We start from the raw sequence: 56,265 nt of genomic DNA on the forward strand, positions 1-56,265 counted from the left end.
CGAAGCACACCCCGGCCGGCACGGCCATCGAGCTCGGCAGCGGCGTCTACGCCGGAGCCTTCCACCTCTGGGTGCGCGACCACGGCCCCGGCATCCCGCCGGCGGCCCGCCACCGCATCTTCCGCCGATTCGACCGCGGCGGCCGTCGCCGATCGGCGGGCGGCTCGGGGCTCGGCCTCGCGATCGTCGACGCGATCGCCAAGGGCCACGGCGGATCCTGCGCCGTCACCGACACCGCCGGCGGCGGCGCGACCTTCACCATCACGATTCCGCTCCGTTCGAGCCTGCGTCTTCCGGCGCCGGTGAGGGCGGGAGAAGTCGTCCTGCAGCGCAAGGAGATCGGATGACCCGCATCCTGCTCGTCGACGACGAGCCCCACATCATCGCCCTCCTCGAGCGCGCGCTGCGCACCGACGGGCTCGAATCCCTCGTCGCCGAGGACGGCGAGACGGCGCTCGAGCTGTTCGAGACGGAGCAGGTCGACCTGATCATCCTCGACGTGGGGCTCCCCGGCATCGATGGCTTCGACGTGCTGCGCCGCATCCGGGCGTCGGGCTCGGCGGTACCCGTCATCATGCTGACCGCGCGCAGCGGCACGAACGACACGGTCGAGGGGCTGGATGCCGGTGCGAGCGACTACGTGCCGAAGCCGTTCGTGGTCGCCGAGCTCCTCGCTCGTGTGCGTTCGCGACTGCGCGAGAGCGCGGGCCCGGCCACCGTCATAACCCGCGACGGGGTCAGTCTCGACATGCTGACCCGCCGCGCGACGGTCGATGGTCGGGACATCGACCTGTCGGCGCGCGAGTTCGCCCTCGCGGAGCAGTTCCTCCGCCATGCCGGGGAGGTCCTCAGCCGCGAGACGCTGCTCAGCCGCGTCTGGGAGCTCGACTTCGACCCGGGCTCCAACGTCGTCGACGTGTACGTTCGCTATCTGCGCGGCAAGGTCGGCGCATCGCGCATCGTGACGGTGCGCGGCGAGGGCTACCGCTGGGAGTGAGGCCGGCCCCGGTCTTCCCGAGGCCGGCCCCATCCGGGATTAGCTGAGTTCGCCCGCCTCGAGAAGATCGGTCACGAGCGCAGCGATCGCCGAACGCTCCGACCGCATGAGCGTCACGTGCCCGAACAGGTCGTGTCCCTTGAGCGTCTCGATGACTGAGGCGATGCCGTCGTGGCGTCCCACCCGCAGGTTGTCGCGCTGCCCGACATCGTGGGTGAGCACGACACGCGAGTTCTGACCGATGCGGCTCAGCACCGTCAGCAGCACGTTGCGCTCGAGCGACTGGGCCTCGTCGACGATGACGAACGCGTCGTGGAGCGAGCGGCCCCGGATGTGGGTGAGCGGCAGCACCTCGAGCAGCCCGCGCGCGATGATCTCCTCGACGACGTTCGCGGAGACGACCGACCCGAGCGTGTCGAAGATGGCCTGGCCCCAGGGATTCATCTTCTCCTGGGCGTCGCCGGGAAGATACCCGAGCTCCTGCCCGCCGACGGCGAAGAGGGGGCGGAACACGATGATCTTGCGCTGCTGCTGCCGCTCGAGCACCGATTCCAGGGCCGCGCACAGCGCGAGGGCGGACTTGCCGGTCCCGGCTCGGCCGCCGAGCGAGACGATGCCGACCTCGGGGTCGAGCAGGAGGTCTATCGCGATCCGCTGCTCGGCCGAACGTCCGTGCAGCCCGAAGACGTCGCGGTCGCCCCGTACGAGGCGGAACGAGCCCGGGCCCGTCACCCGCCCGAGCGCGGAGCCGCGCTCGGAGTGGATCACGAGTCCGGTGTTCACGGGCACCCCGCGCACCTCGTCGCTCGTGGCGACCTCGCTCTCGTAGAGGTCGCTCATCTCGTCACCGGAGAGATCGATGCTGGCGATCCCGGTCCATCCGGAGTCCACGGCCTGCTCGGCGAGATACTCCTCGGCGCTGATGCCGAGCGAGGCCGCCTTGACGCGCATGGGCAGGTCCTTCGACACCACCGTGACGGGCTGACCCTCCTGAGCGAGGTGCATGGCGACGGCGAGGATGCGGGTGTCGCTGTCGCCCAGCCGCATTCCCGCCGGAAGCACCGAGGGGTCGGTGTTCGTCAGCTCGACGCGCAATGTGCCGCCTTCACCGACCGGCACCGGGAAGTCGAGACGGCCGTGCTCGACCCGCAGGTCGTCGAGGTGACGCAGCGCCTGGCGCGCGAAGTACCCGATCTCGGGATCGTGACGCTTTCCCTCGAGTTCGGTGACGACCACGACGGGGACGACCACCGAATGCTCGGCAAAACGGAACAACGCTCGCGGATCGCTCAGCAGGACCGACGTGTCCAGCACGTAGGTGCGCAGCTCCTGATCGAGCTCCTCACCTCCGCCGTGGATGACGCGACGCTGCTGCTCTGTTGCTCGTGCGGCCACAACCCACTCCCCGCCTCGGGTGTCTCACCCGATTCACACGAGTCGACCAGGGGTCACGAGTCGTGAGAAGGCCGACTCGAACGGGCGCCGTGCCCGTTGCGACGACAGTACGGCGGCCGACCTGCGCGCCGCCAGCGCGACACGCCCGCGAACATTTCGCGACGGTGAACTCTGCGTTGCGGACCAGGCGCGTCAGCCACCGAAGCGGCGGTCGCGCGTCGCGAAGTCGCGGATTGCGCGCAGGAAGTCCACTTCGCGAAGGTCCGGACCGAGCGCCTCGACGAAGTAGAACTCGCTGTGGGCCGACTGCCACAGCAGGAAGTCGCTCAGGCGTTGTTCACCCGATGTGCGGATGACGAGATCGGGGTCGGCCTGCCCACCGGTGTAGAGGTGCTCGCCGATCTGCTCGGGCGTCAGACTCTCCGCGAGCTCCTCCATCGATCCGCCCCGCTCGTGGTGGCTCGTGATGATGCTGCGCACGGCGTCGACGATCTCGCCCCGCCCGCCGTATCCCACCGCCAGGTTGACGTGCAGACCGGTGTTGTCCCGGGTGCGGTCCTCGGCCTTGGCGAGAACGCGGGCGAGGTCCTCGGGCAGCTGCGCCGCACGGCCCACGTGCTGCACGCGCCAGCCCGGCTCGCTCGAGAGCGTCTCGGCCAGCTCCGCGATGATCTCGAGCAGGTCGGCGAGTTCACGCGAGTCGCGCTTGGCGAGGTTGTCGTGGGAGAGCAGGTAGAGCGACACGACGCGGATGCCGAGCTCGTCGCACCACCGCAGGAACTCGTACATTTTCGCCGCCCCGGCGCGGTGCCCCTCCGCAGGAGTCGGGTAGCCCGCCTGGCGCGCCCACCGGCGATTGCCGTCGATCATCATGGCGACGTGATGCGGAACGGTCTCCGGCGTCAGGTGCCGGCGCAGCCGGGACGCATACAGGCGATAGAGGGGTCCTCGTCCGCGGTTCGCAGCCACTCCCCTACGTTACTCCCCGCCCTCATGTGAACGCTGGCATATGGCGACGCGTACTCTCGTAATGTGACCCGACCCGCACCCGATGAGGGCGTCGAGATGCCCCAGCTCCCCCTGTTGGACGCCGCTGCTGCGAGCGCTCAGATCGAGCTGCGCCCGTCGTGGCGGGGCTGGATCCACGCCGGAACCTTCCCCGTGGCGATCGCCGCCGGCATCGTTCTGATCGTCCTCGCACAGGGCGCGCCGGCCAAGTGGGCGAGCGCCGTGTTCATGACCACCTCGCTGCTTCTGTTCGGCAACTCGGCGCTCTATCACCGCTTCGACTGGAAGCCGCGCACCAAGGCGATCCTCAAGCGGATCGACCACGCGAACATCCTGCTTCTGATCGCCGGAACCTACACGCCGTTGGCGGTGCTGGCGCTTCCCACCGAGCAGACCGTGCTGCTGCTGTCACTGGTGTGGGGAGGCGCGATCGCGGGGATATTCTTCCGCGTGTTCTGGATACACGCGCCGCGCTGGCTCTACGTCGCGCTGTACCTCGCACTGGGCTGGGCCGCCGTGATGTACATCGTGCCTCTGTTCCAGGCCAACGCCGCCATGATGATCCTCGTGATCGTCGGCGGTCTGCTCTACAGCGGCGGCGCCGTGGTCTACGCGCTGAAGAAGCCGAACCCCTGGCCGGGACACTTCGGATTCCACGAGATCTTCCACGTGTGCACGGTCCTGGCGTTCCTCTGCCACTGGACGGCGTGCCTGCTCATCGCGCTCCAGCCCGCATACCACGCGGGTTGAGGCCGGCGCCCGGGGTCAGCGGGTGTCGGCGTCCTGCTCGCCGCGAGCGGCGGCATCCTCCTCGTCGAGCTGCTCGCGCACCTCGGCGCGGTACCGGCCGCGCCGGACCCGTCGCAGCATGTCGAGCAGCAGGAGCACCACCGCGATCGTCAGGATCACGATCGCTCCGAAGCCCCACGGACCGGGGGTGACCGACGTGGGGTCGACCGTGATCTCGGGGATCGGAGTCGCCGCCGATGTGAGCCACAGGAGGGAGTTCATGGTTCCTCGATCTGCGCGAGAAGCGCTTAGCCTGGAAACACCAGCCTAATCCCGTCAGAACCCCCTCGGAGACCGCCACCATGACGACGCAGCTCAAGCTCGACCAGCGCTACGGTCGGACGCGCGAGAAGCGTTCCCGCCGCATCCTGATCGCCGTCGCGGGCGTCCTCGGCGCGGGCATCCTCGGACTCGTGGCGTGGACGACGGTCAGCGGGGCCATCACCTCCGTCGACACCGACGCCACCGGGTTCGAGGTGATCGACGAGCATTCCGTCGTCGTCTCGTTCCAAGTCAGCGGCGCGCGCGACAAGCCGCTCGCCTGTGCGCTCGAGGCGCAGGACACCGAGCACGGCGTGGTCGGCTGGCGCGTCGTGGAATACCCCGCGGCGGACGGCGTCTCGCGAGCTTTCACCGAGACCGTCCCCACCGTCGCCCTCGCGACGAATGGTTTGGTGACCTCCTGCTGGATCCCGTAGTCTAGGCATTTCTTGTGCGCCCCGGTCGGATGCCGGGGCGTTCGCCATAGGCGGCTGTGCGCCGCGCCAGTCCAAGGAGATCACATGTCGAACGACGCTCCCGTCACCTTCCTCACGCAGGACGCCTACGACCGTCTCGTCGCGGAGCTCGAACACCTCTCGACGACGGGCCGCGAAGAGATCGCCAAGCGCATCGAGGCAGCTCGCGAGGAAGGCGACCTGAAGGAGAACGGCGGCTACCACGCCGCCAAGGACGAGCAGGGCAAGCAGGAGGCGCGCATCCGCACGCTCCAGCAGCTGCTCAAGGACGCCACCGTCGGCGAGGCCCCCGAGTCCGACGGCACGGTGCTGTCGGGGACCGTCGTCACCGCGCTCGTCGCGGGCGGCGAGGAGGTCTTCCTGCTCGGCAGCCGCGAGATCGCCGCCGGCTCCGAGCTCGACGTCTACAGCGAGGCCTCACCGCTCGGCGAGGCGATCCTCGGCCTCAAGGAGGGCGACAAGACCTCCTACACCGCGCCCAACGGACGCGAGATCTCCGTCGAGATCGTCAAGGTCGAGACCTACTCGGGTCAGTGACCTCTCGGCTTCGCGCCGGCGTTCGTCAATCGGCGACGACCTTCGGCGCGAAGCCGGCATCCTCGAGGATCGAGATGACCTGAGCGCGATGCTCCTCGCCCCGCGTCTCGACGCTGAGCTGGAGGATGACCTCGCTGATCTGCAGCCCCTGCCCGTGGCGGGTGTGCAGCACCTCGATCACGTTCGCCCCCGCGACCGACAACAGCTCCGAGACGCGTGCGAGCTGGCCGGGACGGTCGGGCAGCGGGATCTGCAGCGTCATGTAGCGTCCGGATGCCGCGAGTCCGTGTGACACCACCCGCTGCAGCAGCAGGGGGTCGATGTTCCCGCCGGAGAGGACCGCGACCGTCGGTCCCGACGCCGCGACCTTGCCCGCGAGGATCGCGGCGACGCCGACGGCGCCCGCCGGCTCGACGACCTGCTTCGCACGCTCGAGGAGCACCAGGAGCGCGCGGGCGATGTCGTCGTCCGAGACGGTCACGACCTCGTCGACGAGCTCGCGGATCACCGCGAACGTCTCGTCACCGGGACGCGCGACCGCGATGCCGTCGGCGATGGTCGGCGTCGTCTCGACCGCCAGCGGCATCCCCGCCGCCAGCGACGAGGGATAGGCGGCGGCGTTCTCGGCCTGAACGCCGATCACGCGCACCCGTCGCCCCTCGGCCGCCGCGCGGCCCTTCACGGCGGCCGCGACACCGGCGATGAGCCCGCCTCCCCCGATGGGAACCAGAAGCGTCTCGATATCGGGCACCTGGTCGACGAGCTCGAGCCCGAGCGTCCCCTGTCCCGTGATGACGTCGGGGTGGTCGAACGGATGGATGAGCACCGCACCCGTCCGCTCCGCGAACTCCGCCGCCAGGCGGAGCGGAGTCTCGACCGTCGCTCCCTCGAGCACGACGTCCGCGCCATAGCCGCGGGTAGCGAGAAGCTTGGGGACGGGAACCCCGAGCGGCATGAAGATCGTCGCCGGGATGCCGAGCTTCTGCGCTGCGAGTGCGACGCCCTGCGCGTGGTTGCCGGCCGAGGCCGCGACCACACCGCGAGCGCGCTCCTCCGCGGTCAGCCGGGAGAGGCGGTAGGTCGCGCCGCGGATCTTGAACGACCCGGTGCGCTGCAGGTTCTCGAGCTTCAGGTGCACGGGCACGCCCAGGAGATCCGAGAGGTGCTCGGAGTACTCCATCGGCGTGCGGGTGACGACGCCGTCGAGCACGGCTGCCGCGGCGTCGAGATCGGCCGGAGTGGGTCCGGTCATGCGTTCTTCCTCCGGTCTCGGGGCACAGTGCTCCAGATCATCTCATCGGGTCGCGGCGCGACCCCGGTCTCCCACGATCGTCGCGAAATGTAGAGCACGACGACGTTGACGAATGCGGCCAGCGGCACGGCGAACAGCGCGCCCGGGATGCCCGCGATCATCGCTCCGCCGGCGACGACGATGACGACGGCGAGCGGATGGACCTTCACAGCCGACCCCATCAGCAACGGCTGCAGGATGTGCCCCTCGAGCTGCTGCACACCGAGCACGATCACGAGCATCCACAGGGCGATCCAGGGGCCGTTGTAGACGAGCGCGAGGAAGACGGCGAGAGCTCCCGTGACAACGGCACCGACGAACGGGATGAACGCTCCGAGGAACACCAGCACCGCGATGGGAGCGGCCAGCGGCACGCCGAGGAACAGCGCGCCCAGGCCGATGCCCGTCGCGTCGATCGTCGCGACGAGCAGCTGCGTGCGGGCGTAGGTCACGACCGTGCGCCATCCGGTGCGACCCGCGCCGTCGACCGCGGGCCGCGCCTGACGCGGGAAGAGGCGGACGACCCAGCGCCAGATGCGACCGCCGTCAGCGAGGATGCACAGCAGGATGAACAGCACCAAGAGCGCGCCGGTGGCCACATGACCCACGGTGGATCCGATCGCGAGGGCGCCCGACCACAGCAGCGAGGCCTGCTGCTCGAGAAAGCCCCAGCCCTGCTTCAACAGGCCGTCGATCTCCGTCGAGGTGAGATGGAGCGGCCCGTCGATGAGGTACTGGCGGAGCTGACCGACCGCTTCGACCGTGCGCGCCTGCACGGACGCCCACTGCCGGCTGATCTGCCAGATCGCGAGCCAGAGCAGACCCGAGATCACGGCGATCGTCGCGAGCACGCTCAGCACGATCGCTGCCCAGCGCGGCACACGGTGCTCGAGCATCCAGAGCAGTCCGGGCCACAGGAGGGCGGCGATGAGGATGGCGATGAGCAGCGGGATGACGAGCAGCTTCAACTGGATGATGATCCAGATGGCCACGCCGGCGGCGGCCGCGACCACGAGCAGCCGCCACGAGTACGCCGTCGCCAGACGCAGGCCGCGAGGAATGCTCGTCGACGTCTCGGTCGCAACGGTCCGGTTGCGCAGGGCGTCGAGGAACGACCGCCCGACCTTGTCGTCGCTCATCCCGTCAGTCTAAGACTCCGGGGCGCGCCCGCCCGACCGCCCGGAGCCGCCTCAGGGCGGGTGCTCAGAACTGGACGCGCGGGGGCTCGGCGATCGCCGCCCCGTTCTCGACCTCGAAGAACTCGCGCTCGGTGAATCCGAGGCTGCGGGCGAACAGGTTGTTGGGGAACACCTTGATCTTCGTGTTCAGCTCGCGCACGCCGCCGTTGTAGAAGCGGCGAGAGGCCTGGATCTTGTCTTCGGTGTCGACGAGCGCCTGCTGCAGCTGGAGGAAGTTCTGACTGGCCTGCAGCTGGGGGTACGCCTCCGCGACCGCGAAGAGCGACTTCAGAGCCTGCTGCACGTGGCCTTCCGCCACGCCCGCCTCGGCGGGTCCGCTCGCCGACAGGATCTCCGCGCGCGCACGGGTGACGTTCTCGAACACCGCCTTCTCGTGAGCGGCATAGCCACGAACCGTGTCGATGAGGTTGGGGAGGAGGTCGGCGCGGCGCTTCAACTGCACCGTGATGTCGCTCCACGCCTCGTCGACACGGACGTTCAGCGCCACGAGCGAGTTGTACGTCGCCCACAGATAGATGCCGACGATGGCAAGCAGCGCGACGACGACGATGACCGGGATCAGCCACTCCATTGCATGTCCCCTCTCTCTGCGACCAGTCTAACCAGCGCGCCTCGGGCCGAATCCGCCGCGCGGCGGAACTCGCAGGTCTTACCCACCGGGGGCGAGTCGGGAGAGCAGCTCGGCGAGCTGCGCCTGCTCGCCGTCCGAGAGCGGCGCGAGCACCGCACGCTCGGTCTCCAGATGGTCCGGGAGCACGCGTTCGACGACGGCGCGACCGTGCGCGGTCAGCCGGACGATCTTGCCACGGCCGTCCGCGGGGTCGGGATGGCGGCTGACGTAGCCGAGGCCCTCGAGTCGGTTCAGCCGCTGTGCGACAGCACTGGAGGTGATCATGGCATCCGCGGCGAGTGCGGCCGGCGTCAGCTCATAGGGCGCCCCCTGCCGGGTCAAGGTCGCGAGGACGTCGAAGGTCGCGGCGTCGATGCCGTGGCTCGCGAAGGTCGCGGCGAGCCGCGCGTCGACGGATGCGGCGGCCCGCCCGAGTCGCCCGATGACAGCCATCGGGCTCACGTCGAGGCCGGGCTTCTCGCGCGCCCATTGTTCGAGGATCCGATCCACATGGTCCATCCCGCGATCCTAGTCGCTAAGCGCTTCGCTATAGTGGCTAAGTGCTTAGCAATCGTGTCGTTCTCGTCGCCCTGACCGCCATCGCCCCCGTCGTCTGGGGAACCACATACCTCACCACGACGACGTTCCTCCCGCCGGGGCATCCGCTGCTGATCGCGACGGTGCGCGCCCTGCCGGCGGGACTGATCCTGCTCCTCGCCGCTCGGCGGCTGCCCACCGGATCGTGGTGGTGGCGTTCCTGGGTTCTCGGCGCCCTGAACTTCACCGCGTTCTTCGGGTGCCTCTTCGTCGCCGCCGACCGGCTTCCCGGAGGTGTCGCCGCCGTCGTCGGCGGCATCCAGCCGCTCCTCGTGGCGGTGCTCGGGTGGCGGATGCTGTCGGAGCGCCTCACCGTCGTCACGGTCGTCGCAGGCGCCGCCGGGGTCGTCGGCGTCGGGCTCATCGTCGCGCCGGGCGGCGCCGACCTCGACCCGGTCGGCATCGCGGCGGCGCTGGGCGGGGCCGTCTCGATGGCTGTCGGGACGGTGCTGACCAAGCTCTGGGGCTCCGGTCAGCCGCCCCTCGCGATGACGGCGTGGCAGCTGGTGACCGGCGGGCTCATGCTCGCGATGCTCACGTTTCTCGTCGAGCCGCTCCCGGACGCGCTCCCCTCGGTGAGCGAGCTGGGCGCCTACGCATACCTCACGCTCATCGGCACCGCCCTCGCCTACGTGCTGTGGTTCCGGGGCGTGCGATCGCTGCCGACGCGCCTGCCCGCCTTCGTCGGACTGCTGAGCCCCGTCGTGGCCGTGCTGCTCGGGCTGATCGTCGCGGGAGAGACCCTGAGCGCGCTGCAAGCCATCGGCTTGGTGGCGGTGCTCGCATCGGTCACCGCTGCTGTGGCGCAGCCGCGCCCGAAAGCGACACCCGTACCCCCGGTGGGACTCGAACCCACACTGAAGCGATTTTAAGTCGCCTGCCTCTGCCATTGGGCTACGGGGGCCCGCCCCCACGTTACCGGCCCGCGCCACCCCCCTCGCCTGACAGCTCGCGCCCACTCACAACCCGCGAAGGGGCGCAACCTGCCTACCCAACCCGCAGCCGGCCCCACACCACCCCCTCACCTGGCAGCACACGCCCACTCACAACCCGCGAGGGGGCGCGAGCTGCCAACCCAACCCGCAGCCGGCCCCTGAGCAGAAGCGATGAGGCCCCCGTCACCGTGCGGTGCGGGGGCCTCATGGCAGCTGGGTGTCAGCTCGCGTTGACCTTGTTGTCCTTCTCGGCCGGGGCCACCGCTGCGGCGCCCTCGTCCTTCGCCACGCTCTTGGGGTCGATCGGCGGCTGCGGGTTCTCCGCGGCCGGCTGGGCGGGGCGCGGACGCGCGGCGAACTCCTCGAACGCGGCGCGCGGGGTGAGCGTGCCCTGGAGCGCGACGTTGTCGCGACCGAGCCAGAAGTTCATCCACCAGTCGCCGACGACGCGCCACTTGCGCTCCCACGAGGGCATCGCGAGGCCGTGGTAGCCGCGGTGCGCGACCCAGGCGAAGAAGCCCTTGATCGCGATCTTGCCCGACTGGAACACGCCGTTGCCGAGGCCGAGACCTGCGACGGCACCGAGGTTCTTGTGGAAGTACTCGCGCGGCGTCTCACCACGGAGCACCGCGACGAGGTTCTTCGCGAGCAGCTTCGCCTGACGGACCGCGTGCTGCGCGTTGGGAACGCAGTACCCGCCGACACCGCCGCCGCTCAGGTCGGGAACGGCCGAGATGTCGCCGGCGGCCCAGGCGCCCTCGACGATCTCCTCGGGCGTGCCCACGCGGAGGTCGGCGCGCGTGCGGATGCGACCGCGCTCCTCGACGGGCAGGTCGCTGCCGCGGACGACGGTCGGGTTAGCCATCACACCGGCGGTCCAGATGATCACGTCGGTCGGGATGACCTCGCCGGTCGACAGGGCGACATTGCCGCCCTCGGCGCCCTGAACCTGCGTGTCGAGGTGCACGTTGGCACCCTTCTTCGCGAGGTCCTTCAGCACCCACTGGCTCGTCTCGAGCGAGACCTCCGGCATGATGCGGCCCATGGCCTCGATGAGGTGAAAGTGCGTGTCCTCGAAGCGCAGCTGGGGGTAGCTCTTCAGCAGCGACGACGCCATCGCACGCAGCTCGGCGAAGACCTCGATGCCCGCGAAGCCGCCGCCGACGACGACGACGGTCAGCAGACGGTCACGCTCGGGACCGGCCGGCAGGTTCGCCGCGCGGTCGAAGTTGGTGAGGATGCGGTCGCGGATCGCCATGGCCTCTTCGACCGTCTTCAGGCCGATCGCGTTGTCGGCGATGCCCGGGATCGGGAAGGTGCGCGAGACGGCGCCGGCGGTCACGACGATCTGGTCGTAGCGGTGCTCCCACGGCTCGCCCTCAGCGGGCGTGATCGTGGCGACCTTGTTCGCGTGGTCGATCTTCGTGACCTTAGCGTTGACGACGTTCGTCCGCTTGAGGTGACGGCGGAGACCCACGACGACGTGGCGGCCCTCGATCTCACCGGCGGCCACCTCGGGGAGGAACGGCTGGTAGGTCATGTACGGCAGCGGGTCGACGATGGTGACCTCGGCCTCACCCTTGCGGAGGTGCTTCTCGAGCTTCCACGCAGTGTAGAAGCCGGCGTAGCCGCCACCGACGACGAGGATCTGGGGCACAGATGTGGACACGTTCGGAAGAACTCCTTGATCGGGGGCTCGGCTAGCGCGACGCGCGGGCCGATCGGATGCGCCGGACAGCAGCAGTGACGCCGAGCGCCACCAGTATAGCGGCCATGGTCGCACCCACGAGCGGGACGGTCCCGTACAGCAGCGTATTCATGCTCGGCAGCAGCGGCGAACCGGCTTCAGACGGAGGGTCCGCGGCAGGGAGCTCCGGAAGCGCGATCGGCGAGGTCGTGGGCTGCGGTGCGGGCGCCTGCTCCGCCCGGCGGTAGATGCGCACCCATTCCGCGAGATCGCCCATCGGGTTCTCCGACACGGCCGGAACGGCGGCGGTCACCGCGGCCGCGGCATCCAGCAGCCCGTATCCGTAGAGCGGGTCGGGCTTCGCCGAGACGCCGGGCACCGCGCGGGCCGTCTTGATGATGCGGTTGATGACGTTGTTCGAGTCGAGCCCGGGGTGCGCCGAGCGCACCAGCGCCGCGACGCCCGCGACGATCGGGGCTGCCCCGCTGGTTCCGTCCCACACCACGATCCGGCCGTCGGCGGACACCCCGAGCAGGCCCTCGCTCGGCGCCGAGATGCCGATCGTGATGCCCTGCGTCGACGCCTCCTGGCTCGCGACTCCGCCGCGGTCGACACCGCCGACGGTGAGAACACCCGGGATCGTCGCCGGCGCCCCGACGCGGTCGGTGCCGGTCCCCCGGTTGCCGGCGGCGACGACGACCACGACGTCGTGGTCGTACGCGTACTGGAATGCCGTGTCCCACGACGGGTCCCATTCGAGCAGGTTCGTCGTGAAGGAGAGGTTGATGACGTCGGCGCCCTGGTCGACGGCCCACGTCATGGCGTCGGCGACCTGCGTGGCGAACGGGATGTCGGAGGCGCCGCCGAATCCGATCGACAGCGAGAGCAGCTTCGCTTCGGGTGCCACCCCGATCATCCCGGCGTCGGGACCCGTGCCGCGGGATGCCGCCAGCGAGGCGACCCAGCTGCCGTGGTCGCGGTCGTCGCCTCCCACCGGAGTGCGGCCGTCGGCGCTGCCCGAGCCCGAGAAGTCCGCTCCCGCGCTGACCGCCCCCTCGAATTCGGCCGGCCCACGTCCGATGCCGGTATCGATGACCGCGATCGTCGTACCCGCACCGCGTGTGGTCTGCCACGCCGTGCGGATGCCGTAGTCGTCGAGCCAGTACTCCGCCTGGCGCGCCGGGTCGGTCGGAGGCGCCACCGCCCCCGCCGTCGCCGCGGTGACGACGAGCACGCCGACGACCGTCGCGCGCAGGAATCGCCCGACGCGCCGGGTCACGCGGCCACCCGGGGGTTCGCGCAGCTGCACCGCTCGGGCGACCACGTGGATCGCTCGAGCGCGAGGTCGCCGATGGGGTTGACCCCGGGCCCTGCCGCGAGGGCGTGGGCGGCGACGGCGTGCAGGCACTTGACGCGCGTCGGCATGCCCCCGGCCGAGATGCCAGCGATCTCTTCGACCTCCCCGTACGCGGCGCGGTCGGCGAGGTACTGCTCGTGGGCGCGTCGATAGGCCGCGGCGATGTCGGAATCGTCGGCCAGCAGGTCGGAGAGCTCCCGCATGACATGGGTCGCCTCGAGCGCCGACATCGCGGCGGTGGCACCGGGGTGGGTGAGGTAGTAGAACGTCGGGAACGGCGTGCCGTCGGGCAGCCGCGGCTCGGTCGACACGACCGTCGGATTGCCGCACACGCACCGCGCCGCGATCCCCACCACGCCGCGCATCGGGCGTCCCAGCTGCTCGCGCATGACCTCGAGGTCGGCGTCGGTCGCGGGCGTCAGAGCGGGAGCAGTCACCCTGACAGGCTACCGTCCGCCGCCGGCTGACTCCTGGGGCGGCACGGCACCGGTGCTCACGGGGCGGTGGCGGCCGTACGCGCGGATCCGCTGGTCACGACCGAGCGCACGAACTGCGACATCCAGTCGGTGCGGGTACGTTCGACGTCGCTCGAGACTGCCGCCGGATCATCGGGCACCGCGGATGCCGGGAGATCGTCGTCGATGAGGTAGACGACTTCGCCGGGACGAACGTAATAGAGCCGCTCGCGCGCCTGCGTCATGATGAACGCCGGATCGCGCCACTGCTCGCGCTCGGCGTAGAGAGCGTCGACCTCGTCCTGACCGACGCGCACCGATTCCTCCAGCGCGGCGATCTGCGCGCGCTGGTCGAGGTACGTGCTGACCGACGGGACCAGCACGCAGGCCGCGAGAACGACGAGCCCGAGCATGATGAAGGCGAAGCCCGACACCCGGATGCCGCCCATCCACTCGCGGACGTCGACACGCCGCCGGGAACGAGAAGAGGGAGCCGTCGTCTTGACCACGGCTCCCCCTCTCGTCACGTTTCAGCGCTGATCAGCCCTGGAATCGCGGGAACGCAGCGCGGCCGATGAACTCCGCGGCGTCACCCAGCTCCTCCTCGATGCGCAGAAGCTGATTGTACTTCGCCACACGCTCCGAGCGCGCGGGCGCGCCGCTCTTGATCTGACCGGCGTTGACCGCCACCGACAGGTCGGCGATGGTCGTGTCCTCGGTCTCACCCGAGCGGTGCGACAGCATCGTGGTGTAGCCGGCGCGGTGCGCGACCGCGATCGCGTCGAGCGTCTCGGACAGCGTGCCGATCTGGTTGACCTTCACCAGGAGCGAGTTGGCGGCCTTGCGGCGGATGCCGTCGGCCAGACGCGCCGGGTTGGTGACGAACAGGTCGTCGCCGACCAGCTGCACCTTGTCGCCGAGCTTCTCGGTGAGGGCGGTCCAGTTGTCCCAGTCGTCCTCGGCGAGGGCGTCCTCGATCGTGACGATCGGGAAGTCGTTGACGAGCTGCACGTAGTAGTCCGTCAGCTGCTCGGCGTTCCAGTCCTTGTTGTCGAGGCGGTAGACGCCGTCGTTGAAGAACTCCGTCGCCGCAACGTCGAGACCCAGGGCGATCTCGGAGCCGGGCTTGAAACCGGCCTTCTCGATCGCCTTGACGAGGAACTCGAGGCCCTCGCGGTTGCTGGGCAGGTCGGGCGCGAAACCGCCTTCGTCGCCGAGGCCGGTGGCGTAGCCGGCGGCCTTCAGCTCGCCCTTGAGGACGTGGTAGACCTCGGTGCCCCAGCGCAGCGACTCGCTGAAGGTCTCTGCGCCGATCGGCGCGAGGAAGAACTCCTGCATGTCGATGCCGTTGTCGGCGTGCTCGCCACCGTTGATGACGTTGAACAGCGGGACGGGCAGGACGTGCGCGTTCGGTCCGCCGAGGTAGCGGAACAGCGGCAGGTCTGCCGAGTCGGCCGCGGCCTTCGCAACGGCGAGCGAGACGCCGAGGATGGCGTTCGCGCCCGTGCGCGACTTGTTCTCGGTGCCGTCGGTCTCGATGAGGATCTCGTCGATGATGCGCTGCTCGCTCGCGTCGACGCCCTCGATGGCGGGGCCGAGCTCGTCGATGACGGCCGTGACGGCCTTGAGCACGCCCTTGCCGCCGTAGCGGCTCTTGTCGCCGTCGCGGAGCTCGTACGCCTCGAACGCGCCGGTGGATGCGCCGGAGGGGACGGCCGCACGCTGGACGATGCCGTCGTCGAGGAGCACCTCCACTTCAACGGTCGGGTTGCCACGCGAATCCAGAATCTCGCGTGCGCCTACAGCCTCGATCAGTGCCACAGGGGTACTCCTTGCTTGTGGAGGGTGAGTCGTGGAGCGTCGTCGGTCCACTCTGAGTCTAGTGATGACCGGGGCCGCCGCCACCGGGCCTGCCGGGACTATGACGCGGGGTCGACCCGCAGCGCGATCGCGACGCCGTCCCAGCCCTTGAGATCGAGGGTCTGCAGCGCGGTCGCGTCGAAACGCGGATCACGGGCGAGCATCTCGAGTCCTCGCCGGGTGCCCGCCACCTGCTCGTCCTCCGTCGCGGGATCGCTGACACGTCCCGCGCGCACGACGTTGTCGACGACGACGATCGCACCGGGGCGGGTCAATCGCGCCGCGTGATCGAGGTAGATCGTGTTGGACTCCTTGTCGGCGTCGATGAAGACCAGGTCGAACTCCTCGTCGACGTCCGGGAGCACGTCGGCGCCTCGACCGACCCGCACCTCGACGCGGTCGTCGACCCCGGCCCGCGCGATGCTGGTGCGGGCGACCTCGGCGTTGCGCGGCTCCGCCTCGATCGTCAGCAGCCGCCCGTCCCCCGGCAGGGCGCGGGCCATCGCGATGGTGGAGAACCCGCCGAGCGTGCCGATCTCGAGAACCCGCCGTACGCCACCGATCCGGATGAGCAGCTGCAGGAGCTTGGCGCTGAGCGGCGAGACCTCGATCGCGGGGAGTCCCGCCGCACGCTGGTCCGCAAGAGCGGCATCCAGATCCGGATCGGGTGTCACGAGGGTGGCCGTCAGGTACGCGTCGGTGCGTCTCCAGCTATCGGGAGTGGGGTCGGTCGTCATGCTCTCAGCCAACCGCACGACGTCCGCGCGCGCCAGCATCCGCGCCGCCGTCGCGTCGTCGAGGGCCGCGAACACGGCCGGGAGCAGCGCGTCGGCGGTGCGCCGGTAACCGAGGGCGCTGGGGTGGAACCGGTCCAGGGAGAACATCTCGTCCGGGCGGTCGACGAACACCGGCCCCACGGCGCGTCGGAGTGAGACGACCCGTGCACCGGCTGCCCGCGCCGCCGTCTCCTGCGCGTCGGCGAGCGCCCGCGACGCCCGCGATGCGAAGCTCCGCAGCGGCTGCGGAACCGGACGGAGGGCGCCGAGGTCGGGGCAGGTGCCGACGACGACGGCGCATCCTCGGGAGCGGAGCGCCTCGACCGCGTCGGCGAGGCTGCGGGCGGCGTCGCCGGGCGGGATCCGGTGCGTCACATCGTTGCCTCCGACGACGATGACGGCGACGTCTGCGGCGGCATCGTCGCCGAGCGCTGCGATCTGGTCCGGCAGCGTCGCCGACTCCGCGCCCACGACGGCGCCCGTGCGAAGCCGCACGGGGCGGCGCGCCCGCTTCGCCAGTCCCCGGGCGAGCCGTCCGCCGAGGGTGTCCTTCCGACGCTCCGCCCCGAGCCCCGCGGCGAGCGAATCGCCGAGCATCACCAGACGCACCGGCTCGCCGGCGTAGGAGCGGCGCCACAGCCGGTCCGCGTCGAGTGCGAGCTCGCCCAGGGGCTTGCCGATCCGCTCCCGCGCGAGCGCGGCCTGCCGGGTGAGGACGACGCGCGAGGTGAGCGCGACGGCCCCGGCCGAGAGAACGGCACCGCCGACGGCAGCGGCGATGCGCACCGCGGGTGTGGTCATGGTGCCAGCACAACACCGCCGGGTGAACGAACGCGGAAGACCGTCCGACGCTCACGCGAACGGGCCCGCGGAGGGTCAGTCGGCGACGGGTGGGATGCCGAGATCCCGCACCAGGTAGATCCAGGGGAACGCCCGGCAGCCGACCTCCCAGCCGTCCTGACGCTCCCGATCCAGCGAGACCCGCCACAGGATGCGGCGATGCTCCCATTGGGTGTCGGTGCGTCGCATCCGGTGCGCGAGCATCCCGGCTCCCACGGTCCGCCACCCCTGCCGCCCCGCTGCCTCGAGTTCGGGCAGCTCATCGAACGCGGTGACGGGTCCGAGCCATCGCTCCTCCGCCGACTCCTCCCCCGCCGACGGATCAGCTCCGAAGCGTTGCTGCGCAGCCTGACGCGACATCCCGAGCTCCGCACCGATGCGCGACCAGCTGGCTCCGCCGGCGCGCGCCGCCACGACCGACCGATGCAGAAGTGTGCGCGCCGCCCGCTCGGCCGCGGCGCTGGCGGCGATGAGCTGCACGTGCCCCTCGGCGTCTATTCCCTCCGCTTCCTGCACCCCTGCGGCATCGAGGACGATGCGACCGATGTCGTCGCCGATGCTGTCGATGCCAGCTGGAGCGGTGCTGGCACCGCCGACGGGAGCGCTGACGCGGTGAGGGCTCACACCGACCCGGTCTCGCGAGCGGGAAGCCACGTCGGAGCCGACAGAGCGCGGCTCATCCCCGTGACGAGGCCCGAGAGGTAGGCGGCGAGCACGATCGACCCGACCCCTGTGCCCAGCACGAAGCCACCCCAGAAGCCCGAGAAGTCGAACCCGATGGCCAGGATCGCGAGGACGGATCCCGCGATGGCGGCCACGGCCGCCGCCCATCGGAACCGGATGATCTGCCGACGTGAGGTGCGCTCTTCCATGCGTCAACACTAGGTTGACACACGGGAAACGTCAACCTCCCGTTGACGAGGAGTATCATCGTCAGTCGATGGAGCGCGGCTCGGCCGAGCGGACATCCTCTCCCGCGCGCAACGTGACGAACGAGGCGTAGCCGTCGGCGGCCGCGCGCTCCAGCAGCGCCTTGAGGTTCTTCGGGCGCTGCTCGAGCCGCACCCGGGAGCCGGTCTCGACCAGGTGCGACTTCGCGGCGAGGAGCTCGGGAAGCGGCACGTCACGATCGTGGACGAGCACGATGCCGGTGCGATCATCGCCGGCGGACGCGCCGAGCAGGTCGACGAGCCGTTCGAATCCCAGCGAGAAGCCCACGGCCGGCACGTCCGAGCCGAGGAACCGGCCGATCATGCCGTCGTAGCGACCGCCCCCGCCGAGTGAGTACGACACCGACGGGTGCGCGAGCTCGAAGATCGTGCCGGTGTAGTAGCCCATGCCGCGCACGAGGAACGGGTCGAAGACCAGCGGCACCTCGGCCGAGCCGCCGCGCGCCGCGCGCACGGCCTCACCGATGCCGACGAGGTGGGCGATGACGTCGTCGCCCACGCCCTCGGGCAGTCGCGAGCGGATGCCGTCGGAGTCGAACCCCGCGGCATCCGCCTGCGGACGTCGAAGGAACGCCTCGAATGCATCAGCGGCGGCCGGTGTCGCGCCGCGCTCGCGCAGCTCGGCGACGACGCCGTCGGTGCCGAGCTTGTCGAGCTTGTCGATCGTGATGAGCACGCCCGGGCGCTCGGGCTCGGCGAAACCGAACGTCGCGAGCATCTCGTCGAGCACGCGCCGGTCGTTGACGCGGACCGAGGCTCCGGCCAGTCCGAGCGCGTCGAGTGCGTCGAGGCTCGCCGCCATCAACTCAGCCTCCGCGCGCGGGGTCGCGTCGCCGATGATGTCGATGTCGCACTGCACGAACTGCCGGTAACGGCCCTTCTGCGGCCGCTCCGCGCGCCACACCGGCGCGATCTGGATCGCACGGAACACCGTCGGCAGCTCCGCACGGTGCGAGGCGTAGAAGCGGGCGAGCGGCACCGTCAGGTCGTAGCGGAGCCCCAGGTCCGTCAGCGCGGCCGGGTCGTCGGCCGCGGCGCGGATGCCGTCGGCGTCGAGTCCGCGCGCGAGGACGTTGTAGGCGAGCTTCTCGTTGTCGCCGCCGATGCCGGCGTGGAGACGTCCGTACTCCTCCATGACCGGCGTCTCGATCTCGTCGAAGCCGTGCGCGCGATAGCGCTCGCGGACGACGGCGAGAACGCGCTCGCGGCGGGCTTTGTCGGCGGGAAGGAAGTCGCGCATGCCGCGCGGCGGGTTCACGGTGGGCACCGTCCTATCCTTCCAGGTCGGCGGCGGAGTCACCGGCGCCCTCGGCCGCGCGGATGTCGGCGTCGAGGATGCGCAGCCGTTCGCGAAGCGCGCGTTCGGCATCCCATCCCTGGGCGCGGGCGTGCGCGACGAGGCCGAGCAACGCCTCGCCGAGCTCGGCCTCGTCGGCGGGCGGCTCCGCGGGGAGCGGCGGCGCCGCCGACAGGACAGGAGCCGATTTGGCGAGCATCTTCTGCGCGAGAGCGAGCGTCGGCATGTGGACGGACACGCCGTCGAGCACGCTCGTGCGGGTTCGCTTCTCGGCCGCCTTCGCCGCGTTCCACAGCACGAGCACCTGCTCCGGCGTCTCCGCCGTCTCGTCGCCGAAGACATGCGGATGCCGCCGCACCATCTTCTCGGTGAGGCCCCGGGCGACGTCGTCGATGTCGAAGGGGTCGGATGCAGAGCGCGACGCGATCTCGGCATGGAACAGCACCTGCCAGAGGAGGTCGCCCAGCTCCTCGCGAAGATCCGCAGCGGTACCGGCCTCGACGGCATCGACGACCTCCGCCGACTCCTCGATCAGGTACGGGACGAGGTCGCGATGGGAGATCTGCGCCGTCCACACGCATCGGTCGCGGACGGCGCGCATCGTGTCGGCGGCAGCGCGCAGCGGATCGGACATCGGGCTCCTTCGGACGGGGAGTCCCAGGGTAGTCCGGCGTAACACAGCGGGGCCGAGCGGCATGTGTGTGACGACCGTGTCAATCAGACCCCGCGGGTGCCAGTAATTTGGGACGCATGCGCGAGCTGACCCGAACCGAAGCGATCGATCTCGTCGGCCGATACGAGGCCGAGCAGGAGATTCCCGAGGCGATGCGCTCCGACGTGCGCATGCTCGGTTCGATGCTGGGACAGGTGCTGCGAGAGAGCGGCTCCCCCGGTCTCTTCGACGACGTCGAACGGCTGCGGGGCGCCACCATCCAGGCCTACACCGACGACTCCCCGGAGGCGTTCGAACGGGCTGCCGCGATCGCCGAATCGTTCAGCGTCGACCGCGCCGACGAGGTCGCGCGCGCGTTCACGGTCTACTTCCACCTCGTCAACCTCGCTGAGGAGCACCAGCGCGTCCGGCTCCTGCGCGAGCGCGCCGGCGTCTCCGACCAGGACAGCGCGAGCGACTCGATCCCCGCCGCCTACGCCCAGCTCTCGAGCGAGGTCGGCGAGGACGAGGCCGCTCGGCGTCTGCGCGAGCTGCGTTTCCACCCCGTCTTCACCGCTCACCCGACCGAGGCGCGGCGGCGCGCGGTGTCGCAGAGCATCAGACGACTGGTGACCCTGCTCGAGACGCTCGAGAACTCTGCTGCCGGAGGCGCCGAGCACCGCCGCGCACGTCGGCGCATGCTCGAGGAGATCGACACCCTGTGGCGCACTTCGCCGCTGCGCGCGGAGAAGCCGACGCCGACCGACGAGGTGCGGGCCGTCATGGCGGTGTTCGACGACACGCTGTACACGACGATCCCCCTGGTATACCGCCGCCTCGACGACGCGCTGCAGGGCGAGGTCGCCGGCAGCCGGCCCCCGGTCGTGGCGCCGTTCGTTCGCCTCGGCACGTGGGTCGGAGGCGACCGCGACGGCAACCCCTTCGTCACCGCTTCGGTCACGAAGAAGGCGGCGGGCATCGCCGCCGAGCACGTCCTGCTCGGACTCGAGCGCAGCACCGAGCGGGTCGGCCGCGGGCTGACGATGTCGGGAGAGACCACCCCGCCGAGCAGCGCACTGCGGGCTCTCTGGGATCGCCTGGCGGCATCCGACGACGAAGGCGCGGCCGACGCCGTGAAGCGTGCACCCGGCGAGCACCACAAGCGCGTCATGATGCTGCTCACACGGCGCATCCGCGCAACCCGGGCGCGCAACGCTGATCTCGCCTACAGCGACCCCGAGGAGTTCCTCGCCGACCTGCGCGTCGTGCAGAGCTCGCTCGACGAGGCCGGGGCCAAGCGTCAGGCGTTCGGTGCGCTGCAACAGCTGATCTGGGCCGTCGAGACCTTCGGCTTCCACCTCGCCGAGCTCGAGGTCCGCCAGCACTCCGCCGTCCACGCCAAGGTGCTCGCCGAGTGCGAGGCCGGCGGCGAGCTGAGCGATCTCGCGGTCGAGGTGCTGGAGGTCTTCCGCACCATCTCGCAGGTGCAGAAGCGCTTCGGTCCGCGAGCGGCCGGCCGATACATCGTGTCGTTCACGCAGTCGGCGGACGACCTCGCGAACGTGCACGCCCTCGCGCGCCACGCCGTCGGCCCCGACGGCACGCCCCCCGTGCTCGACGTCATCCCCCTGTTCGAGACCTTCGCCGATCTGCAGGCGGCGCCCGGGATCCTCGCGGAGATCGTCGACCACCCGGCGTTCGCCGCCCGCCTGGACGCGACCGGCCGGCGGCTGGAGGTCATGCTCGGCTACTCCGACTCGTCGAAGGACGTCGGACCCGTCGCGGCCAACCTCGCTCTCTATGAGGCCCAGGCACGCATCGCGGCCTGGGCGCAGGAGCAGCAGATCGAACTGACCCTGTTCCACGGGCGCGGCGGCGCGCTCGGCCGCGGCGGCGGCCCCGCGAACTCTGCGATCCTCGCGCAGCCCCCGCACTCCGTCGACGGCCGGTTCAAGCTCACCGAGCAGGGCGAGGTCATCTTCGCCCGCTACGGCGACCCCGACATCGCCCTGCGCCACATCGACCAGGTCGCCGCGGCGATCCTGCTGGCGTCGGCGCCATCGATCGAAGAGCGCAACAGCCGCGCCGCGGAGCGGTACGCCGACGTCGCGGCGACGATGGATGCCGCCTCGCGCGAGCGCTTCTTCTCGCTCGTGAAGGCACCGGGCTTCGCCCCGTGGTTCGCCGCCGTCACGCCGATGGAGGAGATCGGACTCCTCGCCCTGGGCTCGCGCCCGGCGCGCCGGGGGCTGTCCGTCGAGTCGCTCGAAGACCTCCGCGCGATCCCGTGGGTCTTCGCCTGGACGCAGGCGCGCATCAACCTCGCGGGCTGGTTCGGCCTCGGGACCGCGCTCGAGGCGGTCGGCGACGAAGCCCTGCTGCGCGAGGCGTACGAGCAGTGGCCGCTCCTGCGGACGGTCATCGACAACGTGGCGATGAGCCTCGCGAAGGCCGACCCGCGCATGGCGCGTCGTCACCTCGCGCTGGCCGACCGCGACGACCTCGCGCAGCTCGTCGTCGACGAGATGCTGCTCACCCGCGACTGGGTCGTGCGCATCGCCGGCGGTGACGGTCTGCTCGCCAACAAGCCCGTGCTCCAGCGCGCGGTGAAGATGCGCAGCCCCTACGTGGATGCCCTGTCGCTGCTGCAGCTGCGCGCGCTGCGGGTGCTCCGCTCCACCGAACATGACGCACCGACCCCGCCCGAGTGGCAGCGCCTGCTGCTGCTCACCGTCAACGGCGTAGCGGCGGGTCTGCAGAACACCGGATGACGCGTCGGTCGGTGATCGCGGTCACCGACCGACGCTCGTCATCGTCCCGATCGTCATATGGCCGGGCAGGCGCCGCTGCGCCCGCTAGCGTGAATCGGGTCCCGCCCGCTCGGCCAGAAAGCTCCACCATGACCGAACACGCTCCCCTGCCCTCATCCGTCCAGTCGGTGTTCGCCACCGTCCTGCAGCGCAATCCGCACGAGCCCGAGTTCCAACAGGCCGTCCACGAGGTGCTCGAGGCGATCGCACCGGTCGTCGAGGCGCAGCCCGAGCTCGCGCGCGACGGCATCCTCGAGCGGCTGGTCGAGCCCGAGCGGCAGATCATGTTCCGCGTGCCGTGGCTCGACGACGCCGGCACCGTCCGGGTCAACCGCGGCTACCGTGTGCAGTTCTCCTCGGTGCTCGGCCCGTACAAGGGCGGACTGCGGTTCCACCCGACGGTGAACCTGTCGATCGTGAAGTTCCTCGGCTTCGAGCAGATCTTCAAGAACGCGCTCACCGGTCAGGGGATCGGCGGCGCCAAGGGCGGCAGCGACTTCGACCCGCACGGCCGGTCGGATGCCGAGATCATGCGCTTCTGCCAGTCGTTCATGAACGAGCTGTACCGCCATCTCGGTGAGCACACCGACGTTCCCGCCGGCGACATCGGCGTCGGTGCGCGCGAGATCGGCTACCTCTTCGGGCAGTACCGCAAGATCACGAACCGTCACGAGTCGGGCATGTTCACCGGCAAGGGGGTACAGTGGGGCGGCGCCGAGGTCCGCACCGAGGCGACGGGCTACGGCGCGGTCTTCTTCGCGCAGGAGATGCTCGCCGTCGAGGGCGACTCGCTCGACGGCAAGCGCGTCGCCGTATCGGGTTCGGGCAACGTGGCGACATACGCCATCGAGAAGGCGTACCAGCTCGGTGCGACGCCGGTCACGGCATCCGACTCGTCCGGCACGATCGTCGACGAAGACGGGATCGACCTCGCCATACTCAAACAGGTCAAGGAGATCGACCGCCGCCGCATCTCGGCGTACCTGGATCACCGGCCTGGCGCGACGTTCGTCGAGGGTGGCCGTCCGTGGCGCACCGCGGTCGACGTCGCCATTCCGTCCGCGACGCAGAACGAGCTCGACGGCGACGACGCGCGCGCTCTCGTCGACGGCGGCGTACGCGTCGTGGTCGAAGGTGCCAACATGCCCTCGACTCCAGAGGCGGTCGACGCGTTCCGCGCCGCCGGGGTGCTGTTCGGCCCCGGCAAGGCGGCGAACGCGGGTGGCGTCGCGACCTCCGCGCTCGAGATGAGCCAGAACGCGTCGCGCCAGCGCTGGGGCTTCGCCGACAGCGAGAACAAGCTGCGCGAGATCATGAAGAACGTCCACGACGCGGCCTTCGCCGCCTCCGAGCGCTACGGACGTCCGGGCGACTACGTCGTCGGGGCGAACGCGGCCGGTTTCGAGCGCGTCGCGCGCGCGATGCTCGCGCAGGGAGTCATCTGACGCCGGCCGGGAGCCGGGTGGAGCGCGAGCCGGGTTAGGCTTTCACCCCGTGCCTTCCGATCCCTCCTCCCCCACGGGATCTGGTGTCACGCGTCCGGGAACCCGACCCGCGACCGTGTCGATGCTCACCCTCTCGACGTTCGTCATCGGCTCGATGGTGGGCGCGGGGGTCTTCTCCCTTCCCGCCGGCTTCGCCGCCGAGACCGGTGTCGCCGGGACGCTCGTCGCGTGGGCGGTCGCGGGAGGCGGGATGCTCGCCCTCGCCTTCGCGTTCCAGCTGCTCGCCAACCGCAGGCCGGACCTCGACGCGGGCGTCTACAGCTACGCACGCGCCGGTTTCGGGAGGTACCTCGGATACTTCTCCGCGTTCGGATATTGGGCCAGCGCGTGCGCGGGCAACGTCTTCTACTGGGTGTTCATCACTTCGACCCTGGGCGCGGTGTTCCCGGCGCTCGGAGCCGGCGACACCGTCGCTGCCGTCGCCGTGTCGTCGGCGGGGCTCTGGCTGTTCTTCATCCTCATCCGGCGGGGCGTCCGCTCCGCGGCCGCGGTGAACCGCGTCGTCAGCATCGCCAAGACGCTCCCGATCGTGGTGTTCGTCGTGCTCTGCGCGACGGTCTTCGATCCCGCGGTGTTCGCCGCCAACTGGGCGGGCCCGTCGGGAGCGCCGCTGTGGGACCAGATCCGCGCCACGATGCTCGTCACCGTCTTCGTCTTCATCGGCCTCGAGGGGGCGAGCGTCAACTCTCGTCACGCCCGCTCGCGCCGTGACGTGGGGCGCGCGACACTCCTCGGCTTCCTCAGCGTGCTCGCGGTCTTCGCCTCGGTGACCATCGTCTCGTTCGGCGTGCTGCCGCGCGAACAGATCGCCTCGCTCCCCGAGCCGTCGCTGGGCGGAGTCCTGGAGACGATCGTGGGCCCGGCCGGTGCAGTGTTCATCGGTGTCTCGCTCATCGTGGCGGTGCTCGGCGCGTACCTCTCGTGGACGCTCATGGCCGCCGAGGTGCTGCTCGAGGCCTCGCGGTCCGGAGACTTGCCGCGGTTCCTCTCGCGCACCAACGCCCAGGACACCCCGGTGGGTGCGCTCATGCTGTCGACGACGCTCGTGCAGGTGCTGCTGGTCGTCGTCCTGTTCGCCGAGAACGCCTTCTCGGTGGCGCTCGATCTGACGAGCGCGCTCGTGCTGATCCCCTTCGTCCTCTCGGCCGGTTACGCCCTCAAGCTCACTCTCACCGGCGAGACGTACGGCCCGGGCGACCGCGCACGGTCACGCGACCTGATCGTCGCCGTCATCGCGACCGGTTACACCCTCTTCCTCCTGATCGCGGCCGGCGCGCACTACCTTCTGCTGTCGCTGTTGATCATCGTGCCCGGGACCACGCTGTTCGCCGTGGCGCGCAGGAAGGCGGGTGCGCGTGTCTTCACGACAGTGGAGTGGCTGGTGTTCGCCGCCGCCGTCCTGGGCGCGGTGAGCGCCGTCGTGCTGCTGGCAACGGGCCAGATCAGCATCTGACCCGCCGCGCAAACCTCAGGATGCGGCGGGCGACGCCGCCGTCGTGGCGACCGGGAAGAGCTGGTCGAGCAGCTGACCCGTCCACGCGATGAGGTCGGCATCGCCGAGCGCGGCACCGCCGGCGGTCGGCAACGGGACCACGAGGGCTTCGCCGCCGGCGAGCAGTTTGGCCTTGGGGTACAGCCTCTGCAGCCGGATGCGCATCGACTCGGGCAGCCGGGCCGGCGCGACCCGAAGATTCGGTCCCATCGCAACGACGTCCGTCAGCCCGGCCTGGGCTGCGCGGCGGCGCAGCCGGGCGACCGCGAGTAGACCCTCCACCTCGGCCGGCGGGCGCCCGTACCGGTCGGTGAGCTCTTCGACCACGAGGTCGATCGCATCGTCCTTGGCGCTGACGGCTGCCGCCGCCGAGAGCTTCTGATACGCCTCGAGGCGCAGGCGCTCGCTGTCGATGTAGTCCTCGGGAATGCGCGCGGCCACGGGCAGCTCGAGCCGCAGCTCGGCCGGCCCGTCGACCTCCTCGCCCCGGAACGTCGAGACGGCCTCGCCGATCATCCGCAGATAGAGGTCGAACCCGACCCCGGCGATGTGGCCGGCCTGCTCGGCGCCCAGCAGATTACCCGCGCCGCGCAGCTCGAGGTCCTTCAGCGCGACCTGCATGCCCGAGCCGAGGTCGTTGTTGACGGCGATCGTCTCGAGGCGGTCGGCGGCCGTCTCGCTGAGGGGCTTGTTCTCGTCGTAGAGGAAGTACGCGTACGCGCGCTCGCGCCCGCGCCCGACCCGGCCGCGCAGCTGGTGCAGCTGGCTCAGCCCGTACTTGTCGGCACGGTCGATGATGATGGTGTTCGCGTTGGAGATGTCGAGCCCCGTCTCGACGATCGTCGTCGAGACGAGGACGTCGGCACGCCGCTCCCAGAAGTCGTCCACGACCTGCTCGAGCTGGTGCTCCCCCATCTGGCCGTGCGCGACGGCGATGCGCGCCTCGGGCACCAGCTCACCGAGCTGCGCCGCGACCCGCTGGATCGACTGCACCCGGTTGTGCACGAAGAACACCTGGCCCTCGCGCAGCAGCTCGCGCCGGATGGCGGCCGCGATCTGCTTGTCACTGCGCGGTCCGACGTAGGTGAGGATGGGATGCCGCTCCTCGGGCGGGGTCGCCAGGGTCGACATCTCCCGAATACCGGTCACCGCCATCTCGAGCGTGCGCGGGATCGGCGTCGCGCTCATCGCGAGGATGTCGACGCCGGTCTTCAGCTTCTTCAGCGAGTCCTTGTGTTCGACGCCGAACCGCTGCTCCTCGTCGATGATGAGGAGCCCGAGATCCTTGAAGGCGACCTTCTCGGTCAGGATGCGGTGGGTGCCGATGACCATGTCGACGGTGCCGTCGGCGAGCCCGTCGACCGTCTCGCGGGCCTGCTTCGCGGTCTGGAACCGCGACAGGGGGCGCACCTTCACCGGGAATCCGGCGAAGCGCTCGGTGAACGTCTCGAGATGCTGCTTCGCGAGAAGCGTGGTCGGGACCAGCATCGCGACCTGCTTCCCCTCCTGAATCGCCTTGAACGCGGCGCGGACGGCGACCTCGGTCTTGCCGAATCCGACGTCGCCCGAGAGCAGGCGATCCATCGGGATCGGCTTCTCCATGTCGGCCTTGATCTCGTCGATCGTCTGCAGCTGGTCGGGCGTCTCCGCGAAGGGGAACGCCTCTTCGAGCTCGCGCTGCCACGGGGTGTCGGGGCCGAACGCGTGCCCCTTCGACGCCATGCGCGCCGAGTACAGCTTGACGAGCTCGACGGCGATGTCACGGACGGCCTTGCGCGCCTTGCCCTTCGCGGCTGCCCAGTCGCTGCCGCCCATCTTCGACAGCACCGGGGCCTCGCCGCCGACGTACCGCGAGAGCTGGTCGAGCTGGTCGGTCGGCACGAAGAGCTTGTCACCGGGATAGCCGCGTTTGGCGGGCGCGTACTCGAGCACGAGGTACTCGCGCTGCGTCTTCACCGCGTTGCGGCCGCCACTCGACACCTCGCGCTGAACGAGCTCGACGAACTTGCCGATGCCGTGGGTCGAGTGGACGACGACATCGCCGGGCTTCAGCTGCAACGGGTCGACGACGTTGCGTCGCCGCGTCGCGAGCTTCTTCACCACTCGGCCGTCGCTGCCGATCGTGCGGCCGTAGAACTCGCTCTCGGTGAGGACGGCGAGCTTCGCCTCGGCCGACTCGAAACCGCGCTCGAGCGATGCCACGACGCAGACCGCGACGGCCTCGTCGGAGAGCTCGGCGACGCAATCGCTCGTGCGGGCGGCGATCCCGCGCTCGGCCATCACGTCGCGGGCCCGGTCGACGAGCCCGGGACCCGAGGCGCAGACGACGACGCGCCAGCCGCGCGCCAGCAGGTCGCCGATGTGGGCGGTGGCACCGTCGACGTTGCCCTGGAACGAGGGCACCGCGCTGCCGTCGACACGCAGGTCGTCGCCGGTCTCGGTCAGCCCCTCGCCGGCGGCATCCGCTGCTCCCGAGTCGAAGGCGCTGAGGGTCCACCACACCCCGGATCGCTCGCGCATCGCGTCGCGCAGAGCGGGGAGGGTCAGGAAGTCGCCCGCGCCGAGATCGACGGGGCTGTCAGCCCCGGCGGTCGCCGCGCTCCAGGCCGCTTCGAGGAATTCGCGGTTGGTCTCACCGAGGGTGCGCGCCCGCGTGCGCGAGCGCTCGGGGTCGACGAGAGCGATCGCCGAGCCGCGGGGCAGATAGTCGACGAGCGGCACGATGCCCTCTGCGAGCGCGGGCAGCAGCGACTCCATCCCCTCGACGGGGATGCCCTGCGACATCTTCTCGAGCATGCCCGTCAGACTCGGGAAGGTGGGGGCCATCGCCGCAGCCCGCTCGCGGACGGCCGGCGTCAGCAGCAGCTCACGCGCCGGCAGGAGCACGGCCTCGCCGACCTCGCCGGGCAGTGATCGCTGGTCGGCGATGGAGAACGCGCGGATCTGGTCGACCTCGTCGCCGAAGAAGTCGATGCGCAGCGGGTGGTCGGCCGCGGCCGGGAAGACATCGAGGATGCCGCCGCGAACTGCGAACTCGCCGCGACGGGAGACCATGTCGACCCGGTGATAGGCGAGTTCGACGAGGCGCCGGACCACCTGTTCGAGGTCGCTCCCCCGCGCTCCGACCGACAGCGACACCGGGTCGGCGTCGGTCAGACCGGCCGCGAGCGGCTGCAGGGCCGCGCGGACGGAGGCCGTGATGACCAGCGGTGTGCTGCCGTCGTGCGCGGCCGCACGGCGAAGCACGGCGAGACGGCGTCCGACGGTCTCGGGGCTCGGGCTCAGCCGTTCGTGCGGCAGGGTCTCCCAGGCGGGGAAGTGCACGATCTCGGCCTCGGGGACGAGGCACTGCAGCGCGGCACCGAGGGTCTCGGCGCGGCGACCGGTGGGAGCGACGGCGAGCACGACAGCGGGTCGACCGTCGCGGCGACGCTGCTCGAGCAGAGCCGCGAGGAGGGGGGCGTCGAGCCCGTCGACCAGCGAGTAGTCGAGACTGCCGACGGCTCCGGATGTCACCGCCTCCCGGAAGGAGTCAGCCTGCGAAAGGGCGCGCACGATCCCGGGAACTGTCACCACAGAAGCCTACCGCCGGCCGCCGACACGGGCGCCCGGGTCGGACTGCGCGGCGGGCTCAGCGCGGCGCGTGGAAGCGCTGCTGCGCGGCGAGGAGCCCCTCGCCCACGACCGTCTCGACCGCGTCAGCGGCATCCGACACGAGGATGCCGAGGGTCTTCCGTTCGGCCGACGAGAACGGGTCGAGGACCCAGTCCGCCGGATCCTGCGCGCCCGGGGGACGTCCGATCCCGACGCGGACGCGGGCGAAGTCGGGAGTGCCGAGGGCTTTGGCGATGTCACGGACGCCGTTGTGTCCACCGTGGCCGCCACCCGTCTTGAGCTTGATGGTGTCGAAGGGAATGTCGAGCTCGTCGTGGACCACGATGACGCGGCCGGGGTCGACGCCGTAGAAGGAGGCCAGCGCGGCGGCCGGGCCACCCGAGACGTTCATGAACGTCTTCGGCTTGGCGAGCACCATCTTGGCGGCACCGGGGCGCAGCCACGACTCGGCTGCCCAGGCGTTGGCCTTGTGCGATCGCAGGGTCTCACCGCGCCGGCTCGCGAGTTCGTCGATGACCATCTGGCCGATGTTGTGCCGAGTCGCCTCGTAACGCGGCCCGGGGTTGCCGAGACCGATGATGAGCCAGGTGTCCGCCATGGCGCGCCTTTCGAACGACGGAGCCCGTCCTCACGAGGTGAGAACGGGCTCCGCGGGGATGAGTCTTACTCGGACTTCTCGTCGCCCTCGGCCTCGTCGGCCTGCTCGGCGGCGGTCGCCTCGTCGGCGGCCTCGATCTCGTCGGCGGCGGCCAGCGTCGATGCGGGGACCGACACGGCGACGACGAGCGTCTCGGGGTCGGTGATCAGAGCGGCGCCGCGAGGCAGCGTCAGGTCGGCGGCCGTGATGCGGGCGCCGTCCTCGAGGCCCTCGACGTCGACCTCGACATTGGTCGGGATGTGGGTCGCCTCCACCTCGAGCGTGATCGACGACGCGTCCTGCGTCGCGATGGTGCCCGAGAAGGGCTCGCCCGTGACGACGACGGGAACGTCGACCTGGACCTTCTCGCCCTTCTTCACGACGAGGAGGTCGATGTGCTCGATGATCTGGCGCACGGGGTCGCGCTGGACGTCCTTGACGAGCACCAGCTGCTCCTTGCCGTCGATCGACAGCTCGATGACGGCGTTGGCGCGGCGGACGAGCAGCAGCATCTGGTGGCCCGGCAGGGCGACGTGCACGGGGTCGGTGCCGTGGCCGTAGATGACGGCGGGGATCTGACCGGCGGCACGCAGACGGCGGGCGAAGCCCTTGCCGAAGTTGGTGCGCGTCTCTGCAACGACCTTGGTGTCGGTCTCCGTGGACATGCGTTTCTCCTTGTGGGCCCGAGGCCCGGCTCAGCGGTATGCGGGTTCGACGCGAACGCGAGCGCGTGGAGAGGAAACGTCCTGCACACACCCTCGTCGATCACGGATCCCGGTTCCCGCACAGCGGGCACGCGGCATCCCTCGCCGAAGTACACCCCCACTCTACCAGCGCTGGGTAGGGTGGTTGAGACGTCGTCTACGCCCGGAGGAAAAATGGATTACGGCTGGTTCTCACACGTGCTTCTGTGGGTCATCGGTGCGATGACGCTCGGCTCGATCGTCTCGGTCAGCCTCGCGCTGTTCGCGATGGGACGACAGGGCTACCGCAAGGGCTGACCCGACCCGGGCGTCGACGCGACGCCCCGATCGACGAAAGCGCGAGGCGCGCCACCCGGTGAGGGGGCGCGCCTCGCGCTTTCGCGTCGAGCTCATGCGGGCCAGACCGCGACGACGACCTTGCCGGAGGCCTCCGAGTCCTTGGCCGTCGCGAACGCCTCGACGATGTCATCGGCGTCGACGACGTGGGTGATCACCTGCTCGATCTCGGGGCGCTCGTCGAGGAGCCGGACCGCCTCGTCGATCTCGTCCTTGAAACGGAAGGTGCCGACGTAGACGACTTCCTTGGAGATGAAGGGCGCCAGGTTGATCGGTCGCGGCTCGTTCGGGACCATTCCCACCTGCACGACGCGCCCGGCCGGCCGCGCCGCGCGCAGCGCCGCGGACACCGAGACCGCGACACCCGAGCACTCCAGCACGATGTCATAGGCGTCAGCGGGAGGCTGCTCCGTGGTGACGTCGAACGTTCGGGTCGCGCCGAGTCGGCTCGCACGGTCGAGGGGTCCGGCCAGCACGTCGGTGGCGTGCACCTCCGCCGCCCCGGCGGCGGTCGCCGCTGCCACTGCGAGCAGTCCGATCGGCCCGGCACCGGTCACGAGGACCCGTGCACCCGCGACGTCGCCTGCTTTGCTCAGCCCGTGCAGGGCGACGGCGAGCGGCTCGGCCAGCACGGCGCGACGGACCGGCAGCGTCGGCGGGAGGGGTCGCACCATGGACCGATCGGCGACGATGAGCTCGGCGAGCGCGCCCTGGGTGTGCGGAGTCGTCGAGGCGCTGCCCAGATACGCTCCGCCGGGCCAGAGGTGCGGGTCGTCGGCGATCGCCTCGACCTTCCGCCCGAAGGTGGCGGGGTGAAGCGTCACCGGTGTACCGGGCTCCCAGTGCCCCGTGGGGTCGAGATCGATGCGGCCGCTCAGCTCGTGCCCGGGGATGAGAGGCTCCCGCACGACGAACGCCCCGTTCGCGCCCTCGTAGTAGTAGTGCAGGTCCGACCCGCAGATGCCCACGTAGTCGACGCGGATCCGCACCTCCCCGTCACGGGGTTTGGGCTCGGCGACCTCCGAGATCTCGATGTGCTGCTTGCCGTGGATGTGTGCTGCGCGCATGACGGTCCTTCCGGGTCAGACGACGGCGGTCATGCCGCCGTCGACGAAGATGTTCTGCCCCGACACGAAGCTCGAGGCGTCCGAGCAGAGGAAGAGCAGGGCTCCGTCGAGCTCGCTGAAGTCGCCCCACCGCTGCGCCGGCGTGCGCTGCGCGAGCCACGCGCTGAAGTCGGCGTCGTCGACGAGCGCCCGGTTCATCTCCGTCGCGAAGTACCCGGGCGACAGTGCGTTGACCTGCACGTTGTGCCGGGCGAGGTCGGCCGCCATCCCCTTCGTCAGCTGCGCCACAGCGCCCTTGGTCGCGGAGTAGGGCGCGATCGTCTGGCGCGCGAGCGCCGACTGCACCGAAGCGATGTTGACGATCTTGCCCGATCCGCGCTCCACCATGCCGGGGGCGACGAACCGTGCGACGTAGAAGACGCCGTTGAGGTTCGCCGCGACGATCTCGTCCCAGTCGGCCACGGGGAACTCCGTGAACGGCGCGCGCCGCTGGATCCCCGCGTTGTTCACGAGGATGTCGGGCACTCCGACCTCGGCGATGATCGCCGCGACCCCCGCCTCGACGGCAGCGGCATCCGTGACGTCGAAGACCGCCGCCACCGGTTCCGGCGAACCGGCTTCAGCGACCTCCCGCCGCGTGCGCTCGACCGCCTCGGCATCACGGCCGTGGACGACGACACGTGCGCCCTCCCGGGCGAGGGCGAGCGCGAGGGATCGCCCGAGCCCGCGCGACGAGCCCGTCACGAGGGCGACGCGGCCGGTCACATCGAACAGAGAGGACATCGGATCTCCTTGTCGTGAAGAGGGCGGATCAGATCAGCGACGCGAGGCCGAAGACGCCGAGCACGAGCACGAAGGCCAGGACCGACTCGATCGTCTGCTGCACGGTCCAGGTCTTGAGCGTCGTCTTGACGTCCATGCCCATGAGGCGCCCCACGAGCCAGAAGCCGGAATCGTTGACGTGTCCGGCGAACACGGAGCCGGCCGCGGTGGCCAGGACGATCGCGGCCACCTGGAGCGGGTTGAAGTCACCCGCGGCCACTGCGGGAGCCGCGAGGCCTGCGGCGGTCACGAGGGCGACGGTGGCCGAGCCCTGCGCGAGACGGATGATCACCGCGATGACGTACGCCGCGACGATGACCGGGAGCCCGAGGTCGGACAGCGTGTCGGCGAGCGCGTCACCGATGCCCGAGGCGCGCAGCACGCCACCGAACATGCCACCGGCGCCGGTGATGAGGATGACGGACGACACCGGGCCGAGGGCCGAGTCGACGACCTTCTCGAGTGCCGTGCCGTTCTCGCCCCGACGCGTGCCGAGGACGAACGTCGCGACCAGGACGGTGATGAGCAGCGCCACGAAGGAGTTGCCGAGGAGCACCAGGACCTGGACCCACAGGTCGTCCGTCGACACGGCACCGGCAGAGGCGAGGGTCGTGAGCCCCGTGTTCATGAAGATGAGGAGCATCGGCAGGAGCAGCAGGAGGATCACGGTGCGCGGACGCGGCGGGTTCGCCGGCTGGTCGTCGTCCTTCTCTCCGAAGAGAGCGGGCACCGGCAGCGGGATGCGTGCGGCGATGAACTTGCCCCAGAGGTAACCGGAGACGTACCAGACGGGGAAGACGATGACGAGGCCGAGGAGCAGGACGAGACCGAGGTTGGCTCCGTATGCCTCGGTCGCCGTGACGGGGCCGGGGTGCGGCGGCAGGAAGACGTGCATGACGGAGAACGCCGCGGCGGCGGGGATGCCGAAGAGCAGGACGTTCGCCTTCGAGACGCGGCGGGCGATCGCGAAGATGATCGGGAGCATCATGACGAGCCCCGCGTCGAAGAACATCGGGAAGCCGAGGATGAGCGAGGCGATGCCGAGCGCGAAGGGCGCTCGCTTCTCGCCGAAGACCTCGACGAACTTGTCGGCGAGCGCCTTGGCGCCGCCGGAGTGCTCGATGAGCCTGCCGAGCATCGCACCGAGGGCGACGAGGAGCGCGACGCCGGCGAGTGTTCCGCCGAAGCCGTCGGTCAGGGTCTTCGCGATCGCTGAGACCGGCACCTGCGCGACGAACGCGGTGAGCAGCGAGACGATGATCAGCGTCAGGAAGGCGTGCACCTTGCAGACGATGATCAGGAACAGGATCAGGGCGATCGCGCCGACTGCGATGAGCAGCAGCGGTCCGGCACCCAGGGTCTGGGTCCAGTCTTCCATCGGTATCTCCGTTGATGTCGGGAAGCGGACGACCGGGGGCCGAGCCCCGCGGATCGTCCCGCGTTAGTATTCGAGCTGCCCCGTGCCACGGCAGCGGAGCAGAGCGATCCTCGCACAATGATCGTATCTTTTACAACCACTGATCGTATTTTTCGGAGGCGTCATGGCGCAGGCATCCCACGGATCCGTGCTCGACGCTCTCGGGCTGCGTATCGCATCGGGTGAGCTCGCACCGGGATCGGTGTGCACCCTCGCGGATCTCGAAGCCGAGTTCGGCGTTTCCCGGACGGTCGTGCGCGAAGCGGTCCGGGTCCTCGAGGCCATGGGCATGCTCTCGTCGCGCCGCCGGGTCGGCCTGACCGTCACGCCGACGAGCGAGTGGAGCGCGCTCGACACCCGCCTCATCGGCTGGCAGCTCGCCTCTCCCCGGCGCGATCACCAGATCGTCGTGGTCAACGAGCTGCGCTCGGCGGTCGAGCCGATCGCGGCGCGCCTGGCCGCGCAGCGCGGCACCGACGTCCAGCGGTCCGAGCTGCTGCGGCTCGCGGCACGCCTCGAAGAGCTCGGCCACAGCGGGCGCGGCGCGTCGCCGGAGTACCTCGAGGTCGATATCCAGTTCCACGACCTCATCCTCGACATGAGCGGCAACCTCATGCTCGCCGCGAACAAGGCCGCGATCGCCGCCGTCATCGCGGGGCGTTCCGATGTGGGTCTCACGCCCGCGGTCCCCTACGAAGAGGCCCTGAACAACCACGTGCAGACGGCCGCGGCGATCGCACGCGGCGATGCCGACGGAGCCGAGCGCCATACCCGCGGCTACGTCGACGCCGTGCTCAGCGAGGTGCGGGCGCTGGTGTGACCAGCCCGTCGGGCCGGCCGCCGCGGAGCGCCGTGACGAGCGCATCGATCGACTGATCCGTCATCCGCTGCACGGCACCGCCGGTGTGGCCTCCCGCATGCGGTGTCGCCACCACGCCCGGATGCCCGACGAGCGGCGAGCTGGAGGGCGGCTCGGTCTCGTAGACATCGACCGCGACGCCATGAAGGCGCCCCTCGTCGAGCGCACGGCGCGCCGCGGCCTCGTCGAGCAGGCCGCCGCGAGCGGTGTTGACGACGATCGCTCCCGGCGGCAGCAGCCCCAGCCGGCGCTCGTCGAGCAGATGACGGGTCTCGGGAAGCAGCGGGACGTGGAGGCTGACGACGTCGCTGCGGCGGCACAGCTCGTCGATCTCGACCCGCTCGACCCCGGCCTGCGCGAACGCCTCGTCGGGCAGCATCGGGTCGTAGGCGATCGCCGTCATCCCGAGACCCCGCGCACGCTCGGCGACCAGGCGGCCGATCGCCCCGAACCCGACGACCCCCGCGGTGCCGCCTGTGAGCTCCTTGCCCTCGAGGCGCGGCCACTCCCCCGCTCGCACCGCTTCGTCGAGCCGGGGGATGCCCCGCGCCGCGGCCAGCACGAGACCGATCGCGAGCTCGGCGACGGCGATCGCATTGGCACCGGGGGTTCGCGTCACGATGACCCCCCGCGCCGCCGCGGCATCCAGGTCCACCCGGTCCACGCCCACGCCGTACCGCGCGAGGACGCGCAACCGGGGCGCGGCGGCGAGGACGGCCTCGTCGTATTCGTCGAGGCCGGCAATGATGCCGTCGACGTCAGCGACGAGCGGGACGAGCTCGGCCGCGGTGAGCGGGCGTCCGTGGGGATTGAGGACGACCTCGCCGACCGCGTCGCGGAGCCTGCGGAGCGACGCGCCCTGCGGATCACGGCACAGCGAGGTCGGCGTCACGAGGACCTTCATCGCGCCGCTCCCTGCGAACCGGGCACCGTCCGCTGATACTGGTCGAGGTAGCGGGCGAAGCCCTCGTCGTAGCGGTCGCGGTACTCCGTCCGGGGTGCGATCGTGCGCACCTCCACGTCGTCGAAGGCCGGATGCCGCAGGTCGAGACCGCTCGCGAGCATCCCCATCCGCACCGCACCGACGATCGAGGTGTGCTGCTGCGCCGAGACCTGCATCTCGACCCCGAAGACGTCGGCGGTCAGCTGCGTCCAGAACGGCGAGGAGAGGACGCCGCCCGAGAGGATGATCCGTCGTGGAGTGCCGCCGAGCGCCGTGAGCTCCTTGTAGCAGTGGTAGAGCGAATAGACGATGCCCTCGAGCACCGACTGGTACATGTCCACACGCGAGTGCGCCGGCGCGAGATCGACGAAGCCGCCGCGACGCTGGTCCTGCCAGCCGGGGCTCCGCTCGCCGAATAGGAAGGGCAGGAAGACCGGGAGGTCGATGCGGTCGGTCGACAGCGACGGCTCGATGTCGAGGTAGTCCGTCGACGCGCCGAAGAGGCGATCGCGCGCCCAGTCGACGCAGTTGCCGCATCCCGAGGTGGCGGCGCCGCTGAGCGCTCCGAGGGGCGAGCGGTACGACCAGGTGCTGAGGGTGGGTGAGAACGCCGGGTGGCGCGAGGCGACCCGGAGCGCGCCGCTCGTCCCCATCGAGAAGGTCATCTCCCCCGGTTCGGTCGCGAGGTCGCCGACCTGGTTGAGACCTCCGTCCGGACCGGGTGTCAGCACCGGGGTGCCCGCCGCGAGTCCCAGGAGCACCGCCGCCTCGGCCGACAGCGGCGCTGTCGCCGTCGTCTCGTGCAGCTCGGGCAGCCGCACCCGGCCGAGGTCGAACCGGTCGATGACCTCGCGGTCCCATGTGGCATCGGTGGCCGAGAGCAGCCCGCTGCCGGAGGCCAGGGAATCGTTCGTCCAGACCTCACCCGTCATCCGGGCGAAGATGAGGCTCGCCTGGTCGAGGGCGAGGAGTCCGTCGATGTCGAGCCCCTGCGAGCGGAGGTGCTGGAGCTTGAACACGGGGTAGATGGCGTTGACCATGCAACCGGTGCGTTCGTAGAACCACCACGTGAAGTCGTCGTCCGCGCGCAACGCGGCGCTGAGGTCCTGCGCCCCGGTGTAGGGCCACTCCATCACCGGGGTCACTGCCGAGAGGTCGTCGGAGCGGAGGGTCAGGCCGTGCCACGTGCCGCTCAGGACGATGAGGTCGATCCGCTGGCCGGCCGCGGCCTCGCGACCGAGGGCCATGAGCTGGATGTAGATCGCATCGGCGTCCCGGACCGCGGAATCGGGTCCGTCGACTTCGAACCTCCGGCTGCGGACGGCGACCGCGCCGGTGTCCGTGTCGAAGAGCATGGTCTTCGCCGAGGTGGTGCTGGCTTCGAGAGCGAGGATCTTCATGAGGGCCCATCGTCGGGTGTCCGGCGGGCAGCAGCGTCGCCGAGACCCAATGATATGATCATTCGGTCGAAGATGAACACCCCGAGGAGAAACATCATGGCCGCTGTTCTCGATCAGATCGCCCGGTACCGACTCGTTCCGGTCGTCGTGGCCGATTCCGTCGTCGAGGGTTCCTTCATCGTCGATGCCCTCGCCGAAGGCGGGCTCCCGGTGGCCGAGATCACCTTCCGCACCGCCGCAGCACCCGACGCGATCGCGGCGATCGCGGCACGGGGTGACATCCTCGTCGGTGCCGGCACGATCGTGTCGCCCGCGCAGGTCGATACCGCCGTCGACGCGGGAGCGCGCTTCCTCGTCTCCCCCGGCTTCCACCCGGCGGTCGCCGATCGCGCCGCGGAGCGCGGGGTTCCCCTCATCCCCGGAGCCATCAGCGCCTCGGAGATCATGGCGGCGCTGGCCGCCGGCATCACGACCGTGAAGTTCTTCCCCGCCGAGACCTCCGGCGGCCTCCCCGCGCTCCGCGCCCTCGCGGCCCCCTTCGGCGACGTGCGCTTCGTGCCCACCGGGGGCATCGACGCCACGAACCTCGACTCCTACCTCGCCCACCCCCGGGTGATGGCCGTCGGCGGTTCGTGGATGCTGCCGCGCGACGCCGTCGAGGCACGTGACGCGGCGCCCATCGTGCGGGCGACATCCGACGCCGTCGCACGCGTCGCGGCCTCGTCGCAAGCCGCTCCGGCCGGTCTGCCGAACGGATAAAGTGGCGAGAGAGCCGGGCTCTCTCGCAGTCCCTGCCATTCCACCCGCACGCGAACCTGGAGCTACGCATGGCGTCGACCCCCTCACCGACAGGACCCTCGACCGATCAGGATCAGGCGCCGCACGAAGCGGCCACTGCTCACGAGGGCGCTCCGCGTCCCGAGGAGGTCGACCGCCCGACCCCCGACGAGAGCGCTGCCCCCGCGGAGGCCGGTTCCGGCGCCGCCAACATCGGCGTGGTCGGACTCGCCGTCATGGGCTCGAACCTCGCCCGTAACCTCGCCAGCCGCGAGGGCAACACCGTCGCCGTGTTCAACCGCTCGCGGTCGAAGACCGACGAGCTCATCGAGGCGCACCCCGAGGCGGGCTTCATCCCCGCCTTCTCGTACGAGGAGTTCGCGGCCAACCTGCAGAAGCCGCGCACCGCGATCATCATGGTCAAGGCCGGTCGCCCCACCGACGCCGTCATCGACGAGCTGATGCGGGTGTTCGAGCCGGGCGACATCATCGTCGACGGCGGCAACTCTCTGTTCACCGACACCATTCGCCGAGAGAAGGCTGTCCGCGAGGCCGGCTTCAACTTCGTCGGCATGGGAGTCTCCGGCGGCGAGGAGGGCGCCCTCCTGGGCCCGTCCCTCATGCCCGGCGGCCCCGACGAGTCGTGGGTGACGCTCGGCCCGATCCTGAAGTCGATCGCTGCGGTCGCCGAGGGCGAGCCGTGCGTGACGCACGTCGGCCACGACGGCGCCGGCCACTTCGTGAAGATGGTGCACAACGGCATCGAGTACGCCGACATGCAGCTCATCGCCGAGGCCTACGACCTCATCCGCCGCGGCACGGGCAAGTCGCCCGCCGAGATCGCCGACATCTTCGCCGAGTGGAACCGCGGCGAGCTCGAGTCGTACCTGATCGAGATCACCGCCGAGGTGCTGCGCCAGACGGATGCCGCCACCGGCCAGCCGCTCGTCGACGTGATCGTAGACCAGGCCGGCGCCAAGGGAACCGGCGCGTGGACCGTGCAGACGGCGCTCGACCTCGGAGTTCCCGTCTCGGGCATCGCGGAGGCCGTGTTCGCGCGTTCGCTCTCGAGCCACCGCGAGCAGCGCGACGTCTCGGGCTCGCTGCCCGGGCCCGACGACGCGTCGTTCACCGTCGAGGACCCCGATACCTTCATCGAGCAGGTGCGTCTCGCGCTCTACGCCTCGAAGATCGTCGCGTACTCGCAGGGCTTCGACGAGATCCGTGCCGGTGCCGCGCAGTACGGCTGGAACATCGACCTCGGTGCAGTGTCGAAGATCTGGCGCGGTGGCTGCATCATCCGCGCGCAGTTCCTCAACCGCATCGCCGATGCGTACGCGACGGGCGACGAGCTGCCCGTCCTCCTGACCGCGCCGTACTTCGTCGAGGCGCTCGGCCGCGCTCAGGACGCCTGGCGTCACGTCGTGCAGGCCGCTGCCGGCGCCGGCATCCCCGCTCCCGCCTTCAGCTCGTCGCTGTCGTACTACGACGGCCTGCGTGCGGAGCGCCTGCCCGCGGCCCTCATCCAGGGCCAGCGCGACTTCTTCGGTGCGCACACCTACAAGCGCATCGACAAGGACGGCACCTTCCACACGCTGTGGTCGGGCGACCGCTCCGAGGTCGAGGCCGAAGACACGCACTGACCCCGACTCCTGGGTCGACGAAGGCCCCGCCGAGCATCTCCGCTCGGCGGGGCCTTCGCTGTTCGCGACGAGGGGACGTCAGAGCCAGTCGTTGCGCTTGAAGATCCCGTAGAGGCCGGCGCTGAGGAGCACCATCAGCCCGAGCGCCATCGGGTAGCCCCACGGCTGTGCGAGCTCGGGCATGAATCTGAAGTTCATGCCGTAGACGCTGGCGACGAACGTCGGGGCGAACCCGATCGCCGCCCAGGACGAGATCTTCTTGACCTGTTCGTTCTGGCGCACCTGCACGACGGTGAGGTCGGCCATCTTCTCGTCCAGCCGCTGATTGACGAGCGTCGCGTGGATCGTCAACGCATCGTCGAGCGTGTGGCGCATCGACTGCACGCGCTCGGCCACGTACTGCGCACGGCCCCGGACATCGTCCCACCCGGCCGGTTCAGCGCCCGCGGCGGCGTCCGTGAGGGTCGTCCCGAGCCGCGTCAGGACGTCCGGCAGGGGCGTCGTGGCGTGAGCGAGGTCGATCACCTCCCGCTGCAGGTCGAAGATGCGCCGCGACACTCCGGGGTCGTCGCCGAACAGCTGGTCCTCGATCTCGTCGATGTCGTTCTCGACGCCGTCGAGCACCGCGCGGTACCCGGTCGTGACGAGTTCCGCGAGCACCCACATGACGGATGCCGGGCCGCGGCGGAGCAGGTCGCGGTGGCCGTCGAGACGGCCGCGGAGTTCGCTGAGGTCGATGCGATCCGACCGCGTGACGGTCACGATGAGGTGAGGTGCAAGGAAGACGTCGATCTCATCGCACCGGACCGTCTCGGACGCGTCGTCGTAGTGCGCGGGCTGCAGCACCACGAACGCGTGATCCCCGGTGCGCTCGAAGATCGACCGCTGGTGCGGCCGGAGGGCTTCCTTGACGGCGATCGGGGGCAGGCCGAGTTCGTCCGCGCGGCTCTCGATCTGCGCGGCGTCGACGTCGATCAGCGCGATCCACGCGAACCCGCCCCGCTCTCGTGCGAGCGCGGCCGCTTCTCCCGGCGGGAGACCGTCACCCGCCACCGCACCGTCGACGTAGACCGCGGTCTCAACGTTCGTCATGAGGTCACCGTATGCCACCTCGGATGCTCACAGCTCAGACATAGCGTCGCCCATAGCTTCTCCATAGAGAACGCCTCACAATGGCATCATGACCACCCCAGCACCCGCCACCCTGCAGCGTCCCGACGGCTCTCCGCTGCGCGTCCTCGTCGTCGACGACGAGCAGATGCTCACCGATCTGCTCTCGATGGCGCTCAAGATGGAAGGGTGGGAGGTCCGCTCGGCGGCATCCGGTTTCGAGGCCCTCGCGATGGCGCGGGAGTTCGAACCCGACGCGATGGTGCTCGACATCATGATGCCCGACCTCGACGGGATGTCGGTGCTGCAGCGCCTCCGTCAGTCGGGTGACGATGTTCCCGTGCTGTTCCTCACCGCGAAGGATTCCGTGGGCGACCGCGTCGCGGGGCTTACGGCGGGCGGCGACGACTACGTCACGAAGCCCTTCAGCCTCGAGGAGGTCGTCGCGCGGCTGCGGGGCCTCATGCGGCGCGCCGGAACCGCGACCGCCGGCGGCGCCGACCCCGTGCTGCGCGTCGGCGACCTGACGCTCAACGAGGACTCGCACGAGATCGAGCGCGCCGGGACGAGCATCGAGCTCACCGCCACCGAGTTCGAGCTCCTGCGCTACCTCATGCGCAACCAGCGGCGCGTGGTGTCGAAGGCGCAGATCCTCGATCGCGTCTGGAACTACGACTTCGGCGGCCGCTCCTCGGTCGTCGAGCTGTACATCTCGTACCTGCGCAAGAAGATCGACGCCGGTCGCGAGCCGCTCATCCACACCGTCCGGGGTGTGGGCTACATGATCAAAGCTCCGCAGTGACGCCCTCCCCGCATGGCGCCGGCGCGCGCGGGCGCACCGATAGGCAGCCCCGCAAGCGCTGGACGTTGCAGACGCGGCTCATGCTGACGGTGGTCAGCGTCGTCGCGTTGACGCTGATCGCGAGCGCGGTCGGACTCGCCACCACCATCGGGACCGTTCTGGTCTCCACCGTCGACACGAACACCGAGTCGCTCACCCGCAGCCTCAAGCTGTTCGACAGCAGCGGCTACGTCGTGCGAGCGCGGTCGGCGGAAGAGACGATCGCGGGCACACCGGGACTCCCCTACGGCTACACGCTTCTCGTGCAGGATCCGCGCGGTCCGGTCACCGGCGCGACCTTCGACGGCGAGGAGGGAGTGCGCAGCCTCACCGCCGCCGAGGTGAACGATCTGGCCTCGACAGACCTCAGCGCCCTTCCCGCCACGATCGAGATCGGTGATCTCGGCGCGTTCCGCGTCGTTTCATTCGAAGCGGGCGACATCACGGGGCTGGGAGCCCTGCCGCTCGCCCAGGTCGACAAGAGCGTGGCGACCGTCGTCACGACGATCGCGATCGTCACGATCGGTGGCCTGCTGCTGCTCAGCGCAGCGATCGCGGTCGTCATCCAGCGTTCGCTGCGGCCGCTGCGCGTCGTCGCCGACACCGCGACGCGGGTGGCATCGCTCCCCCTGTCCCAGGGCGCCGTCTCGATCACCGAGCGGGTTCCCGCGGAGGAGACCGACGACCACGACGAGATCGGCCGCGTCGGCGCTGCCCTCAACACGCTGCTCGACCACGTCGATGAGTCCCTCGTCGCACGACAGCGCAACGAGGAGCGCATGCGGTCGTTCGTCGCGGACGCGAGCCACGAGCTGCGCACCCCGCTCGCCTCGATCCGCGGGTACTCGGAGCTCTCGCTCCGAGCGATGCGCCAGGGCGTGCCCGGAGTCGAGGAGACCACGACCGCCGCTCTCGAGCGCATTCAGGCGCAGTCGCTGCGCATGACGAGCCTCGTCGAGGACCTGCTGCTCCTCGCACGTCTCGACGAAGGGCAGGAGCTCGTTTACGGAACCGTCGACCTGACCGCACTCGCCATCGACGCCGTGGCCGATGCGCGCGCAGCGGGACAGGACCACGAGTGGCGGCTGGACGTCGGCGACGAACCGGTCGTCGTCGCGGCGGACGCGACACGCATCACGCAGGTCGTCGCGAACCTCTTGGCCAATGCCCGCGTCCATACTCCCGCCGGGACGACCGTCACCACCGCGGTGCGCGTCGCCGACGGAACGGCGATCCTGTCGGTGCACGATGACGGCCCGGGGATCGACCCCGCCGTCGTCGACGAGATCTTCGAGCGCTTCTCGCGAGGCGACAGCTCGCGAGCGCGGCAGACGGGTGGCACGGGCCTCGGCCTCTCGATCGCCCGCGCCATCGTCGCGGCGCACGGCGGCTCGCTCACGGTGCAGAGCGAACCCGGATCGACCACGTTCGAGCTGCGGCTGACGGCGCGACCGGCCGATCCCGGATCGGCGGGTACGATCGCGGAGACCGACGCGGAGTCGGATGCCGGGACGGGGTCGGGTGCCGGGCCGGGCGCCGGGGCGGGTGCCGGGCCGGGCCCGATCGCGCCTGAGCACGCGGGCGGAGCCGAGGACACAGCATGACGCTCCGCCAGCCGCGGGTCGTCGCGGTGCGCCACGGGCGCGTGCAGCCGTCCGGCTCATGGATCTATGTCTGGGTCGACGGGGCGACGGGCGACATCGCCTACGTCGGTGCGACACCGTACGACCCCGTGCTTCGCACTCACCTGCACCTCGAGAGCGACGATGCGCAGCTGGGAAGAGTGCGCGCGACCGTCGATGGATACGCGGAGCGCGACTTCGACGTTCTCGCCTTCGAGCTTCCCGCCGACATCGAACGCGCTGAAGCGAAGGGTCTCCTCAAGCGCCGTCTCCGTGGGGATGCCAACCCGTCACCGACGGATGTATCGACGGCGCTGTGGCGCGCGGTGGACGACATCGCACGCGCCGTCGAATACCAGCGTTCTGAGATCGCCCGACGCGGTCGGGCAAACGGCTGAGGTCGTCTGTTCCTCCCCAGGGGCGATGCTTGGTCGGTCCCGCCTATAGAAGCTTTGTTCTAATGCAATGTCTGACCCTGCTGCCACAATGGGAACATGGCAGCGAACGGCGGTGGTGGTCCGGACGGCGGCGTGGTCTCGCCGCACGGTCCCGCGATCGCGGCGTACAGCGAGGCGCTCGCGCTGGTGCATGACGCGGATGTCGCGTCGGTGCGGGCTCTGGCCGAGCTGGGCCGGTCGGCGCTTCGTGAGGCGCACCGTGAGGGTGTGCGGGGGATGGCATCGGACATGGAGCTGCGGTCGGTCGCGGCCGAAGCGGCGGGCCTGGCCCGGCGGACCGACCGGCGCCTGCAGGCCGACATCGATCATGCGCTGACGGTCGTCGACGAGTACCCGGCCGTGTTCGCGGCGTGGGAGGGGCGGCGGATCACCCGCGACCACGTCGACGTGGTCGTTCAAGCGGGAACCGGGCTGCCCGATGAGGTGCGGGGCGAGTTCGAGGTCGCCGCGATCGCGGTGTGCGAGCGTGACATCGCGACGCGGGTGAAACCGGCCCTGCGGGCCCTGGCTGAGAGGCTGCACGAGCGCACGTTCACCGACCGGCACCGCGACGCCGCGGCAGGACGGTGCGTGCGGGTCTCGCACGGGGCGGACGGGATGTCGGATGTCACCGCGACAGTCCCGACCGTGATCGCGGTAGGGATGCTCGACCGGCTCACGCAGATGGGACAGTCCGTGAAGGACGCCCGGGTCGCGGGCGCGGGGGTGGGCGCTGGGGCGGCTGCTGGGCCGGATGCCGCGAGCGCAGACGAGGCGGCTGATACCCGGACGATGGACCAGCTGCGGGCCGACATCCTCGGCGACCTCGTCCTCGGAGGCGCGCCCGTGGTGGATCCGTTCTACGGGACCGACCGGGCCGGTGGGCTCGGGGCGATCCGAGCCCGGGTGCAGGTCGCCGTCACCGCCGAGACGCTGATGGGGCGTGACGAGAACCCCGCCGAAGCTGTGGGCGCCGGGCTGATCGACGCCGTCACGGTCCGGCAGCTCGCCGGGCAGGTCAGCGAGTGGGACCGGCTCTTCATCGACCCCGTCACCCGGACGCCGGTCGAGATCGACACCTACCGGCCCACCGCGTCGATGAAGAAATTGCTGGTGGCCCGGGATCAGCACTGCCGGTTCCCGGGATGCCGCAGGGCCGCGATCCGCTGCGAGATCGACCACACCGTCGATCACGCCCTGGGTGGGCACACCCACATCTTCAACCTCGCCCACCTCTGCCAGCGGCACCACTCCATGAAGCAATTCACCAAGTGGGAAGTCCGGCAGCTCGGTGGCGGGGTCCTCGAATGGACCTCACCCCTCGGGCGGGTCTACCGCGAAGACGTACCCATACCGGCAGTCTGCTTCACCAGCGAAACCGCGAACCCGCCACCGGTGGACGGAGCCGGCGGGCCACCTCCGCCCGATGGACCGACACCGTTCTGAGGAATCGAGCGATCTGGATGCGGGCCGCGAAGAGCGACGAAAACCGAACCGAGCTGACGGAATCGACGAGCGCCCAGCCGCACGTTCGATCCGGGCCGGCCGCCAGACTAATACCCGGCGAACGCGTCGGTGGTGAGCGACCGCGCCCTCGAGAGGGCGGGAGCGAGGTCGGCGATGAGCCGAGGCGGGCCGGAGATGAAGGCGTGCCGCTCGGTGAGGTCCGGCACGAGCGTGGCGAGGGATGCTGCGGTCAGCCGCGCCCCGCCGGTCCACGTCCAGTGGTCGGGAAGATTCCGCGGCTCATCCCGCGTCACCACCATCACCGGGATGCCCGCGGCGATGATGTCATCGCGGAAGGCCAGTTCCTCGGCATCGGACGCCACATAGACCATGACCACATCCCGCCGCTCCCCCGCCAGACGCATCTCGCGCAACTGCGAGACGAAGGGCGTCACCCCGATACCGGCCGCGACGAGCAACACCTTGGCATCGGTCCGTGCGGGGAGCACGAAATCGCCCCACACGCCGGTGACGGGAAGATCGCGACCGGGCTCGACCAGCGCGAGCGCCTTCTTGTAGCTCGACTGCGACCCCTCGCGGATGGCGATCCGCACCTCCGGCAGCTCCGCGGGCGCCGAAACGATCGAGAATTCGCGCCGCGTCCCCCGCGCATCGGGGCGACGGTGCGGCACCTCGAGTTCGAGGTACTGTCCGGGACGGAATCGGAAGCCGCGATGAGCGCGGAACGTCAGCTCCCGCACGGAGGGGGTCAGCGCTGTGCGTTCGACGAACGTCAGGCGCACCGCGGCGCGGTAGGCGAAGAAGAACGCGAGCAGGTTGCCGATGAGCAGCGCGCGCTCCTGTCCGAGACTGACGTCACCGATGAGGATCGGCCAGCCCGCCAGCGCGCCCACCAGCGCAGCGACCGCGTACTGCTGCCTCCGACGCGGCGGAAGGGTCAACGGCTCAGACAGCATGAACGCACCGAGGAAGAGGAACGGCGACGACCACAGCACCTGCCCGATGACGGTCGCATCGACGGGGAGCGAGACCTGGGCGTACTGCACGAACGTCCGCACGAGCGCGACAGCGACCGCGACGACCAGGAAGACCGCGACCACCCGCAACTTCTCCGTGCGCACGAGCACAAGACCGCCGAGAAGGATGACGGGCACCGCGAGAACGGGCGACCCCACCCACCACGCCGACGCGCCCAGGTCGGGGAACGGGATGCTGAGCACGGTGAGCACCGTTGCTCCGGCCGCGGCGGGATTGAAGATGTGTCGCCCACGCCAGGCCAGCAGGTACTTCGATGCGGAGGCGACCACCCCGGCGACCGCGAGCCCCGCGATCCCCGCCGGATCGAGCGTCGGACGCAGCACGAACAGCAGGATGAGCGCGGTGATGACCGCCGATTCGATGCGCCACGTTCGGCCGAGCAGCCGCTGCGCTACAGCATCCACCACGATGATCGCGGCGGCCAGGACGACGAGCGACACCGGGAGAGCCAGCGGATCGCCCGCGATCTGACCGGCGACGGTCAGCACGAAGGCGATGACCGCGAGCAGGGAGAGGGCCATGAGGACGAATCGGTACATCGACACGCGTCCGAGCGCGCCGACGGCTCGGTTTCGAAGGGCCGTCAGGGATGTCATACGAACAACTCCGCTTCGCAGTGGGGTGACCATTCGACGGAACCGTCGGTGCGCATCCGCACCCACGAGGCCTCACTGCGCTCCGCGAAGCGAGGCCCGCCGTCGAAGAAGAGGGCTGTGGCGACGGCATCCGCCGTCATGGCGTCCGAAGCGACCGCCCACGTCGCCGCGTACTCCCGAACCGGTTCGCCCGTGCGCGCGTCGAGAACGTGATGCAGACCATCGCCCCACGCTCGACGGTTGGTCGCGGAGGCGCACAGCGCCCCGGCGTCAAGCGTCCAGACTCCGACGGCCCGGGACCCGTCATACGGGTGCTCGAGCGCGACACGCTGCTGCACCCCGTCGATCGCGAGGTCGCCGCTCGCATCGACGACGAGCCAGCCGGCCGTGCGCCGCCGCAACTCCGACATCACGAGATCGACGAGGCGACCCTTGCCCACCGCGCCCACATCGATCGTCGCCGGGCTGTGAAGCGTGAGTCGATCGTCCGCGAGCTCGACGACATCGCGCCACCGGTCCGGCGCGGCCATCGCTCCACGGTCGCGGAGGGAGTACGAGCCGTCGTAACCGCGCCGGGCGAGTGCGTCACCGACGAGCGGGTTCACCGCGCCGTCCGTGACGTCGGACAGGTCGCCGTACATCGCCAGCATGTCCGCGGCGTCGGGAGGCGCCGCGACCGATCCGCCCGACGCCAGCCGGCTCACGGTCGAGTCCGCGCGGAATCTCGACCAGTCCCGGTCGAACGACTCCACGAGCGACATCACCGCTGACCGATCGCCGTCACGCAGCGGCACCTCGCTGTCGACGCACCACGCGGTTCCGATGGCGCCGAACTCCCACCGCCCGAAGCCGCCAGTCGCGACGATCATGCTGCCGCGTCGGTGCGGATCTCCTCGACCGCCGCGTTGAAACCACCGCTCGTGAGCGACGAGCCCGCCACGCGGTCGACCTTCACGTCGTCGAGGCTCTTGCCGACGACGGCATCCGAGATGCCGCCGATGAACTGCGACTGGTACTGCTTGCTCTCGCGGCGGGTCGGCTCACCGGTGACCTCGACCGCGGTCACGGCATCGGATTCGACCGTGAGCGTCACGGTGATCGTCTCGGGGCCCTCGGGGGTCTGATAGGTCCCCTCGGCCGTGTACGTGCCGTCGGTGTAAGTGCCGCCGGTCGTCCCCGACGAACCACTCGAGCTGCTCGAACCGGTCTCGGTCGTCGCGTCGGCGGAGGGCGCGGTGCCTGATGCGGGCTGCTCGCCTTCGGCTTGGCCCGCGCAGCCGGCGAGGAGCGCAAGGCCGGCGACGGACGCCGCGGCGGCGGTCACGCGGAGCGAACGGGGTACGGCAGTGGCGCGGATCATGATGGGTCCTCCTGTGTCGTGCCCCTCCGGGGGGAGGTGGGCTGATCTCACGCTAGCGGCCCGTCGCCATGGCTCCCCTCTGTCGTTCCTATGCGTTTGCATCGAGTTCCGGCGCGCGCCACAGCGCTTTCAGCCCTTCGACCGCGAAGAAGATCGCCACGGCGAACCCCAGCGGAAGCAGCCAGGCCTGCGCCGAGAGCGGCCGCGAGTCGAACAGCGCGTTCATGAACGGCACGTACGTGTAGATGAGCTGCAAGCCGACGAGGGCTGCAGCCGACCACCAGATCACTCGGTTGCCGCGCAGGACATCCCGGGTCAGGCTCGAACGGCGCAAGAACCGGCAGTTCAACAGGAACGCCAGCTGGCCGAGCGCGAGTACGGAGACCGAGACCGTCCGGGCGACATCCAGCTCGGCGCCCGTTGCTCGAACGATCGCGAACGCCGCGAGCGTCGCTCCCCCGATCATCACCGACACGATGAGGACGAACAGAAGTTCGCGCAGCGAGATGATCGACCCGCCGCTCGACCGGGGCGGTCGCGACATGATCCCCGGCTCGGCCGGCTCGTACGCGAGGGCGAGCGAGAGCGTCACCGCCGTGACCATGTTCACCCACAGCACCTGCACGGGAGACAACGGCAGCGCCAACCCGAAGACGACGGCGACGAGGATCACGAGCGACTGGGCCCCGTTGGTGGGCAGCAGGAACACGATCGACTTGCGCAGGTTGTCGTAGATCCGGCGCCCCTCGCGGATCGCGGAACGGATGGTGGCGAAGTTGTCGTCAGCGAGCACGATCTCGGCGGCTTCTTTCGTCGCCTCGGTGCCCTTGATCCCCATCGCGACTCCCACGTTCGCGCGGGTGAGCGCGGGGGCGTCGTTGACGCCATCACCGGTCATCGCGACCACCTCGCCGTGCGACTGGAGCGCTCGGACGATACGGATCTTGTGCTCGGGACTTGTCCGCGCGTAGACGTCGACGTCGCGGACGACATCCTTCAGCTTCTCCTGGCTGAGCGACTCGAGCTCGCCGCCGGTGAGCACGCGGGGTTCGTCATCCGACACCAGCCCCATCTCACGGCTGATCGCGACGGCCGTTCCCGCATGGTCGCCCGTGATCATCTTCACGCGGATGCCGGCCCGGTGGCAGTCGGCGATCGCCTCGACGGCCTCGGGGCGCGGGGGGTCGAGGATGCCCCAGAGGCCGAGGAACTCCAGCTCGTCGACGTCGTCGATCCCGACCTCGTCGAGGCGCGACGGCTTGCGCGCGGCGGCGAGCACGCGCAGGCCCTCGGCGCTCAGCTCGGCGATGACCGCATCCCAGAACTCGCGGTCGAGTTCCTCCGGCCCCGCGGCCCCGCGCTGGCGCGTCGAGCGGTCGAGCAGCCGGTCGGGCGCGCCCTTGACGAGGAGAGCGCGCGACCCGTCGGCGCCCTCGTTCAGGGTCGCCATGAACTTGTTCTCCGAGTCGAACGGGAGCACGTCCACGCGCCGGACGCCTTCTGCCTCACCGTCGTGTCCGCCCTTCATCGCGACGACGCGCAGCGCACCCTCGGTCGGCTCACCGACGAGCTTCCAACCGTCGTCATCCGAGACGACGTTCGCGTCGTTGCAGAGGTCCGCTACGGCGAGGACGGCCGACAGATCACCGCCGGAACGCCCGTCCCCATCGGTCCGCTCGATCTCGCCCGCCGGTTCGTAGCCCAGCCCCGAGACGTCGTAGCGCGCGACCGGGGTGACGATCCGCCGCACCGTCATCTCGTTCTTCGTCAGCGTGCCCGTCTTGTCGGAACAGACGGTCGTCACCGAGCCCAGCGTCTCGACAGCGGGAAGCTTCCGCGTGATGGCGCGACGCCGGGCCATCTGCTGGACACCGATCGCCAGAGTGATCGTCACGAGCGCCGGCAGCCCTTCCGGGATCGCCGCCACCGCGAAACCGATCGTGGCCGAGACGAGCTCGCCGAACGGCATCCCGTGCACGAATCGGCCGATGAGCATCATGGCGGCCGCCATCCCGAGGATGACGAGGGTCAGGACCCGCCCGAACGCGTCCAGCTGCTTCGTGAGAGGCGTCGTCAGGGCTCCGGCGCCCCCGACGAGCTCCTGGATCTTGCCGATCTCGGTACGAGCGCCCGTGCCCGTGACGATTCCGCGGGCCTGTCCCGCCGACACGATCGTGCCGGAGAACGCCATCGACGCCCGGTCGCCGACGCCGGCATCCGCGTCGACCGGATCGGTGTGCTTCGACGCCGGTACCGACTCGCCGGTCAGCGCCGCCTCGTCGATGCGCAGCTGGCTCGCCTGGACGAGCCGGAGGTCGGCCGGAACCTTGTCGCCCGGTGACAGGCGCACGACATCGCCGGGCACGAGCTCGGCGGCGGGCACACTCCGCCACGAGCCGTCTCGGCGCACGCTCGCATCCGACGACAGCATGCCGCGGATGCCCGCGAGAGCCTTCTCGGCGCGCCCCTCCTGGGCATACCCGATCACCGCGTTGATGATGGCGACGGCGAGGATGACCCACACGTCGAGCCAGTCCGCCATGACCGCCTTGATCGCGGCGGCGGCCAGCAGGATGTAGATCAGCGTGTCGTTGAAGTGCGAGAGGAACCGCAGCCACGCGGGCGTGCGCTTGGCCTCGGGAAGGACGTTCGGCCCCACCGCGTCGAGGCGCCGCCCCGCTTCATCCGAGCTCAGGCCGTCGGCGCTGGTTCTGAGAGCCGCGGCGACCTCGTCGACGGGACGGGCGTACGAGCGAGGCGACTCGAGATCCGCCTCGGAGACAGGGGCAGCCATGGGGCCGATCCTACGGCGTGCGGCTTTGCGGTACACCGGAGGCCGCCGGAGAACATCCCGGTGCGGCCCCGTCCCGACCCCGACGCTCGATGCAGCGCCGGGGTCACCCTGCCGGGGTCAGGTCGAGTCAGGCGGCGCCGTCGAACATGCTGGTGACCGATCCGTCCTCGAAGACCTCCTTGATCGCGCGCGCCAGAAGCGGGGCGATCGGGAGGATGGTGAGGCCGGGGAACCGCTTGTCTTCACCGAGCGGGATCGTGTCGGTGACGACGACCTCGTCGATCGCGGCGTCCTGGAGTCGCTCGACCGCCGGGTGGCTGAAGACCGCGTGCGTGGCCGCGACGATGACCCGCTCGGCGCCGTTGTTCTTCAGGGCCTGCGCGGCCTTGACGATGGTGCCGCCGGTGTCGATCATGTCGTCGACCAGGAGGCAGACACGTCCGCGCACGTCGCCGACGATCTCGTTGACGGTGACCTGGTTGGCGACGTTCGGGTCGCGACGCTTGTGGATGATGGCCAGCGGGGCGCCGAGGCTGTCGGACCACGTGTCCGCGACGCGAACGCGACCGGTGTCGGGTGACACGACGGTGAGCTTGTCGCGGTCTTCCGGGCTGAGCGTGCGCTCGAAGTGCTCGAGCAGGACCGGCTTGGCGAACAGGTGGTCGACGGGGCCGTCGAAGAAGCCCTGGATCTGCGCGGCGTGCAGATCGACGCTCATCACGCGGTCGGCGCCGGCGGTCTTGAACAGGTCCGCGACGAGGCGGGCACTGATGGGCTCGCGTCCGCGGCCCTTCTTGTCCTGACGCGAATACGGGTAGTAGGGCGCGACGACGGTGATGCGCTTCGCGGATGCGCGCTTCGCCGCATCCAGCATGATGAGCGTCTCCATCAGCCATTCGTTGACCGGCGGACCGAACGACTGGACGAGGAAGAAGTCGCAGCCGCGGATCGACACCTCGAAGCGGGTGAGGATCTCGCCCGACGCGAACGTGCGGTGCTCGGTGGGAACGAGCTCCGTGCCGAGCTGGGTGGCTACATCGGCCGACAGCGCGGGGTGCGAGCCACCGGATGCCACGACGAGACGCTTCTTGGTCTTGGCGACCAGTCCCGGGGCGATACCCCGCGAGACGTCGAGGTCAACCGTGTTCTTCTTGCGAGCCATCGTCCGCTTCCTGTGAAGACCGCACGCGTGCCGCTGCTGCGGCGGCTGCAGTACCGGGTCTGTTCTTCTCGACCCACCCTGCGACATTGCGCTGGGGGGCGACGCTGAGCGCGAGAGCACCGGCCGGCACGTCCTTGCGGATGACCGCTCCGGCGCCGGTCTTGGCGCCCTCACCGATCTTAACGGGCGCGACGAAGACGTTGTGCGAGCCGGCGTGGACCTCGTCGCCGATGACGGTGCGGTGCTTGGCCAGGTCGTCGTAGTTCGCGGTGATCGCGCCCGCGCCCAGGTTCACGCCGCGACCGATCTCGGCGTCGCCGACGTACGACAGGTGCGGAACCTTGCTGCCCTCGCCGATGACGGCATTCTTCGTCTCGACGAACGTGCCGATCTTGCCGCGCTCTCCCAGCTGCGTGCCCGGCCGGATGTACGAGAAGGGCCCCACGGTCGCCCCCGCCCCGATGACGGCGAGCGTCGCGTCGCTCCGGGTGACCGAGGCGCCCGCGCCGACCTCGCAGTCGGTCAGTGTCGTGTCGGGGCCGACCGTGGCACCCTCCGCGATCACCGTGGCCCGCAGGATGTGCGTGTTCGGCAGGACGGTGACATCGGGGGCGAGCGTAGCCGTGACGTCGATCCACGTCGTGGCGGGGTCCTGCACGGTGACCCCTTCGAGCTGCCAGCGACGCACCGTGCGCGCGTTCAGGAGGCGTCCGGCCTCGGCCAGCTGCACGCGGTCGTTGACGCCGACGATGAGGGTCGGGTCGACCACCGGCTGTGCGGCGACGGCGAGGGCGTCGGCGCGCAGCATCCCCACGACATCGGTGAGGTACTTCTCGGCCTGGACGTTGGCCGTGCTGATCCGGCCGAGACGTTCGCGCAGCGGCCCCGCCTGGAACGCGTAGACCCCGGCGTTGACCTCGTCGACGGCTCGCTCGGCGTCCGTCGCGTCCTTGTGCTCGACGATCCGGTCGACGCCGCCGGCGGTATCGCGGATGACGCGGCCGTAGCCGGTGGGGTCGGACAACCGTGCGCTCAGCATCGTGGCCGCGGCGCCGGTCGAGCGGTGCGTGCGCAGCAGGTCGCGGAGCGTGCCGTCGTCGAGGAGAGGCACGTCGGCGCTGAGCACCAGCACGTCGCCCGCGAACTCCGGGAGCTGGTCGAGCGCGACCTCGACAGCCCGTCCCGTGCCGGGGATCTCGTCCTGGTCGACGACGACGACCTCGGGAGAGACGCCGAGCACGGCCTCCGCGACGCTGTCGCGCTCGTGGCGGACGACGACGAGCACATGGGCGGGGGCGAGGTCGCGGGCCGTGTCGAGCACATGACCGACGAGCGGACGGCCCCCGATGCGATGCAGCACCTTCGGGAGGGACGACTTCATCCGCGTCCCCTGGCCCGCGGCGAGGATCACGACGGCGAGACGGGGATCGAGTTGGGTGTCGCTCATGCTCCGCCGCCAGGACTCGAACCTAGACCTCACAGCTCCAAAGGCTGTCGTGCTGCCATTACACCACGGCGGACCGCCGCACCGAGGTGCAGCCCGACAAGTCTGCCAGAGCGCACGGCGCCCCGTCTCCGCGGCGCCTGTGTCGCGCGCCCGGTTCGCGATAATGGGGCCATGGCACACGAGACCGACGAGGTGGACCGCATCGTCGGTGCGTGGTCGCTGCAGCGTCCCGACCTGGACTTCTCGCCGCTCGAAGTGCTCTCGCGCGTCGATCGACTGTCGCGCCATCTCGACCGCGCGCGTCGCGAAGCCTTCCGCCGCAGTGATCTCGAGCCCTGGGAATGGGACGTCCTGTCGGCCCTCCGCCGCGCCGGCGAGCCCTACCAGCTGAGCCCTAAGCAGCTCCTCCAGCAGACCCTGGTCTCGAGCGGCACGATGACCAATCGCATCGACCGGCTCGTCGCCCGCCGGCTCGTGCGGCGCGAGTCCGACCCGGGTGACGGGCGCAGCGTCCTGGTCACCCTGACCGATGACGGACGCATCCGCGTGGATGCCGCGATCACGCGCCTCGTCGACGCGGAGGCGGTGCTCCTGGCCGGTCTGTCGAAGAGCGACCGCGACCGCCTCGCCTCGCTCCTGCGCAAACTGTCGCTGGGCTTCGACGGCACTCCCCCGCCACCGTCCGCCTGAGGTGTCCGAGCCTCGCTGACAGCGTGCGCCCGGCAGGGGTGGCCTAGCCTGGAAGCAATATGGCGCATCTTCTGGGAGCCGAGGGCCTTCGCCTCGAGTATCCGACCAAAGTGGTGTTCGACGGGGTCTCCCTCGGTGTCGACGAGGGCGACCGCATCGGCATCGTGGGCCGCAACGGCGACGGCAAGTCGAGCCTTCTGCGCATGCTCGCGGGGCTCGTCGAGCCCGACTCCGGCCGGGTGACCGTCCGCGGTGGCATCCGCGTGGGGGTCCTGGCGCAGGCCGACGACCTCGACGACGACCTCCGGGTGCGCGACGCCGTCGTCGGTGACCTGGCCGATCACGAGTGGGCGGGCGACGCCCGGGTGCGCGACGTCATCGCGGGGCTTCTCGGCGATCTCGACTGGGAGGGCCCGATCCGTGGTCTCTCGGGCGGTCAGCGTCGCCGGGTCTCCCTCGCCGCGCTCCTCGCGGGCGATCACGACGTCATCTTCCTGGACGAGCCGACGAACCACCTCGACGTCGAGGGCATCTCGTGGCTCGCAGAGCACCTCAAGCGCCGGTGGTCGGCGGGTTCCGGTGCGCTCCTGGTCGTGACGCACGACCGCTGGTTCCTCGACGAGATCTGCACCGCGACGTGGGAGGTCCACGACCGGATCGTCGAACCGTTCGAGGGCGGCTACGCGGCGTACATCCTGCAGCGGGTCGAGCGCGACCGGCAGGCAGCCGCCGTCGAGGCCCGGCGGCAGAACCTCGCCCGAAAGGAACTGGCCTGGCTGCGCCGCGGCGCCCCCGCCCGCACGTCGAAGCCGAAGTTCCGCATCGACGCCGCGAACGAGCTGATCGCCGACGTCCCCGAGATCCGCGATCGGGTCGCGCTGCAGTCGCTCGCGGTGTCGCGACTGGGCAAGGATGTCGTCGACGTCCTCGACGCCGGTGTCAGCTACGGCGACCGGGTCGTGCTCGAGAAGGTCGAGTGGCGCATCGCGCCGGGCGAGCGCACCGGCATCCTCGGCGTGAACGGCGCCGGCAAATCGACCCTCCTGGGGCTCATCTCCGGCACCGTCGAGCCGACCGCGGGACGCGTCAAGCACGGCAAGACCGTTAAGGTGGCGACCCTCTCGCAGCGCATGAGCGAGCTCGACGAGCATCTCGACGAGCCCGTCCGCGTCGTCATCTCGAACCTCCGCACCAGCTACACGATCGGATCGGGGTCGAAGGCGCAGGAGCTGACGCCGGGGCAGCTGCTGGAGCGGATGGGCTTCAGCTCGGCGCAGCTGTCGACGCCCGTCAAAGACCTCTCGGGCGGACAGAAGCGGCGTCTGCAGCTGCTGCTCATCCTGCTCGACCAGCCCAATGTGCTGATCCTCGACGAGCCGACCAACGACCTCGACACCGACATGCTCGCGGCGATCGAAGACCTCCTCGACTCGTGGGCGGGCACGCTCATCGTCGTCTCCCACGACCGGTACTTCCTCGAGCGCGTGACCGACCAGCAGTACGCCATCCTCGGCGGACGGCTGCGACACCTTCCCGGCGGCGTCGACGACTACCTGCGTCTGCGACGCGAGCAGCCTCAGCGCACCGGCGCGAACGCTGCGACCTCGGCCCCCTCCTCGGGTTCGGGCACAGGATCGACGAGCCCGGCGGCTCCGACGCTGAGCGGAGCCGAGCGCCGCGCCGCCGAGAAGGAGATCTCCGCCAT

General features: G+C 70.3%; 51 protein-coding genes, 2 tRNA genes and 1 pseudogene (2 of these 54 only partly in view). 19 read left to right on the top strand and 35 right to left on the bottom strand.

The genetic code is table 11. The features are described from left to right. Positions 1 to 347, top strand: the 3' end of a protein-coding gene (locus C1N74_RS09185) for a cell wall metabolism sensor histidine kinase WalK (RefSeq protein ID WP_258317902.1). It extends 628 nt beyond the left edge of the window; only the last 347 of its 975 coding nucleotides appear in the window; the start codon falls outside the window, past its left edge; the stop codon is at positions 345 to 347. Further along, the gene (locus C1N74_RS09190) at positions 344 to 997 is read left to right on the top strand and encodes a response regulator transcription factor (protein ID WP_023950411.1); all 654 of its coding nucleotides are present in this window, start codon (positions 344 to 346) and stop codon (positions 995 to 997) included. Before C1N74_RS09185 ends, C1N74_RS09190 begins: the two co-directional genes overlap by 4 nt. Before the next feature lie 39 nt (positions 998 to 1,036). Here the strand turns inward: C1N74_RS09190 and C1N74_RS09195 are convergent, their stop codons facing one another. Both C1N74_RS09195 and C1N74_RS09200 read right to left on the bottom strand, forming a co-directional pair. Further along, on the bottom strand, positions 1,037 to 2,392 hold the full coding sequence (locus C1N74_RS09195) for a PhoH family protein (protein ID WP_375538042.1): 1,356 nt from the start codon (positions 2,390 to 2,392) through the stop codon (positions 1,037 to 1,039). 192 nt (positions 2,393 to 2,584) lie between these two features. Further along, entirely contained in the window at positions 2,585 to 3,361 is a 777-nt protein-coding gene (locus tag C1N74_RS09200; RefSeq protein WP_023950409.1) for an isoprenyl transferase, read from the bottom strand. Between the two features lie 96 nt (positions 3,362 to 3,457). Between C1N74_RS09200 and C1N74_RS09205 the strand changes: the two genes are divergently transcribed. Continuing rightward, the gene (locus C1N74_RS09205) at positions 3,458 to 4,150 is read left to right on the top strand and encodes a hemolysin III family protein (RefSeq protein ID WP_023950408.1); all 693 of its coding nucleotides are present in this window, start codon (positions 3,458 to 3,460) and stop codon (positions 4,148 to 4,150) included. Between the two features lie 15 nt (positions 4,151 to 4,165). On the opposite strand, the gene C1N74_RS09210 is transcribed toward C1N74_RS09205, so the two are convergent. Then, positions 4,166 to 4,411: a hypothetical protein gene (locus C1N74_RS09210; protein ID WP_023950407.1), complete on the bottom strand. Its 246-nt coding sequence runs from the start codon at positions 4,409 to 4,411 to the stop codon at positions 4,166 to 4,168. Between the two features lie 80 nt (positions 4,412 to 4,491). Between C1N74_RS09210 and C1N74_RS09215 the strand changes: the two genes are divergently transcribed. Together C1N74_RS09215 and greA are read left to right on the top strand one after the other, a co-directional pair. Further along, entirely contained in the window at positions 4,492 to 4,887 is a 396-nt protein-coding gene (locus C1N74_RS09215) for a DUF4307 domain-containing protein (protein ID WP_137750394.1), read from the top strand. 84 nt (positions 4,888 to 4,971) lie between these two features. After that, entirely contained in the window at positions 4,972 to 5,463 is a 492-nt protein-coding gene (gene greA / locus C1N74_RS09220; protein ID WP_023950404.1) for a transcription elongation factor GreA, read from the top strand. Positions 5,464 to 5,488: 25 nt separating this feature from the next. Here the strand turns inward: greA and ilvA are convergent, their stop codons facing one another. The 4 genes from ilvA to C1N74_RS09240 all read right to left on the bottom strand — a co-directional run bounded on the left by ilvA (position 5,489) and on the right by C1N74_RS09240 (position 9,082). Continuing rightward, positions 5,489 to 6,715: a threonine ammonia-lyase gene (ilvA, locus tag C1N74_RS09225; protein WP_137750395.1), complete on the bottom strand. Its 1,227-nt coding sequence runs from the start codon at positions 6,713 to 6,715 to the stop codon at positions 5,489 to 5,491. Further along, positions 6,712 to 7,893 (bottom strand): AI-2E family transporter, encoded by a 1,182-nt coding sequence (locus tag C1N74_RS09230; protein WP_064956485.1) that lies wholly within the window; start codon positions 7,891 to 7,893, stop codon positions 6,712 to 6,714. The genes ilvA and C1N74_RS09230 overlap by 4 nt, the downstream gene beginning before the upstream one ends. 64 nt (positions 7,894 to 7,957) lie before the next feature. Further along, positions 7,958 to 8,524, bottom strand: a complete 567-nt coding sequence (locus tag C1N74_RS09235; RefSeq protein ID WP_023950398.1) for a LemA family protein — start codon at positions 8,522 to 8,524, stop codon at positions 7,958 to 7,960. 78 nt (positions 8,525 to 8,602) lie between these two features. Beyond that, complete coding sequence (locus C1N74_RS09240; RefSeq protein WP_071918022.1) at positions 8,603 to 9,082, bottom strand: MarR family winged helix-turn-helix transcriptional regulator; 480 nt, start codon at positions 9,080 to 9,082, stop codon at positions 8,603 to 8,605. A 41-nt stretch (positions 9,083 to 9,123) separates the two neighbouring features. Here C1N74_RS09240 and C1N74_RS09245 point away from each other — a divergent pair, with 41 nt between their 5' ends. Then, complete coding sequence (locus C1N74_RS09245; RefSeq protein WP_137751002.1) at positions 9,124 to 10,032, top strand: EamA family transporter; 909 nt, start codon at positions 9,124 to 9,126, stop codon at positions 10,030 to 10,032. On the opposite strand, the gene C1N74_RS09250 is transcribed toward C1N74_RS09245, so the two are convergent. From C1N74_RS09250 to C1N74_RS09305, 12 genes and pseudogenes are all read right to left on the bottom strand, one after another. Beyond that, a tRNA-Leu gene (locus C1N74_RS09250) sits at positions 9,992 to 10,064 on the bottom strand. The two genes, C1N74_RS09245 and C1N74_RS09250, sit on opposite strands and share 41 nt — an antisense overlap. Positions 10,065 to 10,315: 251 nt before the next feature. Continuing rightward, complete coding sequence (locus tag C1N74_RS09255; RefSeq protein WP_036304558.1) at positions 10,316 to 11,752, bottom strand: NAD(P)/FAD-dependent oxidoreductase; 1,437 nt, start codon at positions 11,750 to 11,752, stop codon at positions 10,316 to 10,318. A 43-nt stretch (positions 11,753 to 11,795) separates the two neighbouring features. After that, positions 11,796 to 13,061: a S8 family serine peptidase gene (locus C1N74_RS09260; RefSeq protein ID WP_258317903.1), complete on the bottom strand. Its 1,266-nt coding sequence runs from the start codon at positions 13,059 to 13,061 to the stop codon at positions 11,796 to 11,798. Then, a complete protein-coding gene (locus C1N74_RS09265) occupies positions 13,058 to 13,528 on the bottom strand; it encodes a DUF501 domain-containing protein (RefSeq protein WP_103841932.1) in 471 nt (156 codons plus the stop codon). The genes C1N74_RS09260 and C1N74_RS09265 overlap by 4 nt, the downstream gene beginning before the upstream one ends. Before the next feature lie 104 nt (positions 13,529 to 13,632). Further along, positions 13,633 to 14,103: a septum formation initiator family protein gene (locus C1N74_RS09270; protein WP_258317904.1), complete on the bottom strand. Its 471-nt coding sequence runs from the start codon at positions 14,101 to 14,103 to the stop codon at positions 13,633 to 13,635. A gap of 31 nt (positions 14,104 to 14,134) precedes the next feature. Beyond that, positions 14,135 to 15,415: a phosphopyruvate hydratase gene (eno, locus tag C1N74_RS09275; protein WP_023950384.1), complete on the bottom strand. Its 1,281-nt coding sequence runs from the start codon at positions 15,413 to 15,415 to the stop codon at positions 14,135 to 14,137. A gap of 98 nt (positions 15,416 to 15,513) precedes the next feature. Further along, complete coding sequence (locus C1N74_RS09280; RefSeq protein WP_084670435.1) at positions 15,514 to 16,191, bottom strand: O-methyltransferase; 678 nt, start codon at positions 16,189 to 16,191, stop codon at positions 15,514 to 15,516. Between the two features lie 96 nt (positions 16,192 to 16,287). Then, positions 16,288 to 17,031 (bottom strand): annotated as a pseudogene (locus tag C1N74_RS09285) (SGNH/GDSL hydrolase family protein); the annotation flags it as partial. A gap of 75 nt (positions 17,032 to 17,106) precedes the next feature. After that, on the bottom strand, positions 17,107 to 17,694 hold the full coding sequence (locus C1N74_RS09290; protein WP_258317905.1) for a hypothetical protein: 588 nt from the start codon (positions 17,692 to 17,694) through the stop codon (positions 17,107 to 17,109). Continuing rightward, positions 17,691 to 17,942 carry a hypothetical protein gene (locus C1N74_RS09295; RefSeq protein WP_071918021.1) on the bottom strand — a complete coding sequence of 84 codons (252 nt, stop codon included), beginning with the start codon at positions 17,940 to 17,942 and terminating at the stop codon, positions 17,691 to 17,693. Before C1N74_RS09295 ends, C1N74_RS09290 begins: the two co-directional genes overlap by 4 nt. A 61-nt stretch (positions 17,943 to 18,003) precedes the next feature. Then, the gene (gene hisS / locus C1N74_RS09300; RefSeq protein ID WP_219994768.1) at positions 18,004 to 19,260 is read right to left on the bottom strand and encodes a histidine--tRNA ligase; all 1,257 of its coding nucleotides are present in this window, start codon (positions 19,258 to 19,260) and stop codon (positions 18,004 to 18,006) included. Between the two features lie 31 nt (positions 19,261 to 19,291). After that, the gene (locus C1N74_RS09305) at positions 19,292 to 19,951 is read right to left on the bottom strand and encodes a MazG family protein (protein ID WP_240482637.1); all 660 of its coding nucleotides are present in this window, start codon (positions 19,949 to 19,951) and stop codon (positions 19,292 to 19,294) included. Between the two features lie 116 nt (positions 19,952 to 20,067). Between C1N74_RS09305 and C1N74_RS09310 the strand changes: the two genes are divergently transcribed. The 3 genes from C1N74_RS09310 to C1N74_RS09320 all read left to right on the top strand — a co-directional run bounded on the left by C1N74_RS09310 (position 20,068) and on the right by C1N74_RS09320 (position 25,737). Next, positions 20,068 to 22,740: a phosphoenolpyruvate carboxylase gene (locus C1N74_RS09310; protein WP_137750398.1), complete on the top strand. Its 2,673-nt coding sequence runs from the start codon at positions 20,068 to 20,070 to the stop codon at positions 22,738 to 22,740. A 128-nt stretch (positions 22,741 to 22,868) separates the two neighbouring features. Further along, positions 22,869 to 24,224, top strand: a complete 1,356-nt coding sequence (gene gdhA, locus C1N74_RS09315; protein WP_023950373.1) for an NADP-specific glutamate dehydrogenase — start codon at positions 22,869 to 22,871, stop codon at positions 24,222 to 24,224. Positions 24,225 to 24,345: 121 nt separating this feature from the next. Further along, on the top strand, positions 24,346 to 25,737 hold the full coding sequence (locus tag C1N74_RS09320) for a basic amino acid/polyamine antiporter (RefSeq protein WP_137751005.1): 1,392 nt from the start codon (positions 24,346 to 24,348) through the stop codon (positions 25,735 to 25,737). Between the two features lie 15 nt (positions 25,738 to 25,752). Here C1N74_RS09320 and mfd read toward each other — a convergent pair whose 3' ends face one another. The 3 genes from mfd to C1N74_RS09335 all read right to left on the bottom strand — a co-directional run bounded on the left by mfd (position 25,753) and on the right by C1N74_RS09335 (position 30,693). Continuing rightward, entirely contained in the window at positions 25,753 to 29,349 is a 3,597-nt protein-coding gene (gene mfd / locus C1N74_RS09325) for a transcription-repair coupling factor (RefSeq protein WP_181405509.1), read from the bottom strand. Positions 29,350 to 29,407: 58 nt separating this feature from the next. Further along, complete coding sequence (pth, locus tag C1N74_RS09330) at positions 29,408 to 29,989, bottom strand: aminoacyl-tRNA hydrolase (protein WP_023950370.1); 582 nt, start codon at positions 29,987 to 29,989, stop codon at positions 29,408 to 29,410. 65 nt (positions 29,990 to 30,054) lie between these two features. After that, positions 30,055 to 30,693, bottom strand: a complete 639-nt coding sequence (locus C1N74_RS09335) for a 50S ribosomal protein L25/general stress protein Ctc (RefSeq protein WP_023950369.1) — start codon at positions 30,691 to 30,693, stop codon at positions 30,055 to 30,057. Positions 30,694 to 30,906: 213 nt separating this feature from the next. Between C1N74_RS09335 and C1N74_RS16650 the strand changes: the two genes are divergently transcribed. Then, on the top strand, positions 30,907 to 31,029 hold the full coding sequence (locus C1N74_RS16650; protein ID WP_023950368.1) for a hypothetical protein: 123 nt from the start codon (positions 30,907 to 30,909) through the stop codon (positions 31,027 to 31,029). A gap of 92 nt (positions 31,030 to 31,121) precedes the next feature. On the opposite strand, the gene C1N74_RS09340 is transcribed toward C1N74_RS16650, so the two are convergent. Genes C1N74_RS09340 through C1N74_RS09350 form a run of 3 tightly spaced genes read right to left on the bottom strand, consistent with a single transcriptional unit; the run spans position 31,122 to position 34,335 of the window. Continuing rightward, a complete protein-coding gene (locus C1N74_RS09340) occupies positions 31,122 to 32,135 on the bottom strand; it encodes a zinc-binding dehydrogenase (RefSeq protein ID WP_137750399.1) in 1,014 nt (337 codons plus the stop codon). 15 nt (positions 32,136 to 32,150) lie between these two features. Beyond that, positions 32,151 to 32,918: a glucose 1-dehydrogenase gene (locus C1N74_RS09345; RefSeq protein ID WP_023950366.1), complete on the bottom strand. Its 768-nt coding sequence runs from the start codon at positions 32,916 to 32,918 to the stop codon at positions 32,151 to 32,153. 28 nt (positions 32,919 to 32,946) lie between these two features. After that, a complete protein-coding gene (locus C1N74_RS09350; protein ID WP_023950365.1) occupies positions 32,947 to 34,335 on the bottom strand; it encodes a GntP family permease in 1,389 nt (462 codons plus the stop codon). A 163-nt stretch (positions 34,336 to 34,498) separates the two neighbouring features. Here C1N74_RS09350 and C1N74_RS09355 point away from each other — a divergent pair, with 163 nt between their 5' ends. Beyond that, positions 34,499 to 35,194 (top strand): FadR/GntR family transcriptional regulator, encoded by a 696-nt coding sequence (locus C1N74_RS09355; protein WP_023950364.1) that lies wholly within the window; start codon positions 34,499 to 34,501, stop codon positions 35,192 to 35,194. Here C1N74_RS09355 and C1N74_RS09360 read toward each other — a convergent pair. Next, complete coding sequence (locus tag C1N74_RS09360; protein WP_064956475.1) at positions 35,169 to 36,137, bottom strand: phosphoglycerate dehydrogenase; 969 nt, start codon at positions 36,135 to 36,137, stop codon at positions 35,169 to 35,171. The genes C1N74_RS09355 and C1N74_RS09360 overlap by 26 nt on opposite strands. Then, entirely contained in the window at positions 36,134 to 37,576 is a 1,443-nt protein-coding gene (locus C1N74_RS09365) for a gluconokinase (protein ID WP_137750400.1), read from the bottom strand. Before C1N74_RS09365 ends, C1N74_RS09360 begins: the two co-directional genes overlap by 4 nt. Positions 37,577 to 37,672: 96 nt before the next feature. On the opposite strand from C1N74_RS09365, the gene eda reads away from it, so the two are divergent. After that, complete coding sequence (gene eda, locus C1N74_RS09370; RefSeq protein ID WP_137750401.1) at positions 37,673 to 38,335, top strand: bifunctional 4-hydroxy-2-oxoglutarate aldolase/2-dehydro-3-deoxy-phosphogluconate aldolase; 663 nt, start codon at positions 37,673 to 37,675, stop codon at positions 38,333 to 38,335. Positions 38,336 to 38,403: 68 nt separating this feature from the next. Beyond that, complete coding sequence (gene gndA, locus C1N74_RS09375) at positions 38,404 to 39,996, top strand: NADP-dependent phosphogluconate dehydrogenase (RefSeq protein WP_023950356.1); 1,593 nt, start codon at positions 38,404 to 38,406, stop codon at positions 39,994 to 39,996. 78 nt (positions 39,997 to 40,074) lie between these two features. On the opposite strand, the gene C1N74_RS09380 is transcribed toward gndA, so the two are convergent. Further along, positions 40,075 to 41,088, bottom strand: coding sequence for a magnesium and cobalt transport protein CorA (locus C1N74_RS09380; RefSeq protein ID WP_036304822.1), 1,014 nt, complete (start codon positions 41,086 to 41,088; stop codon positions 40,075 to 40,077). Positions 41,089 to 41,176: 88 nt separating this feature from the next. Here C1N74_RS09380 and C1N74_RS09385 point away from each other — a divergent pair, with 88 nt between their 5' ends. From C1N74_RS09385 to C1N74_RS09400, 4 genes are all read left to right on the top strand, one after another. Further along, positions 41,177 to 41,908 (top strand): response regulator transcription factor, encoded by a 732-nt coding sequence (locus tag C1N74_RS09385; RefSeq protein ID WP_023950351.1) that lies wholly within the window; start codon positions 41,177 to 41,179, stop codon positions 41,906 to 41,908. Positions 41,909 to 41,988: 80 nt separating this feature from the next. Next, complete coding sequence (locus C1N74_RS09390) at positions 41,989 to 43,551, top strand: cell wall metabolism sensor histidine kinase WalK (protein WP_084670434.1); 1,563 nt, start codon at positions 41,989 to 41,991, stop codon at positions 43,549 to 43,551. Further along, positions 43,548 to 43,967, top strand: a complete 420-nt coding sequence (locus C1N74_RS09395; RefSeq protein WP_137750402.1) for a hypothetical protein — start codon at positions 43,548 to 43,550, stop codon at positions 43,965 to 43,967. Before C1N74_RS09390 ends, C1N74_RS09395 begins: the two co-directional genes overlap by 4 nt. A 96-nt stretch (positions 43,968 to 44,063) precedes the next feature. After that, positions 44,064 to 45,452 carry an HNH endonuclease signature motif containing protein gene (locus C1N74_RS09400; RefSeq protein ID WP_137750403.1) on the top strand — a complete coding sequence of 463 codons (1,389 nt, stop codon included), beginning with the start codon at positions 44,064 to 44,066 and terminating at the stop codon, positions 45,450 to 45,452. A 107-nt stretch (positions 45,453 to 45,559) separates the two neighbouring features. On the opposite strand, the gene C1N74_RS09405 is transcribed toward C1N74_RS09400, so the two are convergent. From C1N74_RS09405 to C1N74_RS09435, 7 genes are all read right to left on the bottom strand, one after another. Next, positions 45,560 to 47,107: an FAD-dependent oxidoreductase gene (locus C1N74_RS09405; protein ID WP_071918009.1), complete on the bottom strand. Its 1,548-nt coding sequence runs from the start codon at positions 47,105 to 47,107 to the stop codon at positions 45,560 to 45,562. Next, a complete protein-coding gene (locus tag C1N74_RS09410; protein ID WP_071918008.1) occupies positions 47,104 to 47,976 on the bottom strand; it encodes an FAD:protein FMN transferase in 873 nt (290 codons plus the stop codon). The genes C1N74_RS09405 and C1N74_RS09410 overlap by 4 nt, the downstream gene beginning before the upstream one ends. Then, on the bottom strand, positions 47,973 to 48,467 hold the full coding sequence (locus C1N74_RS09415; RefSeq protein ID WP_137750404.1) for an FMN-binding protein: 495 nt from the start codon (positions 48,465 to 48,467) through the stop codon (positions 47,973 to 47,975). Before C1N74_RS09415 ends, C1N74_RS09410 begins: the two co-directional genes overlap by 4 nt. 88 nt (positions 48,468 to 48,555) lie before the next feature. Continuing rightward, positions 48,556 to 51,261, bottom strand: a complete 2,706-nt coding sequence (locus C1N74_RS09420) for an HAD-IC family P-type ATPase (protein ID WP_137750405.1) — start codon at positions 51,259 to 51,261, stop codon at positions 48,556 to 48,558. Positions 51,262 to 51,388: 127 nt separating this feature from the next. Further along, positions 51,389 to 52,423, bottom strand: a complete 1,035-nt coding sequence (locus tag C1N74_RS09425) for a ribose-phosphate diphosphokinase (protein ID WP_023950335.1) — start codon at positions 52,421 to 52,423, stop codon at positions 51,389 to 51,391. Then, a complete protein-coding gene (glmU, locus tag C1N74_RS09430; RefSeq protein WP_137750406.1) occupies positions 52,398 to 53,870 on the bottom strand; it encodes a bifunctional UDP-N-acetylglucosamine diphosphorylase/glucosamine-1-phosphate N-acetyltransferase GlmU in 1,473 nt (490 codons plus the stop codon). Before glmU ends, C1N74_RS09425 begins: the two co-directional genes overlap by 26 nt. A gap of 1 nt (position 53,871) precedes the next feature. Beyond that, a tRNA-Gln gene (locus C1N74_RS09435) sits at positions 53,872 to 53,943 on the bottom strand. Between the two features lie 98 nt (positions 53,944 to 54,041). Here C1N74_RS09435 and C1N74_RS09440 point away from each other — a divergent pair. Next, positions 54,042 to 54,560 carry a MarR family winged helix-turn-helix transcriptional regulator gene (locus C1N74_RS09440; RefSeq protein WP_023950331.1) on the top strand — a complete coding sequence of 173 codons (519 nt, stop codon included), beginning with the start codon at positions 54,042 to 54,044 and terminating at the stop codon, positions 54,558 to 54,560. 59 nt (positions 54,561 to 54,619) lie between these two features. Beyond that, positions 54,620 to 56,265: the 5' portion of an ABC-F family ATP-binding cassette domain-containing protein gene (locus C1N74_RS09445; RefSeq protein ID WP_137750407.1), read on the top strand. It continues 178 nt past the right edge of the window; 1,646 of the gene's 1,824 nt are visible here — the first part of the coding sequence; its start codon is at positions 54,620 to 54,622; its stop codon lies off the right edge, out of view.

It is taken from the genome of Microbacterium sp. SGAir0570, from assembly GCF_005491085.2.
Lineage (GTDB): Bacteria > Actinomycetota > Actinomycetes > Actinomycetales > Microbacteriaceae > Microbacterium > Microbacterium arborescens.

Excerpts from the sequence above, each read along its gene's own strand:
- C1N74_RS09190 (WP_023950411.1), top strand. The coding sequence starts at position 344 with ATGACCCGCATCCTGCTCGTCGACGACGAGCCCCACATCATCGCCCTC.
- C1N74_RS09205 (WP_023950408.1), top strand. The coding sequence starts at position 3,458 with ATGCCCCAGCTCCCCCTGTTGGACGCCGCTGCTGCGAGCGCTCAGATC.
- C1N74_RS09210 (WP_023950407.1), bottom strand. The coding sequence starts at position 4,411 with ATGAACTCCCTCCTGTGGCTCACATCGGCGGCGACTCCGATCCCCGAG.
- C1N74_RS09215 (WP_137750394.1), top strand. The coding sequence starts at position 4,492 with ATGACGACGCAGCTCAAGCTCGACCAGCGCTACGGTCGGACGCGCGAG.
- greA (WP_023950404.1), top strand. The coding sequence starts at position 4,972 with ATGTCGAACGACGCTCCCGTCACCTTCCTCACGCAGGACGCCTACGAC.
- ilvA (WP_137750395.1), bottom strand. The coding sequence starts at position 6,715 with ATGACCGGACCCACTCCGGCCGATCTCGACGCCGCGGCAGCCGTGCTC.
- C1N74_RS09230 (WP_064956485.1), bottom strand. The coding sequence starts at position 7,893 with ATGAGCGACGACAAGGTCGGGCGGTCGTTCCTCGACGCCCTGCGCAAC.
- C1N74_RS09235 (WP_023950398.1), bottom strand. The coding sequence starts at position 8,524 with ATGGAGTGGCTGATCCCGGTCATCGTCGTCGTCGCGCTGCTTGCCATC.
- C1N74_RS09240 (WP_071918022.1), bottom strand. The coding sequence starts at position 9,082 with ATGGACCATGTGGATCGGATCCTCGAACAATGGGCGCGCGAGAAGCCC.
- C1N74_RS09265 (WP_103841932.1), bottom strand. The coding sequence starts at position 13,528 with ATGCGCGAGCAGCTGGGACGCCCGATGCGCGGCGTGGTGGGGATCGCG.
- C1N74_RS09280 (WP_084670435.1), bottom strand. The coding sequence starts at position 16,191 with ATGACGACCGACCCCACTCCCGATAGCTGGAGACGCACCGACGCGTAC.
- C1N74_RS09295 (WP_071918021.1), bottom strand. The coding sequence starts at position 17,942 with ATGGAAGAGCGCACCTCACGTCGGCAGATCATCCGGTTCCGATGGGCG.
- hisS (WP_219994768.1), bottom strand. The coding sequence starts at position 19,260 with ATGCGCGACTTCCTTCCCGCCGACAAAGCCCGCCGCGAGCGCGTTCTC.
- C1N74_RS09305 (WP_240482637.1), bottom strand. The coding sequence starts at position 19,951 with ATGTCCGATCCGCTGCGCGCTGCCGCCGACACGATGCGCGCCGTCCGC.
- C1N74_RS09310 (WP_137750398.1), top strand. The coding sequence starts at position 20,068 with ATGCGCGAGCTGACCCGAACCGAAGCGATCGATCTCGTCGGCCGATAC.
- gdhA (WP_023950373.1), top strand. The coding sequence starts at position 22,869 with ATGACCGAACACGCTCCCCTGCCCTCATCCGTCCAGTCGGTGTTCGCC.
- C1N74_RS09320 (WP_137751005.1), top strand. The coding sequence starts at position 24,346 with ATGCTCACCCTCTCGACGTTCGTCATCGGCTCGATGGTGGGCGCGGGG.
- pth (WP_023950370.1), bottom strand. The coding sequence starts at position 29,989 with ATGGCGGACACCTGGCTCATCATCGGTCTCGGCAACCCCGGGCCGCGT.
- C1N74_RS09335 (WP_023950369.1), bottom strand. The coding sequence starts at position 30,693 with ATGTCCACGGAGACCGACACCAAGGTCGTTGCAGAGACGCGCACCAAC.
- C1N74_RS16650 (WP_023950368.1), top strand. The coding sequence starts at position 30,907 with ATGGATTACGGCTGGTTCTCACACGTGCTTCTGTGGGTCATCGGTGCG.
- C1N74_RS09340 (WP_137750399.1), bottom strand. The coding sequence starts at position 32,135 with ATGCGCGCAGCACACATCCACGGCAAGCAGCACATCGAGATCTCGGAG.
- C1N74_RS09345 (WP_023950366.1), bottom strand. The coding sequence starts at position 32,918 with ATGTCCTCTCTGTTCGATGTGACCGGCCGCGTCGCCCTCGTGACGGGC.
- C1N74_RS09350 (WP_023950365.1), bottom strand. The coding sequence starts at position 34,335 with ATGGAAGACTGGACCCAGACCCTGGGTGCCGGACCGCTGCTGCTCATC.
- C1N74_RS09355 (WP_023950364.1), top strand. The coding sequence starts at position 34,499 with ATGGCGCAGGCATCCCACGGATCCGTGCTCGACGCTCTCGGGCTGCGT.
- C1N74_RS09360 (WP_064956475.1), bottom strand. The coding sequence starts at position 36,137 with ATGAAGGTCCTCGTGACGCCGACCTCGCTGTGCCGTGATCCGCAGGGC.
- C1N74_RS09365 (WP_137750400.1), bottom strand. The coding sequence starts at position 37,576 with ATGAAGATCCTCGCTCTCGAAGCCAGCACCACCTCGGCGAAGACCATG.
- eda (WP_137750401.1), top strand. The coding sequence starts at position 37,673 with ATGGCCGCTGTTCTCGATCAGATCGCCCGGTACCGACTCGTTCCGGTC.
- gndA (WP_023950356.1), top strand. The coding sequence starts at position 38,404 with ATGGCGTCGACCCCCTCACCGACAGGACCCTCGACCGATCAGGATCAG.
- C1N74_RS09380 (WP_036304822.1), bottom strand. The coding sequence starts at position 41,088 with ATGACGAACGTTGAGACCGCGGTCTACGTCGACGGTGCGGTGGCGGGT.
- C1N74_RS09385 (WP_023950351.1), top strand. The coding sequence starts at position 41,177 with ATGACCACCCCAGCACCCGCCACCCTGCAGCGTCCCGACGGCTCTCCG.
- C1N74_RS09390 (WP_084670434.1), top strand. The coding sequence starts at position 41,989 with ATGCTGACGGTGGTCAGCGTCGTCGCGTTGACGCTGATCGCGAGCGCG.
- C1N74_RS09395 (WP_137750402.1), top strand. The coding sequence starts at position 43,548 with ATGACGCTCCGCCAGCCGCGGGTCGTCGCGGTGCGCCACGGGCGCGTG.
- C1N74_RS09400 (WP_137750403.1), top strand. The coding sequence starts at position 44,064 with ATGGCAGCGAACGGCGGTGGTGGTCCGGACGGCGGCGTGGTCTCGCCG.
- C1N74_RS09405 (WP_071918009.1), bottom strand. The coding sequence starts at position 47,107 with ATGACATCCCTGACGGCCCTTCGAAACCGAGCCGTCGGCGCGCTCGGA.
- C1N74_RS09410 (WP_071918008.1), bottom strand. The coding sequence starts at position 47,976 with ATGATCGTCGCGACTGGCGGCTTCGGGCGGTGGGAGTTCGGCGCCATC.
- C1N74_RS09415 (WP_137750404.1), bottom strand. The coding sequence starts at position 48,467 with ATGATCCGCGCCACTGCCGTACCCCGTTCGCTCCGCGTGACCGCCGCC.
- C1N74_RS09420 (WP_137750405.1), bottom strand. The coding sequence starts at position 51,261 with ATGGCTGCCCCTGTCTCCGAGGCGGATCTCGAGTCGCCTCGCTCGTAC.
- C1N74_RS09425 (WP_023950335.1), bottom strand. The coding sequence starts at position 52,423 with ATGGCTCGCAAGAAGAACACGGTTGACCTCGACGTCTCGCGGGGTATC.
- glmU (WP_137750406.1), bottom strand. The coding sequence starts at position 53,870 with ATGAGCGACACCCAACTCGATCCCCGTCTCGCCGTCGTGATCCTCGCC.
- C1N74_RS09440 (WP_023950331.1), top strand. The coding sequence starts at position 54,042 with ATGGCACACGAGACCGACGAGGTGGACCGCATCGTCGGTGCGTGGTCG.